The sequence below is a fragment of the Anoxybacillus kestanbolensis genome (genome assembly GCF_001996285.1).
GTDB lineage: Bacteria > Bacillota > Bacilli > Bacillales > Anoxybacillaceae > Anoxybacillus > Anoxybacillus kestanbolensis_A.
This window is the reverse complement of sequence record NZ_MQAD01000029.1, coordinates 1-54593: the sequence shown is the minus strand read 5'-3', so window position 1 is coordinate 54593 and position 54593 is coordinate 1. Positions and strand designations below refer to the sequence as shown.

The 54593-nt window shown below is 42.8% G+C and carries 66 protein-coding genes and 2 pseudogenes (1 of these 68 running past the window's edge); 53 read left to right on the top strand and 15 right to left on the bottom strand.

All coding sequences use genetic code 11. From position 1 onward, the window contains the following. From queD to BO219_RS12960, 4 genes are all read left to right on the top strand, one after another. Positions 1 to 142 carry the 3' end of a 6-carboxytetrahydropterin synthase QueD gene (gene queD, locus BO219_RS12975; protein WP_077429832.1) on the top strand. 296 nt of this gene lie to the left of the window's left edge, so the window shows 142 of its 438 coding nt (coding positions 297-438); the start codon falls outside the window, past its left edge; its stop codon occupies positions 140 to 142. Further along, positions 142 to 864, top strand: coding sequence for a 7-carboxy-7-deazaguanine synthase QueE (gene queE / locus BO219_RS12970; RefSeq protein WP_077429831.1), 723 nt, complete (start codon positions 142 to 144; stop codon positions 862 to 864). The genes queD and queE overlap by 1 nt, the downstream gene beginning before the upstream one ends. 18 nt (positions 865 to 882) lie before the next feature. Further along, entirely contained in the window at positions 883 to 1374 is a 492-nt protein-coding gene (gene queF, locus BO219_RS12965) for a preQ(1) synthase (protein ID WP_006321635.1), read from the top strand. A gap of 73 nt (positions 1375 to 1447) precedes the next feature. Next, complete coding sequence (locus BO219_RS12960) at positions 1448 to 2182, top strand: oxidoreductase (RefSeq protein ID WP_198936696.1); 735 nt, start codon at positions 1448 to 1450, stop codon at positions 2180 to 2182. Positions 2183 to 2197: 15 nt separating this feature from the next. Here the strand turns inward: BO219_RS12960 and BO219_RS12955 are convergent, their stop codons facing one another. Continuing rightward, entirely contained in the window at positions 2198 to 2374 is a 177-nt protein-coding gene (locus tag BO219_RS12955) for a YkvS family protein (protein WP_003396733.1), read from the bottom strand. Between the two features lie 88 nt (positions 2375 to 2462). Then, a complete protein-coding gene (locus BO219_RS12950) occupies positions 2463 to 2792 on the bottom strand; it encodes a hypothetical protein (protein WP_226373834.1) in 330 nt (109 codons plus the stop codon). Positions 2793 to 2934: 142 nt separating this feature from the next. On the opposite strand from BO219_RS12950, the gene BO219_RS12945 reads away from it, so the two are divergent. Further along, the gene (locus BO219_RS12945; protein ID WP_077429830.1) at positions 2935 to 3135 is read left to right on the top strand and encodes a hypothetical protein; all 201 of its coding nucleotides are present in this window, start codon (positions 2935 to 2937) and stop codon (positions 3133 to 3135) included. Here the strand turns inward: BO219_RS12945 and BO219_RS12940 are convergent. Further along, a complete protein-coding gene (locus BO219_RS12940) occupies positions 3062 to 3586 on the bottom strand; it encodes a sigma-70 family RNA polymerase sigma factor (protein WP_077429829.1) in 525 nt (174 codons plus the stop codon). The two genes, BO219_RS12945 and BO219_RS12940, sit on opposite strands and share 74 nt — an antisense overlap. A gap of 256 nt (positions 3587 to 3842) precedes the next feature. Between BO219_RS12940 and BO219_RS12935 the strand changes: the two genes are divergently transcribed. Next, entirely contained in the window at positions 3843 to 4085 is a 243-nt protein-coding gene (locus tag BO219_RS12935; RefSeq protein ID WP_006321639.1) for a YueH family protein, read from the top strand. Positions 4086 to 4103: 18 nt separating this feature from the next. Beyond that, entirely contained in the window at positions 4104 to 5357 is a 1254-nt protein-coding gene (locus tag BO219_RS12930) for an ATP-binding protein (protein WP_077429828.1), read from the top strand. A gap of 12 nt (positions 5358 to 5369) precedes the next feature. On the opposite strand, the gene BO219_RS12925 is transcribed toward BO219_RS12930, so the two are convergent. Next, on the bottom strand, positions 5370 to 6002 hold the full coding sequence (locus tag BO219_RS12925; protein WP_077429827.1) for a nitroreductase family protein: 633 nt from the start codon (positions 6000 to 6002) through the stop codon (positions 5370 to 5372). A 116-nt stretch (positions 6003 to 6118) separates the two neighbouring features. Between BO219_RS12925 and BO219_RS12920 the strand changes: the two genes are divergently transcribed. The 5 genes from BO219_RS12920 (at position 6119) to BO219_RS12900 (ending at position 8497) form a co-directional block, all read left to right on the top strand. Next, positions 6119 to 6427: a winged helix-turn-helix transcriptional regulator gene (locus BO219_RS12920; protein ID WP_077429826.1), complete on the top strand. Its 309-nt coding sequence runs from the start codon at positions 6119 to 6121 to the stop codon at positions 6425 to 6427. 57 nt (positions 6428 to 6484) lie between these two features. Then, on the top strand, positions 6485 to 6688 hold the full coding sequence (locus tag BO219_RS12915; RefSeq protein WP_004891408.1) for a DUF1659 domain-containing protein: 204 nt from the start codon (positions 6485 to 6487) through the stop codon (positions 6686 to 6688). 12 nt (positions 6689 to 6700) lie between these two features. Then, a complete protein-coding gene (locus tag BO219_RS12910; protein WP_077429825.1) occupies positions 6701 to 6916 on the top strand; it encodes a DUF2922 domain-containing protein in 216 nt (71 codons plus the stop codon). 66 nt (positions 6917 to 6982) lie between these two features. Then, entirely contained in the window at positions 6983 to 7126 is a 144-nt protein-coding gene (locus BO219_RS12905) for a YvrJ family protein (protein WP_009361115.1), read from the top strand. Positions 7127 to 7207: 81 nt separating this feature from the next. Further along, positions 7208 to 8497 (top strand): globin-coupled sensor protein, encoded by a 1290-nt coding sequence (locus BO219_RS12900; protein ID WP_077429824.1) that lies wholly within the window; start codon positions 7208 to 7210, stop codon positions 8495 to 8497. Position 8498: 1 nt separating this feature from the next. Here the strand turns inward: BO219_RS12900 and BO219_RS14695 are convergent, their stop codons facing one another. Continuing rightward, complete coding sequence (locus BO219_RS14695; RefSeq protein ID WP_198936695.1) at positions 8499 to 8666, bottom strand: hypothetical protein; 168 nt, start codon at positions 8664 to 8666, stop codon at positions 8499 to 8501. Positions 8667 to 8779: 113 nt separating this feature from the next. Between BO219_RS14695 and BO219_RS12895 the strand changes: the two genes are divergently transcribed. From BO219_RS12895 to mnhG, 7 genes are read left to right on the top strand one after another with little or no spacing between them, the layout of a single operon-like run. Beyond that, on the top strand, positions 8780 to 11164 hold the full coding sequence (locus tag BO219_RS12895) for a Na+/H+ antiporter subunit A (RefSeq protein ID WP_077429823.1): 2385 nt from the start codon (positions 8780 to 8782) through the stop codon (positions 11162 to 11164). Further along, the gene (locus BO219_RS12890) at positions 11161 to 11583 is read left to right on the top strand and encodes a Na(+)/H(+) antiporter subunit B (RefSeq protein ID WP_077429822.1); all 423 of its coding nucleotides are present in this window, start codon (positions 11161 to 11163) and stop codon (positions 11581 to 11583) included. The genes BO219_RS12895 and BO219_RS12890 overlap by 4 nt, the downstream gene beginning before the upstream one ends. After that, positions 11583 to 11915 (top strand): Na(+)/H(+) antiporter subunit C, encoded by a 333-nt coding sequence (locus tag BO219_RS12885; RefSeq protein ID WP_004891396.1) that lies wholly within the window; start codon positions 11583 to 11585, stop codon positions 11913 to 11915. Before BO219_RS12890 ends, BO219_RS12885 begins: the two co-directional genes overlap by 1 nt. Continuing rightward, on the top strand, positions 11908 to 13380 hold the full coding sequence (locus BO219_RS12880; protein ID WP_077429821.1) for a Na+/H+ antiporter subunit D: 1473 nt from the start codon (positions 11908 to 11910) through the stop codon (positions 13378 to 13380). The genes BO219_RS12885 and BO219_RS12880 overlap by 8 nt, the downstream gene beginning before the upstream one ends. A 6-nt stretch (positions 13381 to 13386) precedes the next feature. Next, the gene (locus BO219_RS12875; RefSeq protein ID WP_077429820.1) at positions 13387 to 13863 is read left to right on the top strand and encodes a Na+/H+ antiporter subunit E; all 477 of its coding nucleotides are present in this window, start codon (positions 13387 to 13389) and stop codon (positions 13861 to 13863) included. Beyond that, positions 13860 to 14138, top strand: coding sequence for a Na(+)/H(+) antiporter subunit F1 (locus BO219_RS12870; protein ID WP_077429819.1), 279 nt, complete (start codon positions 13860 to 13862; stop codon positions 14136 to 14138). The genes BO219_RS12875 and BO219_RS12870 overlap by 4 nt, the downstream gene beginning before the upstream one ends. After that, on the top strand, positions 14119 to 14469 hold the full coding sequence (gene mnhG / locus BO219_RS12865; RefSeq protein ID WP_077429818.1) for a monovalent cation/H(+) antiporter subunit G: 351 nt from the start codon (positions 14119 to 14121) through the stop codon (positions 14467 to 14469). The genes BO219_RS12870 and mnhG overlap by 20 nt, the downstream gene beginning before the upstream one ends. 14 nt (positions 14470 to 14483) lie before the next feature. On the opposite strand, the gene BO219_RS12860 is transcribed toward mnhG, so the two are convergent. Beyond that, positions 14484 to 15245 carry an alpha/beta fold hydrolase gene (locus tag BO219_RS12860; protein WP_198936694.1) on the bottom strand — a complete coding sequence of 254 codons (762 nt, stop codon included), beginning with the start codon at positions 15243 to 15245 and terminating at the stop codon, positions 14484 to 14486. Positions 15246 to 15420: 175 nt separating this feature from the next. On the opposite strand from BO219_RS12860, the gene BO219_RS12855 reads away from it, so the two are divergent. Next, the gene (locus BO219_RS12855; RefSeq protein WP_077429816.1) at positions 15421 to 16455 is read left to right on the top strand and encodes a C40 family peptidase; all 1035 of its coding nucleotides are present in this window, start codon (positions 15421 to 15423) and stop codon (positions 16453 to 16455) included. Between the two features lie 26 nt (positions 16456 to 16481). Here BO219_RS12855 and BO219_RS12850 read toward each other — a convergent pair whose 3' ends face one another. Next, positions 16482 to 17285, bottom strand: a complete 804-nt coding sequence (locus BO219_RS12850; protein WP_077429815.1) for an HAD family hydrolase — start codon at positions 17283 to 17285, stop codon at positions 16482 to 16484. Positions 17286 to 17621: 336 nt separating this feature from the next. Here BO219_RS12850 and BO219_RS12845 point away from each other — a divergent pair. From BO219_RS12845 to BO219_RS12815, 7 genes and pseudogenes are all read left to right on the top strand, one after another. Then, positions 17622 to 18174: pseudogene (locus BO219_RS12845) on the top strand (IS607 family transposase). Continuing rightward, positions 18167 to 19342: an RNA-guided endonuclease InsQ/TnpB family protein gene (locus tag BO219_RS12840; RefSeq protein ID WP_077429814.1), complete on the top strand. Its 1176-nt coding sequence runs from the start codon at positions 18167 to 18169 to the stop codon at positions 19340 to 19342. Before BO219_RS12845 ends, BO219_RS12840 begins: the two are co-directional and overlap by 8 nt. Positions 19343 to 19516: 174 nt before the next feature. Then, positions 19517 to 20362 (top strand): glucose PTS transporter transcription antiterminator GlcT, encoded by an 846-nt coding sequence (gene glcT / locus BO219_RS12835; protein WP_077429813.1) that lies wholly within the window; start codon positions 19517 to 19519, stop codon positions 20360 to 20362. A gap of 229 nt (positions 20363 to 20591) precedes the next feature. After that, on the top strand, positions 20592 to 22604 hold the full coding sequence (gene ptsG / locus BO219_RS12830) for a glucose-specific PTS transporter subunit IIBC (RefSeq protein WP_077429812.1): 2013 nt from the start codon (positions 20592 to 20594) through the stop codon (positions 22602 to 22604). An 83-nt stretch (positions 22605 to 22687) separates the two neighbouring features. Then, a complete protein-coding gene (locus tag BO219_RS12825) occupies positions 22688 to 22960 on the top strand; it encodes a phosphocarrier protein HPr (protein WP_275531844.1) in 273 nt (90 codons plus the stop codon). Beyond that, positions 22960 to 24675, top strand: coding sequence for a phosphoenolpyruvate--protein phosphotransferase (gene ptsP / locus BO219_RS12820; RefSeq protein WP_077429810.1), 1716 nt, complete (start codon positions 22960 to 22962; stop codon positions 24673 to 24675). Before BO219_RS12825 ends, ptsP begins: the two co-directional genes overlap by 1 nt. A gap of 140 nt (positions 24676 to 24815) precedes the next feature. Beyond that, a complete protein-coding gene (locus BO219_RS12815; RefSeq protein ID WP_077429809.1) occupies positions 24816 to 26795 on the top strand; it encodes a methyl-accepting chemotaxis protein in 1980 nt (659 codons plus the stop codon). A gap of 117 nt (positions 26796 to 26912) precedes the next feature. Here BO219_RS12815 and BO219_RS15055 read toward each other — a convergent pair whose 3' ends face one another. Then, the gene (locus BO219_RS15055; RefSeq protein WP_268915864.1) at positions 26913 to 27047 is read right to left on the bottom strand and encodes a hypothetical protein; all 135 of its coding nucleotides are present in this window, start codon (positions 27045 to 27047) and stop codon (positions 26913 to 26915) included. A gap of 41 nt (positions 27048 to 27088) precedes the next feature. Between BO219_RS15055 and BO219_RS12810 the strand changes: the two are divergent. The 3 genes and pseudogenes from BO219_RS12810 to BO219_RS12800 form a co-directional block, all read left to right on the top strand. Beyond that, positions 27089 to 27377: pseudogene (locus tag BO219_RS12810) on the top strand (helix-turn-helix domain-containing protein); the annotation flags it as partial. A gap of 57 nt (positions 27378 to 27434) precedes the next feature. Next, on the top strand, positions 27435 to 28202 hold the full coding sequence (locus tag BO219_RS12805; RefSeq protein WP_077429808.1) for an SDR family oxidoreductase: 768 nt from the start codon (positions 27435 to 27437) through the stop codon (positions 28200 to 28202). A 15-nt stretch (positions 28203 to 28217) separates the two neighbouring features. Beyond that, a complete protein-coding gene (locus BO219_RS12800; protein WP_077429807.1) occupies positions 28218 to 29084 on the top strand; it encodes an NAD(P)-dependent oxidoreductase in 867 nt (288 codons plus the stop codon). A gap of 12 nt (positions 29085 to 29096) precedes the next feature. Here BO219_RS12800 and BO219_RS12795 read toward each other — a convergent pair whose 3' ends face one another. The 3 genes from BO219_RS12795 to BO219_RS12785 all read right to left on the bottom strand — a co-directional run bounded on the left by BO219_RS12795 (position 29097) and on the right by BO219_RS12785 (position 30922). Next, positions 29097 to 30248 (bottom strand): aminotransferase A, encoded by a 1152-nt coding sequence (locus tag BO219_RS12795; RefSeq protein ID WP_077429806.1) that lies wholly within the window; start codon positions 30246 to 30248, stop codon positions 29097 to 29099. A 112-nt stretch (positions 30249 to 30360) separates the two neighbouring features. After that, on the bottom strand, positions 30361 to 30600 hold the full coding sequence (locus BO219_RS12790; protein WP_077429805.1) for an IDEAL domain-containing protein: 240 nt from the start codon (positions 30598 to 30600) through the stop codon (positions 30361 to 30363). Between the two features lie 133 nt (positions 30601 to 30733). Beyond that, complete coding sequence (locus BO219_RS12785; protein ID WP_077429804.1) at positions 30734 to 30922, bottom strand: hypothetical protein; 189 nt, start codon at positions 30920 to 30922, stop codon at positions 30734 to 30736. A gap of 140 nt (positions 30923 to 31062) precedes the next feature. Here BO219_RS12785 and BO219_RS12780 point away from each other — a divergent pair, with 140 nt between their 5' ends. Then, the gene (locus tag BO219_RS12780; RefSeq protein ID WP_077429803.1) at positions 31063 to 32319 is read left to right on the top strand and encodes an ATP-binding protein; all 1257 of its coding nucleotides are present in this window, start codon (positions 31063 to 31065) and stop codon (positions 32317 to 32319) included. On the opposite strand, the gene BO219_RS12775 is transcribed toward BO219_RS12780, so the two are convergent. Continuing rightward, positions 32316 to 32894: a TetR/AcrR family transcriptional regulator gene (locus BO219_RS12775; RefSeq protein ID WP_077429802.1), complete on the bottom strand. Its 579-nt coding sequence runs from the start codon at positions 32892 to 32894 to the stop codon at positions 32316 to 32318. The two genes, BO219_RS12780 and BO219_RS12775, sit on opposite strands and share 4 nt — an antisense overlap. A gap of 146 nt (positions 32895 to 33040) precedes the next feature. On the opposite strand from BO219_RS12775, the gene BO219_RS12770 reads away from it, so the two are divergent. The 4 genes from BO219_RS12770 to BO219_RS14900 all read left to right on the top strand — a co-directional run bounded on the left by BO219_RS12770 (position 33041) and on the right by BO219_RS14900 (position 35296). Further along, a complete protein-coding gene (locus BO219_RS12770; protein WP_077429801.1) occupies positions 33041 to 33679 on the top strand; it encodes a glycoside hydrolase domain-containing protein in 639 nt (212 codons plus the stop codon). A gap of 68 nt (positions 33680 to 33747) precedes the next feature. Continuing rightward, positions 33748 to 34653: a chemotaxis protein gene (locus tag BO219_RS12765; protein ID WP_077429800.1), complete on the top strand. Its 906-nt coding sequence runs from the start codon at positions 33748 to 33750 to the stop codon at positions 34651 to 34653. A gap of 17 nt (positions 34654 to 34670) precedes the next feature. Continuing rightward, positions 34671 to 34898: an Hpt domain-containing protein gene (locus BO219_RS14905; RefSeq protein WP_226373833.1), complete on the top strand. Its 228-nt coding sequence runs from the start codon at positions 34671 to 34673 to the stop codon at positions 34896 to 34898. Beyond that, on the top strand, positions 34895 to 35296 hold the full coding sequence (locus BO219_RS14900; RefSeq protein ID WP_226373832.1) for a response regulator: 402 nt from the start codon (positions 34895 to 34897) through the stop codon (positions 35294 to 35296). The genes BO219_RS14905 and BO219_RS14900 overlap by 4 nt, the downstream gene beginning before the upstream one ends. A 78-nt stretch (positions 35297 to 35374) precedes the next feature. On the opposite strand, the gene BO219_RS14690 is transcribed toward BO219_RS14900, so the two are convergent. Then, on the bottom strand, positions 35375 to 35512 hold the full coding sequence (locus tag BO219_RS14690; RefSeq protein WP_198936693.1) for a hypothetical protein: 138 nt from the start codon (positions 35510 to 35512) through the stop codon (positions 35375 to 35377). Between the two features lie 83 nt (positions 35513 to 35595). Here BO219_RS14690 and tnpB point away from each other — a divergent pair, with 83 nt between their 5' ends. The 5 genes from tnpB (at position 35596) to BO219_RS12735 (ending at position 42259) form a co-directional block, all read left to right on the top strand. Next, entirely contained in the window at positions 35596 to 36750 is a 1155-nt protein-coding gene (gene tnpB / locus BO219_RS12755) for an IS200/IS605 family element RNA-guided endonuclease TnpB (RefSeq protein WP_077429799.1), read from the top strand. Between the two features lie 144 nt (positions 36751 to 36894). Then, positions 36895 to 38361, top strand: coding sequence for a spore germination protein (locus tag BO219_RS12750; RefSeq protein ID WP_198936692.1), 1467 nt, complete (start codon positions 36895 to 36897; stop codon positions 38359 to 38361). Beyond that, the gene (locus BO219_RS12745; RefSeq protein WP_077429797.1) at positions 38358 to 39458 is read left to right on the top strand and encodes a GerAB/ArcD/ProY family transporter; all 1101 of its coding nucleotides are present in this window, start codon (positions 38358 to 38360) and stop codon (positions 39456 to 39458) included. Before BO219_RS12750 ends, BO219_RS12745 begins: the two co-directional genes overlap by 4 nt. Continuing rightward, on the top strand, positions 39455 to 40567 hold the full coding sequence (locus tag BO219_RS12740; RefSeq protein ID WP_198936691.1) for a Ger(x)C family spore germination protein: 1113 nt from the start codon (positions 39455 to 39457) through the stop codon (positions 40565 to 40567). Before BO219_RS12745 ends, BO219_RS12740 begins: the two co-directional genes overlap by 4 nt. A 93-nt stretch (positions 40568 to 40660) precedes the next feature. Then, positions 40661 to 42259 carry a putative bifunctional diguanylate cyclase/phosphodiesterase gene (locus BO219_RS12735; protein WP_077429795.1) on the top strand — a complete coding sequence of 533 codons (1599 nt, stop codon included), beginning with the start codon at positions 40661 to 40663 and terminating at the stop codon, positions 42257 to 42259. A gap of 58 nt (positions 42260 to 42317) precedes the next feature. Here BO219_RS12735 and BO219_RS12730 read toward each other — a convergent pair whose 3' ends face one another. Next, positions 42318 to 42758 (bottom strand): YkyB family protein, encoded by a 441-nt coding sequence (locus BO219_RS12730; RefSeq protein ID WP_006321275.1) that lies wholly within the window; start codon positions 42756 to 42758, stop codon positions 42318 to 42320. A 110-nt stretch (positions 42759 to 42868) separates the two neighbouring features. On the opposite strand from BO219_RS12730, the gene BO219_RS12725 reads away from it, so the two are divergent. From BO219_RS12725 to crcB, 4 genes are read left to right on the top strand one after another with little or no spacing between them, the layout of a single operon-like run. Continuing rightward, the gene (locus tag BO219_RS12725) at positions 42869 to 44380 is read left to right on the top strand and encodes a Ppx/GppA family phosphatase (RefSeq protein ID WP_077429794.1); all 1512 of its coding nucleotides are present in this window, start codon (positions 42869 to 42871) and stop codon (positions 44378 to 44380) included. A 2-nt stretch (positions 44381 to 44382) separates the two neighbouring features. Continuing rightward, on the top strand, positions 44383 to 46470 hold the full coding sequence (locus BO219_RS12720; protein ID WP_077429793.1) for an RNA degradosome polyphosphate kinase: 2088 nt from the start codon (positions 44383 to 44385) through the stop codon (positions 46468 to 46470). Between the two features lie 11 nt (positions 46471 to 46481). After that, positions 46482 to 46868, top strand: coding sequence for a fluoride efflux transporter FluC (locus tag BO219_RS12715; protein ID WP_077429792.1), 387 nt, complete (start codon positions 46482 to 46484; stop codon positions 46866 to 46868). After that, entirely contained in the window at positions 46865 to 47197 is a 333-nt protein-coding gene (gene crcB / locus BO219_RS12710) for a fluoride efflux transporter CrcB (RefSeq protein WP_077429791.1), read from the top strand. The genes BO219_RS12715 and crcB overlap by 4 nt, the downstream gene beginning before the upstream one ends. On the opposite strand, the gene BO219_RS12705 is transcribed toward crcB, so the two are convergent. Beyond that, the gene (locus tag BO219_RS12705) at positions 47192 to 48040 is read right to left on the bottom strand and encodes a metallophosphoesterase (RefSeq protein WP_004891329.1); all 849 of its coding nucleotides are present in this window, start codon (positions 48038 to 48040) and stop codon (positions 47192 to 47194) included. The genes crcB and BO219_RS12705 overlap by 6 nt on opposite strands. 145 nt (positions 48041 to 48185) lie before the next feature. Between BO219_RS12705 and fadH the strand changes: the two genes are divergently transcribed. From fadH to BO219_RS12660, 9 genes are all read left to right on the top strand, one after another. Continuing rightward, positions 48186 to 48941: a 2,4-dienoyl-CoA reductase gene (fadH, locus tag BO219_RS12700; RefSeq protein ID WP_006321289.1), complete on the top strand. Its 756-nt coding sequence runs from the start codon at positions 48186 to 48188 to the stop codon at positions 48939 to 48941. Between the two features lie 99 nt (positions 48942 to 49040). After that, complete coding sequence (locus tag BO219_RS12695; protein ID WP_077429790.1) at positions 49041 to 50249, top strand: EAL domain-containing protein; 1209 nt, start codon at positions 49041 to 49043, stop codon at positions 50247 to 50249. Positions 50250 to 50291: 42 nt separating this feature from the next. Beyond that, on the top strand, positions 50292 to 50525 hold the full coding sequence (locus BO219_RS12690; RefSeq protein WP_091704731.1) for a hypothetical protein: 234 nt from the start codon (positions 50292 to 50294) through the stop codon (positions 50523 to 50525). A gap of 99 nt (positions 50526 to 50624) precedes the next feature. Then, complete coding sequence (locus tag BO219_RS12685; RefSeq protein ID WP_003396622.1) at positions 50625 to 50864, top strand: YkuJ family protein; 240 nt, start codon at positions 50625 to 50627, stop codon at positions 50862 to 50864. 69 nt (positions 50865 to 50933) lie between these two features. After that, the gene (gene cbpB / locus BO219_RS12680) at positions 50934 to 51392 is read left to right on the top strand and encodes a cyclic-di-AMP-binding protein CbpB (RefSeq protein WP_077429789.1); all 459 of its coding nucleotides are present in this window, start codon (positions 50934 to 50936) and stop codon (positions 51390 to 51392) included. A 62-nt stretch (positions 51393 to 51454) separates the two neighbouring features. Beyond that, a complete protein-coding gene (gene dapD, locus BO219_RS12675) occupies positions 51455 to 52162 on the top strand; it encodes a 2,3,4,5-tetrahydropyridine-2,6-dicarboxylate N-acetyltransferase (protein ID WP_006321308.1) in 708 nt (235 codons plus the stop codon). Between the two features lie 42 nt (positions 52163 to 52204). After that, positions 52205 to 53335 carry an N-acetyldiaminopimelate deacetylase gene (locus BO219_RS12670; RefSeq protein WP_420807107.1) on the top strand — a complete coding sequence of 377 codons (1131 nt, stop codon included), beginning with the start codon at positions 52205 to 52207 and terminating at the stop codon, positions 53333 to 53335. Positions 53336 to 53337: 2 nt separating this feature from the next. Beyond that, positions 53338 to 53796, top strand: a complete 459-nt coding sequence (locus BO219_RS12665; protein WP_077429787.1) for a TlpA family protein disulfide reductase — start codon at positions 53338 to 53340, stop codon at positions 53794 to 53796. Continuing rightward, entirely contained in the window at positions 53796 to 54461 is a 666-nt protein-coding gene (locus BO219_RS12660) for a potassium channel family protein (protein ID WP_077429786.1), read from the top strand. The genes BO219_RS12665 and BO219_RS12660 overlap by 1 nt, the downstream gene beginning before the upstream one ends. Positions 54462 to 54593: the final 132 nt, after the last annotated feature.

The window sequence follows — 54593 nt, the reverse complement described above, 5'->3', positions numbered from 1 at the left end:
AGAAGTCGTAGCGCGCAAAATTGCTGAAATCGTGCAACAACATTTAGACACGTTGCCAAACAAACCGACATGCGTTCAAGTGTTTGTGCGGGAGTCCCCGACAAGCTATGTCGTATATCGTCCGAAAGCAGGGAAACAATAATGGAGCGCATTCCCGTCATTGAAATGTTCGGACCAACGATTCAAGGGGAAGGGATGGTCATCGGACAAAAAACGATGTTCGTGCGCACCGCCGGATGCGATTATCGTTGTCGCTGGTGCGATTCATCGTTTACGTGGGACGGTTCTGCAAAAGACGAAGTAAAGCAAATGACGGCTGAAGACATTTGGCAACAGCTGAAACAACTTGGTGGTGACCGTTTTAACCACGTGACGATTTCTGGAGGCAACCCAGCGTTATTAAAAGGACTTCGTGCTCTTATTTCATTATTAAAAGAACATAACATGCGCATCGGCTTAGAAACGCAAGGGAGCGTATGGCAAGATTGGTTTTATGACATTGACGATTTAACGATTTCACCAAAGCCGCCAAGTTCAAATATGAAAACAAATTTTACAATGCTTGATACGATAATGGAACGACTCACAGCGCATCGCGGGCATGTGAGCTTAAAAGTTGTCGTGTTTGACGATGAAGATTTTGCATACGCCAAACATGTGCATCAACGCTATCCAACCGTCCCGTTTTACGTACAAGTCGGAAACGATCACATACACGAAGCGGATGACGTTACGCTTCGCCTTCAATTATTGCAAAAACTTGAATGGCTCGTTGACAAAGTAGTACAGTCTAAAGAGATGAACAACGTCCGCGTCTTGCCGCAACTACACACGTTATTATGGGGCAATCGCCGCGGCGTATAAATAAAGGAGGAAGGAATCATGAGAAAAGAAGAGGAATTACAAGGCGTCACACTCCTTGGCAACCAAGGAACGAAATATGTATTCGAATATAGTCCTGACATTTTAGAAGTGTTCGACAACAAACATCCAGATCGCGATTATTTTGTTAAATTTAACTGTCCGGAGTTCACGAGTTTATGTCCTAAAACAAATCAACCAGATTTTGCCACTATTTACATTAGTTACATTCCTGATAAAAAATGTGTCGAAAGTAAGTCGTTGAAGTTATATTTATTTAGCTTCCGCAATCATGGTGATTTCCATGAAGATTGTGTCAATATTATTATGAACGATTTAATTCGCGTCATGGAGCCGCGCTACATTGAAGTATGGGGCAAATTTACACCGCGCGGCGGCATTTCGATCGACCCATATTGCAACTGGGGACGCCCGGGAACGAAATATGAACAAATGGCGGAATATCGCCTATTAAACCACGATTTATATCCAGAAAAAGTCGATAATCGTTAATGGGGCTGGCTTATAAGCCAGCCTTAAAAAAATCACAAAAGATAGCTAGTTTTTTTTCGTAAACGGGTATATAATGACAAATTGTTACGAACCTTTTTTTCGTTTGGGGGGTCTTCATTTGAGACAGAGAACTGCTCTTGTGATCGGGGCAAGCGGATTAGTCGGAGGAGAACTTCTCCAACGATTGCTTCGTTCAGAGCATTATGAACGAGTGACGGTGCTTGTTCGAAAGCCGATGGCATGCAAACACGAAAAATTACAACAAGTCATCGTCGATTTTGACCGAATTGAACAATATGAAGAATATTTTCATGTGGACGACGTATTTAGCTGTTTAGGTACGACGATGAAAAAAGCAAAAACAAAACAGCAATTCATTAAAGTCGATTACGAATATACGTTACGTGCCGCAAAACTAGCAGAAAAATGCCATGTTAAAACGTTTTTATTCGTTTCTGCGATCGGCGCGCACCCGCATTCGATGTTTTTTTACAACCGCGTCAAAGGAGAAACGGAAGAGGCGTTGCAGCGACTGACGATTCGCTCGCTTCACATTTTCCGCCCATCGTTATTAACAGGAGAGCGACAAGAATTTCGCCTCGGCGAAAAAACAGCGGAATGGCTATGTTCCGGTTTTTCATTTGCATTCGTTGGCAAATGGGAAAAATATAAACCGATTGCAGCTAAGCAAGTGGCGGAAGCGATGTATCGTGCCGCGCTTTCGGAAAAGCAAGGTGTATATATTTACGAATGTAGCGAGATGAAAGGGCAATGTGAACAACAAAGAGGGCTGTCTCATCAACAATAAGCAGCCCTCTTTTCATTACTCAACAATTTTGTAATTTTTATGGTTGACGACCGTCCGTTCTTGCAAGTCGAGTTCTTTATAGTTTTCCATGTACGTTAAATCGACAATGACGGAATTTTCGTTTACTTTTTCAACGATCCCCCGCAACCCATTTTTAAATTCAATGACGTCGCCAATTTGCGCTTTTTTCATTGAAAATCCCCTTTACTTTTGAATTTTTAAACCTTTTTTCTATTTTGCATGATTTTTCCTCGTTCGTAAAGGGCATTTTCAACTATTTTTAACGCTGTGGCCCATACGGCATTGGCATTGGTGGCCACATCGGTGCACCGCAACCGTCTGGCATCATTTGCGGCATTGGCATCGGTTGCATTTGTTGTGGCATCATTTGCGGCATTGGCATCGGTTGCATTTGTTGTGGCATCATTTGCGGCATCGGCATCGGTTGCATTTGTTGTGGCATCATTTGCCCCATTGGCCACATCGGTCCCATCGGCATACCACAACCGCAATCGCCCGGCATCATTTGTGGCATTTGTTGTGTTTGTTGTGGCATTTGTTGATCAGCGCGAAACGGGTCATACATATTCCATTCATTCATTTCATTCATTGTCCATCTTCCTTTCTTTCATTTAGAATCCACCAACATTGTATGTGCATTTTTTATAGACGTGTGTCAGTATGACAAAATTAGGCATTCGCACATCGTATTGACATGTATAGTGAAGCGCGTTAAAACAAAGAAAGGAGGGATGAACGTGACTGAACAAGAAGCAAAGCAACTGATTGAACAATTGCGCACACGAAATATTCCGCATGCGCTTGTAAAAAAAGAACATTTTTTAACGTTTCGTCATGTGCTCGTCCAACAAGAAGATTTTAAACATTTTCGCGGCGTAGCACAGCGCGGTGGCGATGTCGTGTATTACTACATGGATCAGCCGCGCAGTTGACGTATGGCTTTAACTTTTTTACAGCAGACATGCGCCATTGTTTGACGGCATTGACGGTGACGCCTTCTTCAGCGGCAATTTGTTTGAATGTTTTCCCTTCAATTACATGGCGAACGAGCCAAATTTGCTCGCGTGGCGATAAATAAGACAACGCATCTTGAATGAACATGTCCGACAAAAAATCGACATTTTCTTTTAGCACATAGTCATCTAGCAACGGAACGTATTCGTGTTTCGTTTCTTTCCGTAGCTGTGATACGATGCGCCAACGAATCATTTTAAACGCAAACGTACAAAATGAACCTTTCGTTTCGTCGTATCGTTCATATGCTTCCCAAAGCGCGATCAAACCGATTTGCACATATTCATCGACATGACGACGAATATGTAATTTGCGAATGATGTAAAAAATAAGTGGACGATATTGTTCAACAACCGTTTCAAACGACATATATATCCCTTTCTCAAAGGCGCGCCTTCACGTATTCCGCGGTTACATGTAGCTTATCAAACACACCTGCGTTGCGCGAAAGAGAAAATAGAAAAAAATGCCCCGTTTATGTTAGGCATACGCAGCGTTTCCCTTAGGGAAATACAGAAAATGAGGGGGAGAAAGAGCGGAAAATGGTGCATTTGCCTAAAAAAATGCTTTGAACAATGGGAATTTTTTGTGTTATGATAATAAAAAATGGAAAGGCTTGAGCAACATGAAAATAAGAAAAACAATGATTGATTCACCATCTTTGCAACAAAACGTGTACATTTACGAAAATAAAAAAGAACAATATATCGTTGTCGCCATTCCTTATTTAGAATGGTCGATCCATGTCACTTATGACGATTTAGCAAATATTGAATTACGCTTGCAACAATCGCTTGCGAACGTATTAGACGAAGAACACGTGTTGCCACTTGCGATGAAGCTCGCGCAATGGATGAGAGAGATGTAAGGAAGGTTTCGTTGCTAGATGAAATATATCGTTTTCCTGTATGTCGTTGTAAGTATCGCTTGGATTGTATTGACAGACTTTTATGCAGAACGGTTATCGATTCCACCACATATGAAACCGTACGTTCAGACGTTCAAAGGTGCACTTTTTGTTATTTTATCTGCGGTATTTATGTATATCGCTTTAAAAAAACATCGCCAGTTAAAGCAAATGAGCGAAAGCGAGAAAGAATTGTTAACGCTCATTCATGCGATGCCTGATTTCGTATCATTTAAAGATGGACAAGGCCGCTGGTTAAGGGTTAACGATTTCGGTTTAAAACTGTACGGGCTTGAGCACGTCGATTACAAAGGAAAAACCGATGCCGAGCTTGCGGAATACACTCCTCATTTTCGCGAAGCGTTGCTTTATTGCATTGATTCCGATGAAGAAGCGTGGCGAGCAAAAACAGTAACGCGCGCAGAAGAATCGTTTCCGATGTCAAACGGTGAAATGAAAACGTTTGACGTTATTAAAGTGCCACTATTTCATGAAAACGGCAAACGCAAAGGACTTGTCGTCATCGGACGCGACATTACACAACAAAAAGTTGCTGAGCAGCTGTTGTTGAAAAAAGAAAAGCTGTCGGTTATTGGAGAGTTGGCAGCGGGCATCGCCCATGAAATTCGCAATCCGTTAACGTCCATTAAAGGCTTTTTACAAATGATGAAAGAGACGAAAGAAGTAGACGAACGTTTCGTGCAAATTATGTTAGATGAAATTGAACGTGTCAACCAAATCGTCAGCCAGTTGCTCGTACTTGCGAAACCGCAAATGAAAGCGTATAAACCGCTCGCTTTGCACGATGTGCTCGAATATGTCGTTGGGTTGTTTACGTACGAAGCGATTTTACAAAACGTACAACTAAAATACGAGCCGCGCACGTCTGCCGTCGTATACGGAGATAAAAATGAACTCATCCAAGTGTTTGTGAACGTCGTGAAAAATGCATTAGAAGCGATGCCAAGAGGAGGAACGCTCACCATCTCCGCCAAAGATGAAGCTGACTGCGTGTATGTCATCGTCGAAGATACAGGAAAAGGTATTGAACAAGAGCGTTTAAAACATATCGGCGAACCGTTTTATACGTTAAAAGAAAAAGGGATGGGGCTTGGTTTGACGATGAGCATGAAAATCATTCATGAACATAAAGGCACGATGCAAATAGAAAGCAAAGTCGGCAAAGGGACGCGGGTTCAGATCATGTTGCCAACATGTAAAGACCCGTCTTAAAACGGGTCTTTTTTACTCCACCCATGTCGTCAATTCGTTGATTGGCAAACGAGATGACGGATGGGCAGGTGCGCTCGCTTTTCCGATCGTAATTAGCATGACAGGAACGTATCGGTCTGGAATATGGAATGTTTTCATAAATGCTTGTGGGTCAAAACCGCCGATGGCGCATGTGTCGAACCCTTCTGCTTTGGCGGCAAGCATCAATTGCATCGCAGCTAACGATGCGTTTGAGAATGCTGCATCGCGTGCATATTGTGCGTTTGTATAGGCGTTTTCAATTTGTTTGGCAAGCGTGTCTTTGATTTCTTTTGTCATTTTTCCTTGTGCAACGAGCGGATCATACACCGCATCTGTTTTTTTATTCGCCTGTAAATCGCCAAGTACCGCAACGACCGCAGACGCCTCAACGATTTGTTGTTGATTGTAAGCGATCGGAAGGAGCTTTTGTTGCGCTTCCTTTCCATAGAAGACGACGAAATGCCAATGTTGCAAATTCCAAGCAGAAGGCGCCTTGCCTGCTAACTGCAACAGTTTCGTTAATTGTTCTTTCGAAATTGTTGCAGTTGGATCATATTTTCGAACGGATTGTCGTTGTTCAATAACCGAACGAACGGATTGTCGTTGTTCAATAACCGAAAGCATATATATCCTCCTTTTATACACACAAGAATATCTTTACTTACTTTTTACCAGTAACAATATTTATGTTAATTTAGTTACAATAAGTTTGTCAAATTTCATGCATAGGGTGATGATTGATGGAACATTCACACGTCTGTCCGAAAATCGAAGCGGCATTTCAGTTGCTTGGTAAGCGATGGAACGGACTTATTATTCACGTTTTATTTCGCGGACCGCTTCGCTTTAAAGAATTAGCAGAGAGTATTCCAGAAATTAGTCAAAAAATGTTAACGGAACGATTAAAAGAGTTGGAAGAAGAGCGCATTGTCGTTCGTCACGTATATCCTGAAAAGCCTGTGCGCATTGAATATGAATTAACGGACAAAGGGAAAGATTTGCGCATTGTGATGGAAGCTGTGCAAGTATGGGCAGAAAAATGGATGTAGTCCCTAACCTTTTACGCTCGTCGTTGCGATAGTAATAAGTGAAAGGAGGGGAGAGACATGCTTCAACGTTCTCAACTTCGCTTAACGTTTGAAGTCGGTGTGACAGAAACGGGCAAACCGCTATATAAAAACAAAACGTATACGATTAAACCGAACGCAACGGAAAGCTCGCTCGTCTCTGTGGCCCAAGCGCTTGCCTCTTTGCAAAGCGCTCCGCTCGTTCACGTGTATCGCAACGATGTGCATGTATTAGGTGAATAGGAGGGATAATGAATGAAAACGCTTGAATTACAGTTTGTGAATGAAGAAGGAAAGACGGTTCGCTTAAGCGTTGATGCCCCGCGCGACGATGTGACAGAAACACAAGTGGCTAGCGTGATGGACGTGATCATTGCAGCAAACGTCTTTTCATCAAGCGGAGGCGACTTGATTGCGAAAAAAGGAGCGCGCCTCATCGATACAACAATAACAGAATGGACGTTTGCGTAAGCCGTTTAGGTGCCCTCATGTAAAGGGCACCTTATTATGTATATGACAGCGAAAGGGATGAGAAAGATGGAAGCATATTTGTCGCTTCTTTCCGATGTCGGTTTTCCGATTGCGGTCACATTTTATTTACTGCATCGGATTGAAGGAAAATTAGATGCGGTCATCGACTCGATCCGCACGTTAGGCGAACAATGGAAAGCACCCAACTAAATGGGTGTTTTCTTTTTATTTTTTGTCTGATAACATAAACATATATGCAACGTGTTTATATCATTTAAGGGGGATTATCCATTGTTTAAACGAAAACAACAGCGCAACGACCAACTTGAAGCGATTTTACAAATGAAAGAAGAACCGATTCGTCTCCATGATACAACGGTGCAACGCCAGCTTGCGCTTATTGGTATGACGACAAAAGATGTCGCGATTTTACGCTATGTTCAGCCATACATCGAAGCAAACATTGCGCGCATCGTTGACGCCTTTTACGGCGCGCTTCAAAAAGAAAGCCATTTGCTTTCGATTATTCAACAACATAGCTCGATTGATCGATTGAAGCAAACGTTAACGGTGCACGTAAAAGAAATGTTTAGCGGAACGATCGATGAAGCATTTACTGAAAAAAGGCGGCGCGTCGCTCAAGCGCACGTACGCATCGGCTTAGAGCCGAAATGGTATATCGCTTCGTTTCAACATTTGCTTGAGGAAATGTGGGAAGTGGTCGGTGAACATTTTGAACGTCCATCGTATGTAAGGGCGGTTATGAAGTCAATCGCAAAAATGTTAAACGTTGAACAACAGCTCGTGCTTGAACAATACGAACGAGAAAGTGAAGCGCTTCGGATGCAAATGGAAGCGTTAAAGCAGCAAATGAAAGAGCAAGTGAAATTGTCGCTGCAACAGTTTAGTCGTGTGTCTGAAGAAGTAAGCGCTTCCGTCGCGTCGCTGAACGCGCAAGCAGCCGACATTTCTAAAGCGGCGCAAGAAGCGTCTGCTGTAGCGCTTGCGAACGCGGAAAAGTCAACGACAGGCAAGCAGCGGCTCCAAACGCAAGTGGAAAACATGTTGCACATGGACGAAAAAATGAAACAAATTGAAGCGAATATGGACAAGCTTCAGGAAGCGATGCATGAAATCGAACATATTGCTTCACTCGTCACATCCATTGCGGATCAAACGAATATGCTCTCGCTCAACGCATCCATTGAAGCGGCGCGGGCAGGGGAGCACGGGAAAGGGTTTGCGGTCGTCGCTGATGAAGTGCGCAAACTTGCGACGCAAACGAAACAATCCGTCGCTGACGTTTCGCGCGTATTAAGTGACATTCAATACCATCTCGCTACGATGGCACAATCACTACATGAAGCGTCACGTTCGATGACCGACAGTGCAAATCGAATAAAAATGATTGATTCGTTTTTCGATGAGTTTGCTGCTGCGCTCGAACAAATTTGTCAATATAGTGTTCGCATTGACGATGAAATGAAAGCGTGCGTACAAGCGGTGGGAGACATTCATGAAGCGATCGCGCACGTCTCCGCGTCAGCAGACCAGCTAGAAGGACTAGCGAGTGAATTATAATTTACTTTTTTGTTTTTTCCTCATGCTTTTCGATTTTACGAATGTATTGTCTCGGTTGAAACGGCTCATAATGCCTTTCGTTTACCGTCGTGTAAATGGAAGGCTCAATTTTTTTCTCCACTGTTTCATAGTTATCGATCATAATGGTCAACATAAGGAAAAGAATCATTGCGTTACTCCTTTCTTTTTTTTATCATTTATTGTGAAAAAAAATGAAACTTTTTATACATATGACTCGTACAAAAAAGAGGATTGCTATGTCAGAAGGAGGTTGATTTTTTTATGTCAACATTACATATGACGATGTTGTCGCCATTTTTGTTGGCGATACTTGTTCCGCTTTTATACAAATTTGTTCGTTCGCTTCATGTCGGATGGTTTGTTCTTCCACTCCCTATCGCGCTATTCATTTATTTTTTGTCTTACATGGACGAAGTGCGCAAATATGAAGTTGTTCGAGCAACGATGCCTTGGATTCCGTCGCTCGACATTTCGTTCGACGCATATGTCGATGGATTAAGTTTGTTGTTTGCCCTATTGATTACCGGAATCGGTTCGCTCGTTGTACTATATTCCATTTACTACTTACAAAAAGGAAAAGAACAGCTTGGCAACTTTTACGTCTACTTGCTTTTATTTATGGGCGCGATGCTTGGGGTCGTGTTATCCGATCACCTCATTGCGTTATACGTCTTTTGGGAGTTGACGTCCATTTCGTCGTTTTTGCTCATCGCTTATTGGTATAAACGTGATCGTTCGCGCTACGGGGCGCAAAAATCGATGTTTATTACAATGTTTGGTGGATTGCTTATGCTCGGGGGATTTGTTGCCCTTGCCATCGCAGGTGGGACGTATAGCGTTCGTGAGCTCATGCAAGCCTCGTTAACAGAACATGCCCTCTTTATTCCTGCACTTTTCCTTATTTTGTTTGGTGCTTTTACGAAATCAGCGCAATTTCCGTTTTACATTTGGTTGCCTGATGCGATGGAAGCGCCGACGCCTGTCAGCGCCTATTTGCATTCTGCCACAATGGTGAAAGCAGGAATTTATTTAATTGCACGTTTGACACCGATTTTTGCGGTTTCATCTGTCTGGGTTTGGACAGTTGCGCTCGTCGGGCTTGTAACGTTATTTTGGGCATCGTTTTTAGCATCGAAACAAACCGATTTAAAAGCAATTTTAGCGTACTCAACTGTCAGCCAGCTCGGGCTCATTACATCGCTTTTAGGCGTCGGTGGGCTTGCGTTTCATTACGATTGGATGGAAGAAAATTTATTTATGGTCGCAGTTTTAGCAGCGATTTTCCATCTGTTCAACCACGCGACGTTTAAAGGGAGTTTATTTATGGTTGTCGGCATCGTCGATCATGAAACGGGGACGCGTGACATTCGACGGCTTGGCGGATTAATGACGATCATGCCGATCACGTTTACAATCGCATTGATCGGCTCGCTTTCGATGGCAGGCTTGCCACCATTTAACGGTTTTTTAAGTAAAGAAATGTTTTTTACCGCCATGTTGCGTGCAAAAGACGTACAAGCATGGGCCGTTATTTTACCCGTTGTTGCTTGGGTAGCGAGCATTTTTACGTTTTTATACAGCGTATTGTTAGTGAGTCGAACATTTTTTGGAACGTACAAGCCACATTTATTAGAAAAAGAAGCGCATGAAGCGCCGCTTGGCATGCTCGTTGCACCGATCGTGTTAGCGTCGCTCGTTGTAGTCATTGGCATTGTGCCAAACGTATTGTCCGACTCCGTATTAGCTCCGGCCGTATATGCGGTGTTATATGGATTGTTTGCACCAAATGAAGCGCTTGATGTGTATATTTCTCATTGGCATGGCTTTACGCCAGAGTTGTTTATGACGATCGGCGTATTATTGTTTGGTTTAGTGCTATATCGTACGTTTCCAAAATGGAAAAAAATATATTATCGTTTATCCGAACGGATGTCGCTTAACTTTTTTTACGATCAATCGTTCGTCTGGATGGAAAGGGGATCACAGTCGCTCATGTCGCGCATCATGACCGGCTCGATGCGCACGTATTTAGTGTACATTTTTACGGCGAGTGTTGCTTTGCTTCTGTTTACGGTCGGTTTGAAAAAACAATGGCATATCGATTTAAGTCATTTGGCGTCTGTGCGAGTGTATGAAATTGTATTGGCAGTTGCCATGGTCGTTGCAACAGTGACAACAGTTGTTGCTAAATCGCGTTTAACAGCGATCGTTTCACTAGGGGCAGTCGGTTACGGGGTCGCGCTGTTTTTCGTTCTGTTTCGCGCGCCTGATTTAGCGTTGACGCAGCTTGTGATCGAAACGATTTCCGTTGCGCTCTTTTTACTTTGTTTTTATCACTTGCCGAAGTTTAGCAAAAAGCGTGAGAGCGTGCGCTTTCATTTAGGGCATGCACTCATTTCCATTGCGGTCGGGGTGACGGTCAGCGTCATTGCCTTTTTAGCTTACGCAGGAAAGCATTTTGATTCGATTTCACAATATTATGTGGACAATACGTATGAAAAAGCGGCTGGGAAAAATATGGTTAACGTCATTTTAGTTGATTTCCGTGGCTTTGATACGTTGTTTGAAATATGTGTGTTAGCGATTGCTGCTCTAGGTATTTACGCAATGGTGAAATTGCGGCTAGCGAAGGAGGATGAAAAATGAGGCGAAATGATGTCATTTTGCGAACAATCACAGCTGTCGTCGTACCAATCATCGTTTTATTTTCCGTCCGACTGTTTTTTGCTGGGCACTATTATCCGGGCGGTGGATTTATTGGGGGATTGATGACTGCTGGTGCGATCGTGTTATTACTTCTTGCTTTCGATATTGAAACGGTTCGTAAAATGATTCCGATCAATTATAAATGGCTAGTCGCAATCGGACTATTGTTTGCAGTTGGAACAGGAGTCATGAGCATGTTTCTCGGTCGCCCATTTTTAACGCATGCGTACGAATACGTTCATTTGCCGTTGCTTGATTATACTTCTCTTCATACAGCTGTGCTGTTTGATTTAGGAGTTTACTTTGTCGTTATTGGCGTGACGATGATTATTATCGAAACGATAGGGGAGAGTGACTAATGGAACTGATTATGATTGTCGTCATCGGTTGTTTATTTACCGCTGCGACATACTTGTTGCTCAGCAAAAGTTTGCTCCGCATTATTATCGGGACGGGTTTGCTCAGTCATGGTGCCCATCTTTTATTGTTAACGATGGGGGGTTTAAAAGTTGGAGCGCCTCCGCTTTTAGGGGAGAAGGCGGCACGATACGTCGATCCGTTGCCGCAAGCACTCATTTTAACGGCAATCGTCATCAGTTTTGGAGTAACAGCGTTTTTCTTAGTGTTGGCGTACCGTTCGTACCAAGAAATTGGAACAGATCATATAGAAGGGATGAAGGGAGATGAATAACCTCCTGCTTTTGCCGATTGTTATTCCGCTTGTCACAGCCATTACTCTTATTTTCTTTCCGAAGCACGTGCTTTGGCAACGGATGATTTCTTTCATATCGACATGTAGTTTAATTGTTGCAAGCGGCGCGTTGTTGTACCGTGTGCATATATACGGTATTCAAACGTTGAATCTTGGCAATTGGCCAGCTCCATTTGGTATTACGCTCGTGTCCGATTCGCTGTCCGCTTTGCTCGTATTGACGACGAGCATCATCGCGCTCGCTTGTTTACTATATTCGTTTTATGCGATTGGGCATAAGAGAGAGACGTTTTATTACTATTCATTTTTTCAATTTTTAATCGTCGGTGTGAATGGGGCGTTTACGACAGGTGATTTGTTCAACTTGTTCGTCTTTTTTGAAGTGATGCTTATGTCGTCTTACGTGCTGTTTGTGCTCGGAGGCACGAAAATACAGCTGCGTGAAACGATTAAATATACGCTTGTGAACGTTATTTCTTCGGCGCTATTTGTCGTTGGAGTCGCGTATTTATATGGAGTAACAGGTACGTTAAATATGGCGCATTTAGCGGAGCGTATAAGCGAAATAGGAATGTCGCCTATTTTAACGGTTATTGCGGTATTGTTTATTATCGTATTTGGTTTAAAGGGAGCGATTTTTCCGCTATATTTTTGGCTTCCAGCAGCCTATTACGCCCCGCCTACCCCGGTATTAGCCTTGTTTGGAGGTTTGTTGACAAAGGTTGGTGTGTACTCGATTTTGCGCACGTTTACGCTTTTATTTACGAGTGATGTCGGCTACACGCATACGTTGCTCGCTTGGCTTGCTCTCGGCACGATCGTCATCGGTGTCATTGGAGCAGTTGCATATAACGATATGCGCTATATCGTCATTTACAACATTATCACTGCAGTCGGCGTTATGATTTTTGGGGTAGCGATGATGACGCCAGAAAGTTTAGAAGGAACGATTTTTTACATGTTGCAAGATATGGTCATGAAAGCAACATTATTTTTACTAGTCGGTATTGTTTTTTCCATCACTAGTTCAAATAACATTCGTTCATTTTCGGGGTTAATGTCGTCTTATCCGCTGCTTGGTTGGTCATTTTTCATCGCTGCATTGTCGCTTGCGGGCATTCCGCCGCTTAGCGGATTTATCGGAAAGTTATTAATTGTGAAAGCAAGTTTCCATGCTGGTTTGCTTTTCGAGGCAATTGTCATCTTATTGTCCAGCTTGCTCGTGTTATATTCGGTCATGAAAATATTTATGAACGGATTTTGGGGTGAGGAAAAAGGATTTGAAAGAAAGCCGCTCGATGGACGATTCATTCCTGTATTGTTGCTTCTCGTTTTATCTATTGCATATGGAGTTGGAATTGAATTTATCCGTCCGTTTGTCGTCGACGCGGTTAACGTGTTAGCGGATCCGAATATGTACATTCAAGCGGTGTTAAAGGAGTAGAAAGCGATGGCATTTCAAATTTTATTAAATGTATGTTTAGCGTTCGTCTGGATGTTTTTAACCGTTTCATTTAATGGGGCGTCGTTTATTATTGGGTACGTCATCGGGTTGCTTATTATTTTTATGTTGCGTCGATTCTTCCATTCGCGTTTTTATCTCGCCCCGATGTTTGTCGTTGTAAAATTGCTTTTTATCCTTTTAAAAGAGCTTGTTTTATCAAATATTGCGGTGGCGAAAATCGTTATAAAGCCGTCTTTACACATTGAACCGGCCATTTTCGCTTTGCCGACACAATTAAAAAAAGAATGGGAAATTACAGTGTTAGCGATGCTCATTACGCTCACGCCAGGTACGCTCGTTTTAGATGTATCTGATGATAAAAGCACGTTGTATATTCACGCCTTAAATAGTCCAGATGTGCAAGAAGCGATTGAAAGCATTAAACAATCGTTTGAGAAAACGATTATGGAGGTGAGCAAATGATTTGGAATGTAGCTCTCGTTATTCTTTCTATAGCGATGGTTGGTTTTTTATACCGCGTTGTCAAAGGTCCAAGCGCTGCTGATCGAGTGATTGCTCTAGATGTGATGGGCATTACGCTCGCTGGGATCGTTGCGATCGTTTCTATACTGTTAAATACGAGCGCGTTTTTAGACGTCATTTTGCTCATCGGTATTTTAGCGTTTGTCGGTACGGTCGCGTTTGCGAAGTTTTTAGAGAAAGGGGTTGTCATCGAACGTGGTGATCGCGATCGGTAATGTGCTCGTCGCAGCACTTGTTTTGTTCGGAGCGGTGCTCGTGCTCTTGTCGGCAGTTGGTGCGATTCGTTTGCCGGATGTATATACGCGCAGCCATGCCATCAGCAAAAGCACGACGCTTGGCATGATGTGCATTTTACTCGGTGCATTTTTTCACTTTTTGCTTGAAAACGGTGAATTTAACTCACGGCTTTTACTTGGCATCGTGTTTATTTTTATGACATCTCCTGTTGCGGCCCATCTCATTAGCCGCGCTGCGTATTACACAAACGTGCCGCGCTGGGAAGGAACGGTTCGTGATGATTTAAAAGAAAAAGCTGGCGGAAAATAACCGTCAGCTTTTTCTTATGCAAAATATGAGCGGATGATCGTGTTGAGCTCTGCATCATGTTTCGTCGGAATTTGATGTCTTGCCCCGTCCACGTACACGATACGAACATCGCGGGCATGTTGTTTGAATATACGCTCATACGCATGCATGTAATAATCGCGAGCGCCGTATATCAATAAAATCGGGCAACGAAGTTCATGTAATCGGTTGGTTGATCGATAATGAAGTCCTTTGACATACATCTCGTACAAATGCTTACGGTCCGATAACCGCACGTAGTCGGCGATCATTTTTCGCTCTTCTTTCGTTACACCGTGCGCGTTGCCAAGGACGTTTGCAAGAAGGGAAATTCCATGCCATTTTACCGCATAAATACCCATTAAAAATTCTCCGTACAATAGCGGTGTACATACTTCCGAAAACCCACCGATTAATATAAGTGCTTTCACTTGATGCGGATATTGCAACGCAAAATGTTGGGCGATCGAACCGCCATTAGAATAACCACAGACGATCGCTTCTTTCAGTTCGAGATGGTTGAACAACTCATGTAAATCACTTGCTAATACGTCCATTGTAATCGGTTTGTTTCCTTTTCCGCTTTTTCCGTTTCCTCTTAAATCGTACGTCACGACTTGAAATAAAGAGGCAAGTTCGCGTTGACGATGAAACGTTACGCTTCCCATGCCGGGAGGATGAACGAATACGAGCGGCGTTCCGCTTCCATTGACCTCATAGTACAAAGGAACGGAATGTTCGACAAATGTATAAGGCATCTCACATCTTCCTTTCATTTTCATACTTATAGTATGCGAAAAAAGGCGGATCATTTATGCTTATTTCAATTTAATGGAAGAATAGTTTGAAAATATACGGTTAATAGATTAATAGTTTCATGTTATGATATGAGCAAGGAAACGCTTTAGAAAACGAAAAAAGGGGTTTCACACGATGAAAAAGACGATTGTAGCTGGAGCAGTATTATCGACGTTATTTTTAGGGGAAAAAGCGGTTGATGCGGCACAATATACAGTTAAGTCGGGCGATTCGTTATGGAAAATTGCTCAAACGTTCCGCACATCGGTTAATGAATTAAAAACGTTAAATCAATTAAAGACGGACATCATTTATGTTGGACAAGTATTGCAATTACCCCATGCGAACGTGCAACCAACGGCACCTGTGACACAACCAACAGCGCCAACGACACAAACAACAACATATACGATTCAGCGAGGCGATACGTTATCGACGATCGCACGCCAGTATAATACGGCCATTACACGCCTTCTTGAACTAAACCCGACGATTACAGACGTAAACCGCATTTACGTTGGCCAAACGTTAACAGTACCGACAACAAATACAACAAATACAACAAATACAACAAATACAACGAATACAACAAGCCAACTTATATCGCCGAGACCGGCATCAACAGGGCCGACAAATAGCGCAAGTAAATCGTATATCGTCCAACCAGGCGACACATTGTCGACGATTGCTAGAAAATTTAATGTGACGTTAAACGATTTACTCGCACTAAATCCAACGATTACAAACGTGAACTTTATTCGCGTTGGCCAAACGATTAACGTGCCGCTTTCATGGGAAGAGCGAGCGAATGCGATTATTGAAACAGGGAAAAAATACATAGGAGCGAAATACTTATTCGGAGCGCCAACGACGCGCACAGATGTTTTTGATTGCTCATCGTTTACCCAGCGCGTGTATAGAGAAAATGGTATTACATTGCCGCGCACATCGCGCGAACAAGCGATGGTTGGAACAGAAGTGCCGCTTGCGAGCGTGCGCAAAGGTGATTTAATCTTTTTTGATACGACAGGAGATGGAGTCATTAACCACGTATCGATCGTCGTTGACGCCAATACGTTATTGCACGCTGCCACAAGCACAGGTGTTGCTTTCGCGAATATGAGACCTTATTGGGCGCCGCGTGCGGTCAAAGCTGTTCGTCTTTTTTAACGGAACAGCAAGCAAAAAGATGCCTCTTACGTTTGAGGCATCTTTTCGTTTATCGTTAGCACCGTTTCAATCGCTTCATGGACGGAAGAAACGACGTAGTTTGCTTCGTTTTTCACTTGCTCGTGCGCATGTGACATGACAAAGCTATGTGGGGTCAGGCGAAACATCGGAATGTCGTTAAATGAATCGCCAAAACAAGCGACTTCCTCCCCTTTCAGTTGTAAATGATTCATAAGCAAGCGAAGTGCTTCCCCTTTGCTAATTTGTTTTGGCATAATGTCTAAACAACGAGGTTCGGAAATAAACGTATCGACATATCGATCCCATTGTTTATGAACGAACGACTGAAAACGATTGATGACGTCTTCTTCAGCAATAACGGTAATTTTTGATGGAGAAAGATCATGGCCGATCGCATCGAGCATCTGTTTCTTTTCAACAATATCGAAAAATAGTCGCGATCGCATATGCTCCATTTGTTCCGTTTTTGTTTCGACAAAGCTTGTATGTTCATCGCAGACGAGCACAATCGCTTCAAGTGTGCGCGCTTGTTCATAAATGGCGCGCGCAACGGCTGGATCAAACGCGCTACGATGAAGGAGACGATGGTCGTTCGTGTATACAAAGGCGCCGTTTTGGCTAATGCGATGAGCGTCATGACCGATTTCTTTCAACACTTCTAAAATTTCATTGTCCATTCGTCCAGAAGCGACAGCAAAGTCGATACCGTTTGTAATCGCGCGCACGACTGCTTCACGATCTTCCGTTTTGACGCGGCGATCGTAACCGAGCAGCGTACCGTCTAAATCAGTAACAATGAGTCGAATCATGCTTGGCAAGCTCCTTCCATTTTTATGATGAACAAAAGTTTAATCGAATACATGCATTTGTGCAACTGAAACACCTTTTTGTCAAAAAACATTCATAGCTGTCTTGACAAAAAACATCGCATTTCCATTGACGTAGCTTTGTTCGTTTCGTAACATTGAAGTAATGTAAACGTTTTTAAAGGGGCCAAGTGCTGTTAAAATGTTTTTATAAAAAATTGTAAAACTCTATATACAAATTGTAAAAAAAAGTATGGCATTATTGTATATAGAGAGGTGATGATGAAGTATTATAGTATAGGCGAGTTTGCTAAACTAATAGGCAGAACTGAATAAACCTTGAGAAATTGGGATAAGAGCAATAGATTAAAACCAGCTTATGTTGCTCCGTCTGGATTTAGGTATTATTCAGAAGAACAACTTAATCATTTTCTCGGTATAAACAAAAAGCCTTTAATTAAAAAAGTAATTGGATATTGTAGAGTTTCAAGTCAAAAACAAAAAGATGATTTAGAGAGACAAATAAAATATGTCAAAGAATATATGATAGCAAAAGGATACAAATTTGAAATAATAACTGATATTGGAAGTGGAATTAATTATAATAAAAATGGTTTAAATAAACCTTGTTGATATGATTACAGATGGTGAAGTTGAAAAGATAGTAGTGCTATATAAAGGATAGACTTGTTAGATTTGGATTTGAATTAACAGAAAATATTTGTAAAAATATGGTACTAATATTAAAATAATTGATAACACAGAAAAAACTGAAGAACAAGAACTTGTAGAAGATTTAGTCCAAATAATAACAGTATTTAGTTGCAAACTTCAAGGCAAAAGAGCCAACAAAGCCAAGAGAATGGTTAAGGAGCTAACTGAAAATGATTAAAACATATAAGGTTATGCTGCTTCCGAATAACAAACAAAAAACAAAATTATTTGAGTGTGCGGGTGTTGCCAGATGGGCGTACAATTTTGCATTGGCGCAACAACAAGAAAATCATAAACAAGGTGGCAAATTTTTAAGTGATGGTGAATTAAGAAAAAGATTAACGCAGCTCAAACAAACGAAAGAGTACAGTTGGCTCAATCAATTCTCAAACAACATCACAAAACAAGCGATCAAAGACGCGTATCAAGCTTACAAAAACTTTTTTGAAGGACGGGCGAAGTTTCCGAAGTTTAAAACGAAAAAACGAACGCGACCGAGCTTTTATCAAGATACATCGAAAATCAAAATCACCGACACGCATGTGAAACTAGAGAAACTGACGCCTTCTAAGAAAAAAAACAAGCAAAAATTGAATTGGATCCGTCTTGCTGAAAGAGGTCGTATTCCTCACGGTGCACATGTGACATACGTCAATCCGCGCATCGTGTTTGACGGACTTCATTGGTTTTTAACGGTCGGTGTAGAGGAAGCGGAAGTGAAACATGAAACGTACAACGAAGGCATTGGTATTGATTTGGGAGTAAAATCGTTCGCTACCGTTAGCAATGGGATGACGTTTCCTAACATCCATCACATGCCTCAAGTGAAAAAGCTTGAAAAACAAATGAAGCGAATGCAAAGAAAAATATCGCGAAAATATGAAATGAACAAAATCCAAACAGAAGGAGGTGAATTCCGTTACAGAAAAACGGAAAACATCAAGAAACTAGAATTCCTTGTTTTGAAAAAACGCCGAAGGCTAAAAAATACCCAGCTAAACTATACCCACCACATCACCACGACGTTGGTGAAAACCAAGCCAGCGTATGTCGTGATGGAAGACTTGAATACAAGCGGCATGTTAAAAAATCGCAAGCTATCGAAAGCGATTCAACAACAAACATTCCACGAGTTCAAGCGGCAAATGACGTACAAATGTGCATGGCATGGCATCAAGTTGATCGTGGCAGATCGTTTTTATCCGTCAAGCAAAAGGTGTAGCCGTTGCGGTCATGTGAAAAGCCACTTTTCTTTATCGGAACGGACGTACCGTTGCGAAGTGTGTGGGCTAGAAATCGACCGTGATCTCAACGCTAGCATCAACTTGAAACAATATGCCAAGTGAATCACCACATGTACCCATACGTTAGTGGGGAAGTAAAGCCTTCGGAGCGCCAAGCAAACGAGAGTAGCTTCGGCGAAATCGGGCGTGATGAACAAGGAAGGAAACGTAAACTTTATAAATAATTAATAGATTATTTATAAAGTTTTGTAAGTTTTCTGTAACGGCGAACTAGACGTGGAACAATCGTTTCGCATTGAAAAAGTGTTAAACAACAACGTGCTCATTGCCTCGCATCCAACGTACGATGAAGTCGTATTAATCGGAAAAGGAATTGGATTTGGCAAGAAAAAAGGGGACGTCATTGAACAAAAAGGTGTAGAAAAATGGTTCATTTTAAAAAATGAGCGTGAACAAGAACAATATAAAAAATTGCTGCCACACGTTGATGAAGAATTTATCGGCTTAATGAACGATATCATTCACCACATTCGAACGCGGACGAACAGCTCGTTAAACGAACACATTCACGTGGCGTTAACAGATCATATTTTGTTCGCAATCAAGCGATTAGAACAAGGGATGGACATTAAAAATCCATTTTTAGTTGAAACGAAAAGTTTATATCCGCTTGAATACGACGTAGCAACAGAAGTCGTCAATATGTTAAATGAACGGTTGCACATTCAACTGCCGGAAGGAGAAATTGGTTTTATTGCTTTACACATTCATAGTGCGTTAACAAATCACCAACTGTCCGAAGTGAACCAACATTCACAGCTCATTTCCCGCCTCGTGTCCGTCGTTGAAGAGCAGCTCAACATTCGCATCGACCGTGAAAGCATCCATTATTTACGGTTTGTCCGCCATTTGCGCTATGCGATTGAACGGGTGAAAAAAGGCGAAAAAATTGAAGAGCCAAAAAAATTGTCGAATATATTGAAAGAGACGTACCCACTATGTTATAATTTGTCGTGGAAGCTCATAAAAATTATGCAGCAAACGTTGCAGCTTCCGGTAGATGAAGCAGAAGCGGTATATTTAACGTTGCACTTGCAACGGCTAACTGGTAAAAGTGAATAAATGGGCACTTATCTTTACGTGTTACTGATTCGATCAGGCATGAGTAAAGAAGGCGAAAAAGAGGTGGATCATTGTACCCTTTTTCTGTCGTTCTTTGCTCATGCCTTTTTGTTTTCCATCTTTTGCAAATGCTTACATTCGTTAGACGTCTAATGTGTTGTTTCATCTACTTCGGATACATGAATGTGCCGTTTGTTGCAAACATTAACAAAATGAAGGAGGGTTTTATATGAAAAAAGCGTTCGGTACGTTACAAAAAGTCGGTAAAGCGCTTATGCTTCCCGTTGCGATTTTGCCGGCAGCAGGTATTTTGCTTGCGTTCGGTAACGCATTGCAAAACCCAGCGTTAATTGAAAAAATTCCAGCGTTAGAAACAGGCTGGGTCGAAATGGTTGCGAAAGTGATGGAGCAATCTGGTGGTATTGTGTTTGCTAACTTGCCGCTTTTATTTGCGGTAGGGGTAGCCGTCGGATTAGCTGGCGGTGAAGGGGTTGCTGGTTTAGCAGCTATCATCGGCTACTTAGTGATGAACGTCACGATGAGCGTCATTTTAGGCGTGACATCAGACCAAATCGGCACAGATCCATCGTTTGCAAACGTATTAGGTATTCCGACGTTGCAAACAGGGGTATTCGGCGGGATTATCGTCGGTATTTTAGCAGCGTACATGTACAACAAATACTTTAACATCGAATTGCCATCTTACTTAGGTTTCTTTGCAGGAAAACGTTTCGTTCCGATTGTAACAGCTGCATCGGCATTAATTCTCGGTATTGTGATGACATGGTTATGGCCGCCTGTCCAACACGGCTTAAACGCCTTTTCGCACAACATGATCGATGCAAACCGTACGTTAGCGGCATTCGTTTTCGGTGTCATCGAGCGCGCATTAATTCCGTTCGGTTTACACCACATTTTCTACTCGCCGTTCTGGTTTGAGTTCGGTCAATACGTCAACAAAGCAGGCGAGCTTGTGCGCGGTGACCAACGTATTTTCTTCGAACAAATTAAAGACGGTGCTGAATTAACAGCTGGGACATTTATGACAGGAAAATTCCCGTTCATGATGTTCGGTTTACCAGCAGCTGCGCTTGCCATTTACCATGAAGCGCGTCCAGAAAACAAAAAAGTCGTTGCCGGCATTATGGCATCTGCAGCATTAACATCATTTTTAACAGGAATTACAGAACCGATTGAATTTTCATTCTTATTCGTTGCGCCAGTATTATTTGCGATCCATACAATTTTCGCTGGATTATCGTTCATGCTCATGCACATGTTAGACGTCAAAATCGGTATGACGTTCTCTGGCGGGGTCATCGACTTCTTATTATTCGGTGTGTTGCCAGGACGTACAGCATGGTGGCTCGTCATTCCGGTCGGTTTAGTGTTTGCGGTCATTTACTACTTCGGCTTCCGCTTTGCGATTCGCAAATGGAATTTAGCGACGCCAGGTCGTGAAAAAGAAACGACAGACACAACAACGGCAGCGGATGCAGGCGAACTCCCGCACGAAATTTTAGCTGCGCTTGGCGGAAAAGAAAATGTCGCTCATTTAGATGCGTGCATCACACGTTTACGCGTTTCAGTAAACGATATTCAACAAGTCGATAAAGATCGTCTAAAAGCGCTCGGAGCAGCTGGCGTATTAGAAGTTGGAAACAACATTCAAGCCATTTTCGGACCAAAATCAGATATATTGAAAACACAAATTAAAGATATTATGGAAGGTCGCGTGCCGACAAAAGCGGTAGAAAAAGCGAAACCATCTGTACAAGCGACAGGAGAAACAGAACAAGTCGCATCTCCATTAACAGGAAAAGTTGTGCCGCTTTCCGAAGTGCCAGATCAAGTATTTTCAACGAAAATGATGGGTGACGGATTTGCGGTTGAGCCAACAGAAGGGACAGTCGTATCGCCAGTCGATGGAACGATCGTTAACGTCTTCCCGACAAAACATGCGATCGGCATTCAATCAAAAACAGGTCGTGAAGTGCTTATCCACTTCGGTATTGATACAGTAAAATTAAACGGTCAAGGATTTGAAGCGCTCGTATCAGAAGGAACAGAAGTGAAAAAAGGACAGCCGATTTTGAAAGTAGATCTTGCATATGTGAAACAACATGCACCATCTGTTGTGACGCCAATTATTTTCACGAACTTGCAAGCAGGAGAAACGGTAAATATCGCGAAACAAGGAACAGTAACAAAAGGCGAAGACGTCGTCGTCGTTCAAAAATAATTTGCTTGCAAAATGCGTCATTTTTCGGTAAAAAAACATAGAGGGTTTTCGCCCCCTATGTTTTCAAAATATAAAGTGAGGAGATGAGCAAAATGGAAAAAACGTTTAAAGTAACAGCAGAATCTGGTATTCATGCCCGTCCAGCAACGATGTTAGTGCAAACAGCGAGCAAATTCGATAGCGACATTCAATTAGAGTACAACGGCAAAAAAGTCAACTTAAAATCGATCATGGGTGTCATGTCTTTAGGCATTCCACAAGGTGCGCAAATTACGATTTCAGCTGAAGGTGGCGATGCAGCAGACGCGATGAACGCATTAACAGAAACGCTAGCAAAAGAAGGATTAGCTGAATAATGAAACGATTGCAAGGGATTGCTGCATCGAATGGCATTGCCATTGCGAAGGCGTACCGTTTAGAACATCCCGATTTAATGGTTGAAAAACAAACGATTGAAAACCCAGCTGAACACGTTCGCCGCTTTCAACAAGCGCTCGCTAAATCGAAAGAAGAACTTGAAGCGATTCAAGCGCATGCATTAAAAGAGCTCGGCGAGGATAAAGCAGCCATTTTCTCCGCCCATTTGCTCGTACTAAGCGACCCAGAGTTCGTGCAAGCGGTCGAACAAAAAATTGAACAAGAACGTGTGAATGCAGAATTTGCACTTCATGACGTCGCATCGATGTTCATCGCGATGTTTGAAGCGATGGATAACGAATATATGAAAGAGCGTGCAGCGGACATTCGTGATGTGACAAAACGCGTCCTCGCTCATTTATTAGGCGTTACGATTTCAAACCCAAGCATGATTACAGAAGAAGTCATCATTGTAGCTGAAGACTTAACGCCGTCTGACACAGCGCAATTAAATCGAAAATATGTGAAAGGTTTTACAACCGACATTGGTGGACGGACGTCCCACTCTGCCATTATGGCACGCTCGATGGAAATTCCGGCTGTCGTCGGAACGAAAGAAGCGACAGCGGTAATTCAAAACGGCGATATCGTCATTATTGACGGGATTGACGGGGAAGTGATCGTTAACCCAACCGAAGAAACGATCGCGGAGTACGAACAAAAACGTGCTGCTTTTGCTGCCCAAAAAGCAGAATGGGCAAAACTCGTTCATGAACAAACGACCACAAGCGACGGTCATCACGTCGAGCTTGCGGCAAACATCGGAACGCCAAACGATGTCGAAGGTGTACTAGCAAACGGTGCAGAAGGAATCGGATTATACCGAACAGAGTTTTTATACATGGGCCGCAACGAATTGCCGACAGAAGAAGAACAGTTTGAAGCATACAAAACGGTGCTAGAAAAAATGGAAGGAAAACCGGTTGTCGTTCGTACGCTTGATATCGGTGGCGACAAAGAATTGCCATATTTAGACCTTCCAAAAGAAATGAACCCGTTTTTAGGGTTCCGTGCCGTTCGTCTTTGCTTAAATATGCAAGACATGTTTCGCACGCAACTTCGCGCGTTGTTGCGCGCAAGCGTATATGGCAATTTAAAAATTATGTTCCCGATGATCGCGACGTTAGACGAGTTCCGTCAAGCGAAAGCTGTTCTTTTAGAAGAAAAAGAAAAGCTTGTCGCTGAAGGTGTTGCGGTATCCGATCATATCGAAGTCGGCATGATGGTCGAAATTCCAGCTGCTGCTGTATTAGCAGATCAATTTGCAAAAGAAGTAGACTTCTTTAGCATCGGAACGAACGACTTAATCCAATATACGATGGCGGCTGACCGCATGAACGAGCGCGTATCGTATTTATATCAACCGTACAACCCTGCCATTTTGCGCCTCATTTATAACGTCATTGAAGCGGCGCATAAAGAAGGAAAGTGGGTTGGCATGTGCGGTGAAATGGCGGGCGAAGAACTTGCTGTGCCGATTTTATTAGCGTTCGGCTTAGACGAATTTAGTATGAGTGCGACATCGATTTTACGCGTCCGCTCGCAATTAAAAAAGCTTTCTAAACAAGAAGCGGAGCGAGTGAAAGATCACATTTTATCGCTTGCGACTGCAGAAGAAGTCGTTCGTTTCGTGAAAGAAACGTTCCAACAATAAGAACCGGACGCCCCGGTTCTTTTTTTATGGCAAAAATCAGTACAAAACGGTCATAGACATCATATCGTAAACCTTTTATAATGAAACTGCGACTTTATTAATTTTTCGACAACATTCGATATAGCTAAGGGGGAGTTACATTGTTTCGGTCATTAACGATGAAATTAACGGGCTTAATGGCTTTATTATTAATTGTTGCACTTGTCGCTTCACAAACGGTCAACTACGTGCAAATGGCGTCTGTCATGAAAGATGATGCAAAAGTGCGTGCAGAGTCGCTTGTGACAGAGCTTGTTGACGATATTGAACATAGGTTTGACAGTCAGGAAGATGCGCTAAAGCAATTTAGTGAAACGAAAGGTTTTAAGACGTTTACAAAAACGGAAGATGCTCAACTTTGGCAAGACATCGACGGACAGCTCGCTACGTTTTTAAACATTCATAAAAAAGTGCAATTAGCTTATATCGGTACAGCAAACGGTAACATGTATACGACGCCGGCTGTCGATTTGCCGCCAGACTTTGACCCGACGACGCGTCCGTGGTATAAAGCGGCTGTCGCTTCACCAGATAAAGTCATTTGGACGGAATCTTATGTTGATACGGTAACGAATGATTATGTCGTCACGATTGCTAAAGCGATTGTTGAAAACGGTCAAGTGATCGGGGTCATCGGCCTAGACGTATCGTTAAATACGCTTGCTGAAACGGTGGAGCAATCTCGCGTCGGCTATAACGGCTATCCGGTGTTATTTGACCAAAACAAATTTGCGATCGTTCATCCACAATACCAAGGAAAAGATATGTCTGACCATCCGGTTGTAAAAACGATGTTTGCAAAAGAACAAGGAGCTTATGAATACGAGCAAGATGGCGAAAAACGATTGTTGTATTTTGCGACGATTCCAAAGTTGAATTGGAAAGTCGGTGCAGTATATAAAGAAAAAGACTTATTAGCGACGTTAACGACGATCGGAAAAGCATCGTGGACAGTTGTCGTCATTGCAACGATTCTTGCCTCGCTTCTTATTTATGCGGTGTCGCGTTCAATCGTCAAACCGATTATTCAACTGAATGAGCGTATACAACAAGTGGCGACAGGCGATTTAACGGTGCGCATTGAGCCGAAAGGAAACGACGAAATCGCCCAGCTCACAAGCCATTTTAACGAGATGGTGTCGCATATGCGCTCGCTCATTGGCGAAGTGGATCGTTCCGTTACGGAACTTGGCGCTGCGGCCGATCATTTAAGCGCGGTGTCTGAAGAAACGATGGCGACGAGTGAACAAGTGACGACGGCGGTGACCGATATCGCAAAAGGCGTATCAGAGCAAGCGAGCAATTTAGATGCGATGAACGATCGCATGAACGATTTATCTGAAAAAATGGGTACGGTCACGCAATCGGCAGAGCGGGTGAAGCAGCTTTCCGACGAAACGAAAGAAGCAAGCTATATGGGTATTGAAAAGTTAAATGTGCTTCAAGCGAAATCAGCGGAATCGCAAAACGAGTTGCGCTCTGTTGAAACGGTGATCGCCGATTTAGGAGAAAAAATGAAACAAATTGGCGCCATCATTCAAACGATTACCGACATTTCTGCCCAAACGAACCTTTTAGCATTAAACGCTTCGATCGAAGCGGCGCGCGCAGGCGAGCACGGAAAAGGATTTGCGGTCGTCGCGGAAGAAGTGCGGAAACTCGCGGAGCAGTCGGCACAAGCGACAGAACAAATTCGTCAAACGATCACGTCGATTCAACAACAAGCTTCTCTTGCGACCGAAGCGGTTGACCATACGAAACAAATGAACGACCAGCAACAACAAGCGGTAAACGAAACAGCGGAATCGTTTATGCATATCGCAACGATGATGGAACAATTAACGTCAGCAATTGAGCATATTTTTACACAAATTCACGACGTCAACGGCAATAAAGAACAAATTGTTGCAGCGTTACAAAACTTAGCAGCAATTTCAGAACAATCGGCTGCATCGGCAGAAGAAGTGTCCGCATCATCGGAAGAACAGTTAAAAGCGTTAAACACTGTCACAGAAGCAGCAGAGCGGTTAAACGACATGAGCCGCACGTTGCAGCAATTGATTCATCGCTTTCGTGTATAAAGCTAGGTATAATGCCTAGCTTTTTTACATTTCAGTAACAATTTTTTCCTTGATTTTTGTTTATATAATCATTACGATAAATTCAGGATGAAAGACCTATACTACTTTGTGTTTGAATTACTTTTCCAAGCCCTTGCGAATCAGTTCATAAACTGCACCTGCAAAACTTGAAATGTAATTTTCTTTTTGATACTTTTCTATTTCTGCTACCAAATCAGCAGGAAACTTAATTAATTTTGCAATGCGTTCCATTTGTTCACTACCTCCAATATACTTGGAAGGAGGTGAAGTCAATGCTAGTCAACAAAGCATACAAATTTCGCATCTATACAAATAAAGAACAAGAAGTATTGATTACAAAAACATTCGGTTGCTCGCGTTTTGTATTCAACTATTTTTTAGCGGAATGTGAGGATGCTTACAAGCGAACAGGCAAAGGACTCACGTATAAAACTTGTTCTTCTCAATTGACGCAATTAAAAAAAATTCACTTGGTTAAAAGAAGTGGATAGCATTGTACTTCAATCTCCACTCAAACATCTAGATGATGCGTACGATCGCTTTTTTAAAAAGCAAAACGAACAGGGAGGAATCGCGTCGTCGTTAGCGAATAGTATAGCGTGAGAGGAGGCGGATGAAATGAAAACAGCGATTGTTGTTGCATCAAGCAAAGGGCTCGGTAAAGCGATTGCGATAAAACTTGTTTCGCAAGGGGTTAACGTGATGTTAGCGAGCCGCAATGAACAAGCGTTGCATGCGGTAGCTGAACAGCTGAATGCGCTCGGAAAAGGAAAAGCAGCATATACGGTAACAGACGTGACGGACAACGCAATGATCGAACGATTAGTCGAAAAAACAGTAGAAACATTTGGCGACGTTCATTTGTTAGTCAATAACGCCGGCGGTCCGCCGACGGGGACGTTTGCGACGCTAACAGACGATGATTGGCAACAGGCGTTTGAGTTAAATTTATTGAGCTACGTGCGAATGATTCGCGCAGCATTACCACATTTGAAAAAAACGAAAGGAAAAATCGTCAACATTGCCTCATCGTCCATTAAAGAGCCGATTCCGGGGTTGCTTTTATCGAATACGTTTCGGCTTGGCATTGTCGGATTGACAAAAACGCTCGCCCAAGAGCTTGCCCCATACGGTATTCTAATTAATACTGTTGCACCGGGGCGCATTGCGACGGAGCGTGTCGCCTATTTAGACGAACAAAATGCGAAAAAGCTCGGCATTCGCAAAGAAGAACTAGAAGCGCGCATGAAAGCGACCATTCCGCTCGGACGTTACGGCACGCCAGAAGAATTTGCGAACGTCGTCGCCTTTTTATTGTCCGATGAGAATACGTATATGACCGGTCAATCGCTTTTAGTCGATGGCGGTATGGTCAAAGCGATTTAGAATGGGGAGAGGAACGTGCAAACAATTGGTTTTATCGGGCTTGGTGTCATGGGCAAAAGCATGGCGCGAAACTTGCTTCGGGCAGGTTATCCGCTCGTCGTATATACGCGCACAAAAGAAAAAGCAGAAGATTTACTAGCAGAAGGTGCCGTGTGGAAAGAAACGGTAAAAGACGTTGCCGAAGCGGCGGATGTCGTTATGACGATGGTTGGTGAGCCGCAAGATGTGGAACACGTATACTTTGGCGATGACGGCATTTTAAAACATGCGAAACGTGGTGCGTATGTTATTGATTTTACAACATCTAAACCGTCGCTTGCGGTGCGCATTTATGAGGCGGCAAAAGAAAAGGGAATATTCGCTCTTGATGCGCCTGTCTCAGGTGGGGACATTGGGGCGCGCGATGGAACGTTGTCCATTATGGTTGGCGGCGATAAAGAAGCGTTTTCCGCATGCATGGCGCTTTTTTCGCATATCGGAAAAAATATCGTTTGGCAAGGAAAAGCAGGAGCAGGGCAACATACGAAAATGTGCAACCAAATTGCGATTGCGACAAATATGATTGGCGTATGTGAAGCGCTTGTGTATGCCGAAAAAGCAGGATTAGACCCCGAACGCGTCTTGCAAAGCATTTCGCAAGGCGCCGCATCGAGCTGGTCGCTGTCTCATCTTGCGCCACGCATGCTTGCTGGCGACTTTGCTCCGGGCTTTTACGTAAAACATTTTATTAAAGATATGGGCATCGCGCTTGCTGAAGCAGAAACGCTCGGTCTGTCGCTTCCTGGTTTAAAACTTGCGAAACAACTGTATGAAGCGCTTGCCGAGCGCGGAGAAGAACAAAGCGGAACGCAAGCGTTATATAAATGGTATAAAGAGTGGTAAAAAAAGGTGCTGTTAGCGAGCACCTTTTTTTATGTACGATTCCATGCGATCCAACCCTTTTTCTAGCTCTTCCATCGAACAAGCGTATGAGATGCGAACGTATCCTTCGCCGTATGTCGAAAACGCACTTCCAGGCACGACCGCGACTTTTGCTTCTTTTGCTAGCTGTAATGCAAAGTCAAAAGATGATTGATGAAACTGTGCAATGGAAGGAAAAATGTAAAACGCTCCGTTCGGTTTTTGGACGTCAAAGTCCATGGCACGAAGGCGATCATATACATATGTCATTCGTTCCGCGTATTGCTTTTTCATATCGTTCGCATCGTTTATTCCGACCGTTAACGCTTCTAACGCTGCTTTTTGTGCAATGGATGTGGCGCATGAAACGTTATATTGATGCACTTTTACTATATGTTCAATGATCCATTGTCGCGCAAATAAAAACCCGATGCGAAAACCGGTCATCGCATGCGATTTGCTTACGCCGTTAATGACGATCGTTTGATCAGGAAGCCATGTCGCAATCGATTCGTGTTTCCCTGTAAACACGAGCTCGCTATAAATTTCATCCGAGATGACCCAAATTGGTTTGTCTTTTACAAGTGCAGCGATTTGTTTCAGTTCATCGCTCGTTAACGTCATTCCTGTCGGATTGGACGGATACGGCAATACGATGCACCGCGTCCGCTCGGTGATGAGCGGTTCGATGTGCTCGGCTAACAGTTTAAAGCCAGTTTTTCTCGTATCGACATGTACAGGTGTTGCCCCACATAAACGAATAATCGGTTCATATCCTGGATACACAGGGGCAGGGAGAATGACTTCTGCGCCTTCCGTTAAAATAGTACGAAACGCAATATCGAGCGCTTGGCTTGCGCCGACGGTAACGATCACTTCATCGGTCGTATAGCGCAGTCCATATTTCGTTTCAACGAAGCGACAAGCGGCTTCACGTAACGGCAAATATCCCGCATTATGCGTATAAGAAGTAAACTGTTCATCAAGCGCTTGTTTTGTCGCTTCTTTAATATGATCGGGCGTCGGAAAATCAGGCTGTCCAATCGTTAATGAAATCATATCTTTTTCTTGGGCAACGAGATTAAAAAATTGCCGAATGCCAGATAGTTGAATATGTTGCACACGTTCATTCATCGGAAGCATCATCGTCTTTCACCTTTCTTCGTTTTTTTCTATTAAACAATAAAAGGTGAACGTTTCGCAATGTGTTTTGCTGAAAACGTTCACCTTATGTGCTGTCCTGTCGTTTCACAGTCGATCATGCGTGCATACCCTCCAAGTGACGATAACGATCTCGAAGTTCATTGTATTGTGTGGAGAGGGTAAGAAACAGTGCCTTATTCCGTTCCTCAAGCGCTTTGTCGATGTCGCGCATCAACCGATCTCTTTCAAATTGAAACAACGCCTGTTCGATTACGAATTGCGCAGCTTCCTTATAACCGTTAGCGAGATCGTGCGGCTGCGGTACGAGTGCCATGTCATTGTATTTTTCAAACATGTTTCATTCCCCCTTAGTGAGAAGAATACTCTCCTCCCTTTTCTACATTATAAAGGTTTTTTTGTAAATTGTAAATAAAATTCCGAAAAATAAAAACAAAAAAATAAAAGCTGACGAGCGCCAGCTTCATATATTAATAACCGTAATCCCAGTCGATTTCTTCATCATGCCAAAGAACAGCTTCAATTTGCTCATCTACTACTTCTTCTAATCGTTCTTTCTCCACATCTTCAACGATCGTCACCGTATGGTCTTCTTCAAAAAGAATGGCTAACCCTTTCATGTCGACACCTTCTCTTTTCATGTTTTTCTTCATAATCATTGTAACGCGTCCCGCTTGTCCACGTCTATCATGTTCATAAAGCTGTCAATATGTTTATTTTTTCTGAAAATAAAAACGAGTGTAGTCGTCCTTCTTCTTATGTTACAATACACGTGGAACAACCATCATGGAGGCATCACATGTTTATTGCTGTTATTAAACCACTCGTTGTCAATATTACCATTTTATTTTCGCTCATTTTTAATGCCAACTTGTTTTTCCCATTCCGAAGAAAAATGGTACTGACATGGAAACAAAAAATGATGTACGGTGTTGTGTCATCGTTCACCGCCATATTATGTATGATGTATCCGATTCAGCCATTAGCGAAAACGAATTTCGATTTTCGCATGATCGTCATTTTAGTGACGACATTATATATTGGAAAAACAGCGGGATTGCTATGTACATTAACGGTCATCGTTGCTCGTTCCATCATCGGTGGTCCGTTTGCTTTTGCGGGTATTACTGTATCCGTCTTTGCATTTATCGTCGGCATGTTGTTTCGCTCATCGTTTTTTAACGTCAAACGAAAAATATTATATGGGCTTATGATTGTTTTGGTTTACCTTATTTTGTATGTTGCCACGATTATATATGCCGTTCCACCTCTTTCTTGGCGATTTTATATCATCTACTTCATCTTTTTTATTGCGATGTTTATCGCGCTCGTCTACGTCATTGAACGGCTTATTCAATTTAACGAACAGTTTGACGACATGATTTACGTCGATAAACTAGCGACGGTAAGCGAAATGGCAGCATCGTTCGCTCACGAAATTCGCAATCCACTTACAACAGTGCGAGGATTTGTCCAATTTTTAAGCGAAGGGACGAAAGACGAACGTGTAAAAAAGTTTGCGCCGATTATTTTAGAAGAGTTAGACCGCACGAACGAAATTATTACCGAATATTTAACGTTAGCGAAACCGGCGCAATTTCAACTGCAAAAAATAAACGTCGATGATATTTTACATACGTCCGTTCATTTATTAAGTCCGCTCGGGGCGATGTTGAACGTGTCGTTTCAACTTTATACAGAAGGGAAAAGCGATGCGTACGGAGATGCCGATTATTTAAAACAAGCATTACTAAACGTCATGAAAAACGGCATGGAAGCGATTGAATCCGGCGGGCTTGTGACGATTCATAAAACAGTCGACGAAAAGGAAAAAGAAGTTATTATTACGATCCGTGATACTGGAAAAGGAATGACGGAAGAGCAGTTGAAAAAAATCGGGTTGCCGTATTATACGACAAAATCGAAAGGGACAGGGCTCGGCAGCATGATTACAGCCCGACTCATTCGCGAAATGGGAGGAACGATTACATACGAAAGCCGATTGAACGTCGGAACGACTGTCACGATCACGTTGCCATTGTATGAAGGGGATTAGTCCCCTTCTTTTTCTATGTAATGGACAAACATGTTCCACGCATTCGTCATAAACGTAGCGAGCGGATCGGTCACATATGAAAACATCCATAAATGTAGCGCACCGACGTACAATTGCATCGCGATATGCGCAAGCGTCGAAGCGGATTGTTTCGTCCGCACATGCCCGCACCGTTTTCCTTCCTCGAATAAGCGCGTCAATACGTCGTGCAATGGAGCGAGCCAACCCGCCTCTTTCGTTTTTCGGGTATGAATGTGGAGCACCGCTTTTGCTACTTCCCGTCCGAGCTGTTCGTGCATCGTCGCTAACTCATCAAATATGGAATCGATTTTTTTGTGCCAATCGTTGTTGCCGTTCATCGTTTTTTGACATATGCTCTCCATATGTGAAAAAAATACGCTTTGTAACACTTCTTCTTTCGTTCGAAAATAATTAAAAAACGTTCCTTTTGCTACCCCAGCTTCATTTGTAATTTGCAAGACGGTCGTCTGTTCATATCCTTGTTTTTGAAAAAGATGAAGTGCTGTTTGTTGCAACAATATTCTCGTTTGCTTTTTTTGTCTCTCTCTTTTCATGGAAAATCCCCCATTATCTCTATATATTTTTATTATAGTGATTTTTACCTAGGAATAAAGTAATATTGATATAGATTGAAAGTTTTATTTAGACATGTATCATTCGCATACATATGGAAGGAAGTATAAAAAAGGAGGAATGATGCATGTGGGGTGTTGATTCAGCGGCGAAAGTGACGGAGACGTTATTTACATGCGTGCGGCAACAATACGGCTTTCCGCAATTTTGGGGAAGATATGTCACGACCGTTCCAGACGTGTCAGACGGGTTGACGAAAGAAGAAATTGCCTTTATTCGTGAGCGAGGAGTAAAAATCGCTCCGATTTACAATGCATTTCGCGAGGCGACGCAATATGAAAGAGGAAAAATCGCAGCGCGAAACGCCATTTTCCATGCGCGTAGATTAGGCATTCCGAACAATATCGCCATCTTTGCTAACATTGAAGATGAATTTCGAGTCGATGAAGGATGGATTCGCGCATGGGTCGATACGTTTTATCCGAGCGGCTATCGTCCGGGGATTTACGCCAATCCAACGATTGGTGTGTTTAGTGAGGCGTATTGTGAAGCGATAAAAAACGATGAGCGCGTCGCCCAACAGACGATCATATGGAGCTCTTATCCTCGTCCGGGAACGACATCTGCGGCAAAAGCACCAACATTTCGCCCGAACGTCCCGAACTGTCGCGCAAACGTCTGGATATGGCAATACGGGCGCGATGCCGACCTTTGCCCGATCGACACGAACGTCGCGAATCGAAAAGTAAGCGAGTACTTATATTAAATTTTGTTCGTTGCACATAAGAAATATGATAAAATGGCAATAAATGATGTTGTAATGGAGGCTGTTTCATGGAAAATAAACATGAAATTTTGTTAGAAAGTGGAACGAATGAACTAGAAATTGTCGAATTTTTAGTCGGTGACAATCGATTCGCCATTAACGTCATTAAAGTGAAAGAAATTATTCAGCCGATCGCACCGACGAAAGTGCCGCATGCGCACCCGTACATTGAAGGCATTATTGAATTGCGCGGCGAGGTGCTTCCGCTCATCGATTTAGCGAAAGCGCTCGGCTTTGGGCCATCGAGCAATCCAGCACAAGATAAATACATTGTCGCAGAGTTCAATCAACAAAAAGTTGTGTTTCACGTCCATAATGTCACACAAATTCACCGCATATCATGGAAGCAAATCGAAAAACCGTCGCAAATGTATCAAGGATTAGAAAGCCAAATTATCGGCGTTGTGAAATTAAACGGAAACATGATTTTATTGCTCGACTTTGAAAAAATCGTTGTCGACATTAATCCGCAATCAGGCATTCACGTCGACCGCGTGAAAAAACTAGGTCAACGCGACCGCTCGAATAAAAAGTTAATCGTCGCTGAAGATTCTCCGCTTTTGCGCAAACTGCTTCACGATACGCTTGCTGAAGCGGGCTATGTGTACGTTGAGTTTTTTGAAAATGGGGAAGATGCGCTTCACTATTTACAATCGATCGTTGAAAAAGGAAAGCCAGTTGAAAGCGAAGTGCAGCTCGTTATTACCGATATTGAAATGCCGCAAATGGACGGTCATCATTTAACGAAACGCATTCGCGAACATGACAAACTAAAACATTTACCTGTCGTCATTTTCTCTTCGCTCATTACAGATGACCTTCGTCATAAAGGAGAGCGTGTCGGTGCGACAGCGCAAGTGAGTAAACCAGAAATTGCTGAACTCGTTCAAGTGATCGATCAATACATTTTATAAAACAGTAGGGGATTGTTATGGATCGTTACGACAAATATCAACAACATTTTTTGAAAAATATTCGCAAACGGTTAGAAGAATGGGAAACGGTTGAAGAAATCGCCCATCAAGACGTCTATCTTCTTCTCCATACCATTGCCGGTACAGCGGCGATGATCGGCATGAACGATATCGGCAACTATGCTCGGAAGCTGATGGAACAATGGGGTGAAGATGAACAAAAAAATGGGGGGCAAAAGAAGTGAAAGAGCGGCTCGCTCCGCTTTTTCAACTTTGTTACGAACATCAAATTGGAGACGTGGCATCAAATGAGCAAGGGGCGAGAAAAGGGGACGAACCGACCGTTTTACTCATTGATGATGACCCGTCGTTTTTAATGTACGTCAAAGAACAGCTCGAACAAAGCGGATGGTATGTCGTCGCCATCGCTGATCCGATCAAAGCGGTCGCTTCTTTTTATGACGTCCGCCCGGATTGCGTCGTCATCGACATTCATATGCAAACGAAAACCGGCTTTGAAGTATTAACGTTTTTAAAAGAAAAACTAAAACAACAATTCGTGCCGATGATTATGGTGAGCATTGACGACCGAAAAGAGACGCGCATGAAAAGTTACGAAATGGGCGCGGACGATTTTATATGATTGGGCGTAAAACCCCTATGCCTTTAGGCTAGGGGATGTAAGCCCTAGCCGCCTTGTGTTTCAATGTATGGATGTATTTCATTGCTTTTTCAAGCCTTTACGGATCAGTTCATAAACTGCACCTGCAAAACTTGAAATGTAATTTTCTTTTTGATACTTTTCTATTTCTGTTACCAAATCAGCAGGAAATTTAATTAGTTTTGCAATGCGTTCCATTTTTTCACTACCTCCCCAATATACTTGATACATACAATACACTAGATTTATAATAAGTATATACTTGGAAGGGGGTGAAGTCAATGTTGGTCAACAAAGCATACAAATTTCGCATCTATCCAAATAAAGAACAAGAAGTATTAATCGCGAAAACATTCGGTTGCTCGCGTTTTGTATTCAACTATTTTTTGGCGAAATGGGAGGATGCTTATAAGCAAACGGGCAAGGGATTAACTTACAACGCTTGTTCTTCTCAATTAACGCAATTAAAGAAACAATTCACTTGGTTAAAAGAAGTGGATAGCATCGCACTTCAATCTTCACTCAAACATCTGGATGATGCGTACGATCGCTTTTTTAAAAAGCAAAACGACAAACCGCGTTTTAAGTCTAAAAAGAATGCTGTGCAATCGTATACAACTAAGCATACAAATGGGAATATTGCTGTGCTAGATCAACACATCAAGCTCCCTAAACTTGGTCTTGTTCGTTTTGCGAAAAGTCGTGAAGTAGAAGGGCGTATCTTGTCTGCTACGATTAGACGAAATCCAAGCGGGAAATACTTTGTATCCATTTTGGTTGAAACTGACGTGCAAGCGTTGCCTCAAACGGGTTCAGCTGTTGGCATCGATGTTGGGTTGAAGGAATTCGCCGTTCTTTCTGATGGAACAAAGTACGCCAACCCGAAATGGCTTCGTAAGCTAGAAGAACAGCTAGCAAAAGCACAACGTATTCTTTCCAGACGAAAAAAAGGTGGCTCGAATTGGAATAAGCAACGAATAAAAGTTGCACGATTGCACGAAAAAATGACAAATGCACGACATGATTACTTGCACAAAATTTCCACCGAGATTGTCAAAAACCACGACATCATCGGAATGGAAGATTTGTCTGTAAGTCATATGCTAAAAAATCATAACCTTGCAAAAGCGATTCAAGAGGTATCTTGGTCAACGTTTAAAGCCATGATCGAATACAAAGCTAGATGGTACGGAAAACAAGTTGTCACCGTAGCAAAAAACTTTCCGTCTAGTCAGCTTTGTTCGTGCTGTGGCTATCAAAACAAAGACGTTAAAAATCTTGGGTTACGTGAGTGGGATTGTCCAAAGTGTCATACCCATCATGACCGAGATGTGAACGCAAGTATCAATATTAAAAACGAAGCGATTAGGCTTCTTAACCGCAGGAACTGTGGGGATCGCCTACTAAATAACCGAAAAAACTTTCGGTGTTCGTAGGAATCCACTATGGCTTTAGCCTAGTGGTAGTTCAATCCGCTCCCTCAAGAGGAAGCAAAATAAAGCTTCCTCTTTTTTTTTGCATAAAAACTGCGATGTATTGCAAACTAGGAAAAAACGAAGCGGAAGAAAAAGGGGGGCAAGATGATGTGGTTTTCGAAAAAAAATCGAGTTGATGAGGTTGCCAAACAGCTTGCCCACTCGCCAGACTTGATGTGTCGACGCATCCAATGCAAAGGAAAAACGGTTGACGTCCTCTTTTTAAGCAATTTAATTAATCATGACCAATTGCAACAAAACGTGTTGGCATTTATTCATGACCAAGAAGACGTATCGTTAAAACAGCTCGCTCGCTGTTTGCCAATCGGTGCGGTGCGCGTATGTGAAACAGAAAAAGAGATGGCGTCTTACATACGCGACGGTTGGGCATGTATATATATCGAAGGAGAAACGCGCGGACTTGCCGTTAACATCGCTGAAAAAGTAGAACGTTCGCTTGAAAAGGCAGAAACGGAATCGCTCGTCCTCGGACCGAAAATGTCGTTTACGGAGTCGATTGATACAAACATTCACATTTTGCGCCAAAATGTGACCGATACGAAATTAGTGACGGAAAAAATGACGATCGGGATGCGCAACTCGCTTGAAGTGCGCGTCGTGTACATCGAAGATATTGCCGATGAAGAAAACGTTCAAACGGTGAAACAACGGCTGTCTGAGCTTCACATTGACGAAGTGACCGACAGTTCCGTATTAGCTCAACTATTGGACGATCATGCGTATACGATTTTTCCGCAATATTTATTAACGGAGCTTCCTGACCGACTAGCGTACAGTTTAATGAAAGGGCGCATCGGCATTTTCGTTGACCGAAGTCCGACCGTCATTATTTGTCCGACGACGTTTTTTAGCTTTTTTGAAACGACAGAAGATATTTATTTACGTTGGACGATGAGCATTGTATTGCGCGCGATTCGCATGCTCGGCATTTTTGCTTCCATTTTTTTATCGCCGCTTTATGTTGCTGTCATTACGTATCATTACGAAGTCATTCCTTCCGCTTTGCTTTTGACGATTGGCGAATCGCGTTCGCGCGTCCCATTTCCTCCCGTCATTGAAGCGTTGCTTCTTGAGTTTATGATTGAACTGTTGCGCGAAGCAGGAGCGCGCTTGCCGACAAAAGTCGGTCAAACGATGGGTATCGTCGGCGGTATCGTCCTTGGACAAGCGGCAGTCGATGCAGGATTTACGAGCAATGTGCTCATTATTATTGTTGCGTTAAGTGCGCTCGGCTCATTTACGGCGCCGAGTTATGAGATGGGCGCAACGATCCGTATTTTACGCTTTCCGATTATTTTATTAGCGGCGCTTTTGGGACTTGTCGGTATATTGATCGGCGTCAGCATGTTGCTTATTCATCTATTAAAGCTCACGTCACTTGGACGACCGTACTTGTCACCTGTTTATCCGTTTCGTTTCTCCGATATGAAATATGCGCTCATTCGTTTGCCACAAAAGTTTTATAGCGAGCGTCCGAAGACGAATCGTCCGCAAAACACCCGTCGCTTTTCATGGCGTGAAGCGATGAAACGAAAGGATTTGGATGAATGATGAAAACGCCAAACGAACGGCTGTCGATTAATGCTTACCTCGTGTTTTTTCTCATCCATACTGCACAAATCGGGCTTGGCATCGTCGGCGTACAGCGCGTCATTTTTGTCGAGGCGCGCCAAGATGCATGGATAGCGGTGCTGATTAGCGGATTATGGATTCATCTCGCCGTTTTCGTCATATATAAAACGTTAACATCAACGGAACATGACAACATCTTCTCGCTTCATACGTTCGTTTATGGGCGCATATTCGGTTGGATCGCCAATGCGCTCGTTATCGCCTACTTTTTAATGGCGTATACGTCTATTTTGCTTGGTTACGTTGAAATGGCAATCACGTGGATGTACCCTGATTTTCCGCTTTGGGGGGCGGCGCTCATTTTAATTGTTTTAACGGTATATGCCCTATATGGTGGGGGATTTCGGCTCGTTGCGGGCGTTAGTTTTTTAACGTTTTTTATGACGATTTGGATTGTTATCGTCGCTTTTCAACCGTTAAAATATGCCGAATGGATTCACTTATTGCCCATTCTCGAAGCGACGCCGAAACAAATGGCGAACGGTGTATTAAAAACAGCATATACGATGCTCGGATTTGAAGTGTTATATATTATCTATCCGTTCGTCAAAGAAAAAGACCGTGTCCACCGTTACGCCCAGCTTGGCGTTTTACTGACGACGTTTCTCGTCGCTGTCGTGACGGTCATCGCCATCGCCTTTTTCAGCCCAAAGCAACTCGATGTGACCATTTGGGCGTTGTTGTCAATGTTTTCGATCGTCAAATGTCCTTTTATTGAACGGTTTGAATACGTCATTATTCCGCTTTGGCTGCTCGTCATTTTACCTAATTTACTCATGTTTATGTGGGCGATGACGCGCGGCGGAAAAGCGCTTTTTCATATAAAGCAAAAATATATGTTATTCGTGTTCAGCTTTCTTTCGTTTATCGTTGCGATATTATTTCAACAGCGTGCCACCATTAACGAATTTATTGATCAAGTCGGATGGTACGGATTTTGGCTTAGTTTTGTTTATCCGTTCATACTGTACGTATTTGTGCGCATAAAAAAATGGGCAAAGGGGAGCGCGAAATGAAACGGCTCATCGTTTGTATGTTATTATTAAGCGGATGTGTACAGCCACGCGTATTAGAAAGACAAGGAATCACTACGGTCACTGGGTTTGACAAAAAAGGGAAGTTGTACGAAGGGGCATCCGTGATGCTTTCGTTTCAAACGACCAGATCGTCTTTGTCAGAAGTGATTGAGGCAACGAATAAAACGAGTAAAGGACTTCGCCAAGATTTAGAAGCGCAAACGAGCCACAATTTAGGGTCAGGGCAAATTCGCGTCGTCGTATACGGAAAAGAGCTCGCCGAAAAAGATGGTGTTTTTACGTTAACCGATACGTTGCAACGCGATGCGAATATCGGTTCGCTCGTTTATTTAGCGGTTGGCGAGCCGAATGCAAAGGAAATCTTGAAAAGTAAAAAGCATGAAGATACACCAGACATCGGGACGTATTTATATCGGTTAATTGAAAAAAACTTACGCAGCGAATCGCTGTTAGCTGCAACGTTACATGAGTTTATTCATAGTTATTACGATGTCGGAAAAGACCCGATTTTACCTTGTTTATCGTTGCGTGACGATAAACCGATTATTGAAAAAGTGGCGCTATTTCGCGGCGACAAATTTGTCGGGACGGTACGGCTTGATGAAAGTTTTTATATAAAAATGTTAGCGTCAGAATATAATACAGAATTAAAAAATATTACGGTGCCACGCGAAGCTGTTGAACCGTTGTTATTGAACAAAAAAGGAAAAAAAGTCAATATCGTTATTAATGAAATAAAAACAAAGCGAAAAATCAAACTTATTAGCCAAGAGCCAGTTCCACATTTTCGCATCACCGTCAAGTTGCAAGCGGAAATTTTAGAGATGTCCGAAAAAATGAAGCCGATTATGGAAACGAATGTCCACATTCTTGAGCGGGCGATTGAAAAACAAATGAAAAAAGAAATAGAGCAACTATTAAATAAACTAAAAGCATACAAAACCGATCCGATCGGCTTCGGGCAAATGTACGACCACTCGGTGCGCGCATTGCAGTTGACGGATAAACAATGGTACAAGTTATATGACAACGCAAAAATGGATGTCGATATGCATGTGTCCATTTTACGTACAGGAACAATTGACTAAATTCCGTTTCTTGATGAAAAGTTATTTTCAATTATCATGCCATATGGTTTAATAAAAGAAGGAGGGAAGGAAACAAAAAGCGAGGATTACAACATGAACGAACAGCAGTATATGTCCCAACACCCTCCATTGATAAAATGGGAGGCCGTTGGGCAACAGTTTGATCAATACAACATTTTTTTTATTACTGATGAAGATGGAACAATCGTATATATGAACGATACGCTGATGAAACGATTGTCCAATCGTTATCGTGTCGCGCAACAGTTTGTTGACTGTGCACATGAAGCGATCAAGGCGTTACATATAAGCGATGCGTGGCGCGGGAAAACGATTGTTGATCATCGTCCGGCATACGTGCACGTTTATGCGTTTCGTTCGCATCTCATTTGGACAGGATGCTTTTTATACGATCATGACGATTCCGATATATTAACAGGAGTGCTGTCGTACGAGGCGTTTCTCCATCTGCTTCGCGAGCGCATGAATAAACGCGAGCCGTTTGCATTACTGTCGCTCAATTTAGATCGCTTTAAATTTATTAACGATCTAATCGGATATGAATACGGAAATGAATTGTTAAAACAAGTTGCGGAGCGATTGCGTCGCTATGAAAATGGCATCGTCGCAAGACAGGCACGCGATCAATTTTTTCTCGCTTTTTATACGATTGACCGAAACGAAATACGCCACATGATTCGTGACGTCATCCAAATATTTTCGCCCCCATTTCAACTAACAGACCAAGAATTGACGATCACACCGAGCATCGGAGTAAGTGTATTTCCAGATGATGCAACCGATTGGACGACGCTTATTTCATGTGCCGATTTAGCGCTTGAAATCGCAAAGGAAAACGGGGGAAATACGTACTGTTTTTATACGAACGAATTAAAAAAGACGAACGAAGAAAAATTGTACATGCAACATAGCATTCGCAAAGCGTTAAAACAAAACGAATTTACGCTTCAGTATCAACCGATCGTCGACATTCAAACAGGCGATATTGTGGCGGTTGAAGCGCTGCTTCGCTGGTTTCATCCGAAGCGCGGCTGGATTTCGCCAGCAACATTTATTCCGATTGCAGAAGAAACGAATTTAATTCAACCGATCGGCGATTGGGTGTTACGAAACGTATGTGAACAAAGTAAAAAATGGAAAGAAAAAGGGCTACCACACGTGCAAATTGGTGTCAACGTTTCCATTAAACAATTTTTGCAAGCCGACTTAGTGAAACATATTGAACATGTGCTCCGCACGTACGATTTAGACCCGTTTTGTTTAAAATTAGAAATTACCGAAAGTATGGCGATGCATCATATCGATTACGTCCTTGCGCAGTTGCAGTCGTTAAAAAATTTAGGATTGCAGCTCGCTGTCGACGATTTCGGGACAGGCTATTCTTCGTTAAACTATTTGAAAAAATTGCCGGTTGACATCATTAAAATCGACCGTTCGTTCGTGCAAGATATGGTGAAACATTCATATGACTTATCGATCGTGCGCGCGGTTATTCAAGTGGCACACAGCTTACAAATGAAAGTCGTTGCTGAAGGAGTGGAGACAGAAGAACAGCTTGCGATTTTAAAACGAGAAGGATGCGACCGCGCCCAAGGCTACTACTTCAGCAAACCGCTTGCTACCGAACAATTCGAACAATTAGTCCAACAGAAAAAAGGGCGATCTCATTAAGAGGCCGCCCTTTTGTGTCATATAATAAAATATGTCCATTGTTTACGTGAGCTTGTCCTTAGCGAAACGTTTTCCCGAACCGATGCGGACGCGACCAATCGTACCGTTTCGGTTTCGGCTCTACGTCTTCCGGTGAAATACCTGTATACGCTTGTAATAATCGTTTGGCTTGAGACAACGGCATTTTAACAACAGGGTTGCGATAAGAATCGTCCAACGTACCGAGATGAGGCAAATGCTTGAAGTCTTCTTTTGTTGGAGGTATGTGGAAGTAATACGCACCGATCGCCACAAGCACATCCGACTTTTGCTGGCTGTACTTCGGATTTCGGGAAAAGTGAAGCCCAACTTTTTTCGCTTTTCCTTCTTCGAGCATTTTTTCAATCGTTTTTTTCTTCAGCAAATACAAGTAAGAAGGATTTAACGCCGTTTTCGCATGACGGTTGACCGTAAACAGTGCGACCGATAAGTTTTCGACGGTGCATTCGACTGTTTCCATATTTACTCAACTCCTTTTGATTTTGGTACACTTATATTATACACGATCGTTTATGTTTTTGGAAAATTTTCAATTTATTTTTTCCATTTCACGATAAGGGGGGATTCCTGTTGAAATACGGCATTATTGATATTGGCTCAAACACGATGCGCCTCGTCATTTATGAACAAAGTAAAAGCGGTCGCTTACGAGAAAGGGAAAACGTAAAAATTGCTGCCCGATTGCGCAATTATTTAACAGAAGATGGTGTGTTTACGGAGGAAGGGCTACGTGTGCTTTTAGATGGGCTTTTGACGTTTCAAGACGTAACACGCTTTCATCGTCTGCACGATGTGAAATGCGTGGCGACCGCTACAATTCGTCAAGCGCGCAATCGCGACGACATCGTTCGCATCGTTGCTGAACGGACCGACTTTCGTATTCGTATTTTATCCGAATACGAAGAAGCATACTACGGTTTTTTAGCGGTCATTCAATCGACATCGTTTCACGAAGGGATTACGATTGATATCGGCGGTGGAAGTACGGAAGTGACGTATTTTTACAACCGCGAACTTGTTGATTATTACAGCTTTCCGTTTGGAGCGTTGTCGTTAAAGCGCGATTTCGTCTCAGGAAACGTTCCGACCGATGAAGAGCTACAAACGTTGCGGGGATACGTTGAAAAGCAATTTCAATCGCTTCCATGGCTAAAACAACGAAAACTTCCGATCATTGCGATTGGCGGAAGCGCCCGCAACGTCGTACAAGTGCATCAAATGCTCCAAAACTACCCGATTGCCGGCATTCATCAATATGAAATGAATCGCGAACATATCGTTCAAGTGAAAAAATATTTGCGTGCTCTTACATTTGAACAACTACAAAAAGTCGAGGCGTTGTCAAAAGATCGGGCCGATTTAATTATTCCGGCGGTTGAAGTGTTTCAAACGTTATACGAAACAGTCGATGCGACGACGTTTATTTTAAGCCGAAAAGGGTTACGTGACGGCATTTTTTACGAACAGTTTGGGCCGATTATTTTTCCCAGCGTATTAGATGAAAGTTTTTTTGAATTAGCCCAAGACTACGAAGTAAATACAAACCATGTGCAGCACGTATTAAAACTAGTCATTCAACTGTTTGAACAAATGCGTGCGCTCGCTCTTTTCCCATTGACGGGAGAAGACCTCGTTTTATTAAAGCGCGCTACTCACGTGTTTTATTTAGGACAATATGTCGATGAAGAAGCGAGCAGTCAACATACGTTTTACATTTTAGCCAATCGAACGATCGACGGCTTAAGCCATCGTGACCGCGTACAGCTCGCGCTTGTCGCTTCGTTTAAAAATAAAACGTTGTTTAAACAATACGTCCAGCCGTTTCACACATGGTTTACACGCGCAGAACAAAAAAAGCTTCGTTTTCTTGGCGCCCTATTAAAATTTGCTTACAGCTTAAATGATACAAAACGAAATATTGTCAACCGTCTGCAACTTGAACTTCAACAAGAAACGATCGTTATACACATTTTTTGTAATCAATCATTTAAAGCGGAAGAGTATCAAGCCGAAAAACATAAAAAACATGTCGAAAAAATGTTAAAACGACCGATTCAATTACAATTTCATCTGGAGGGATGAGGATGGATTTTAGTCATCCGCGTTATTACAATAACCGCGAATTAAGTTGGCTTGCGTTTAACGAGCGCGTCTTGCAAGAGGCGATGGATAAGCGCAATCCACTATTAGAACGATTAAAATTTTTAGCGATTTTTAGCTCGAACTTAGATGAGTTTTTTATGGTGCGCGTGGCGGGCTTAAAAGATCAAGTGAAAGCTGGTTTTAATAAGCCAGAAAATAAAGCGGGATTAACGCCGAAAGAACAGTTAAAAAAAATTGCGAAAAAAACGCATGAGCTTGTGAAATGGCAGTATGACATGTACAATCGAACGTTATTGCCGATGCTACGTGCTGAAGGGGTACATTTGCTTGCCCCAAATGAATGGAACGACGAACAAACAACGTATTTGCAGTCGTATTTTATGAAAAACATCTTCCCGGTGTTAACGCCGATGGCGGTCGATGCGTATCGCCCGTTTCCGATGTTGTTAAATAAAAGCTTAAATTTAGCAATCGTTCTTGAAGATGATGAAGAAGAGGAAGACGATCGAAAAAAATTAGCGATCGTTCAAGTGCCGTCCGTGTTAAGTCGTTTCATTCCTTTGCCGGCAAACAACGACACGCACATGTATGCGCTATTAGAAGACGTCATCACGACGTTTATTCATACGCTATTTAAAGGCTACAACGTTTCGTCTGTTACGCAATTTCGCATTACGCGCAACGCCGATTTAACGATTCACGAGGAAGGGGCGCGCGATTTATTAAAAGAAATTGAAAAAGAGTTAAAAAAGCGAAAATGGGGCGCAGCGGTGCGGCTCGAAATGAGCAAAAAAGGATTTGATGAGTGGGTGCTCGATTATTTGCTAGACGAACTAGAAATTCATGAAAAAGATGTATACAAAATCGACGGTCCGATTGATTTAACATTTTTGTTTTCGTTTTATCATGAAGTAGCACGATACAAAGAACATCTCGTGTTTCAAACGCTCATTCCGCAACCGCCAAAAGATTTAGATGATGAGGAAGACATATTTGAAAAAGCGAAAGAAAGAGATTTATTGTTCCATCATCCGTACGAGTCGTTTGAACCCGTCATCGACTTTATTTCCGATGCGGCCGATGACCCTCATGTGTTGGCGATTAAACAGACGTTGTATCGCGTCAGCGGTGATTCTCCCATTATTGAAGCGCTCAAGCGCGCAGCTGAAAACGGGAAACAAGTGACCGTTCTCGTTGAATTAAAGGCACGGTTTGATGAAGAAAATAACGTGCAATGGGCGAAGGAGCTTGAAAAGGCAGGGTGTCACGTCATTTACGGCATGACGCATTTAAAAACGCATAGTAAAATTACGCTAATCGTTCGGCAAAAACACGGAAACATTGAGCGATTTGTTCATTTAGGTACAGGCAATTATAACGATGCGACTGCCAAAGTGTACACCGATTTCGGTTTCATTACTGCAAACGAACAATTTGGTGAAGATGCGACAAACTTTTTTAATTATTTAAGCGGCTATATGGAAAAGCCTGAGTTTCATCATTTAGTCGTCGCTCCGTTTGATTTACGACAACAATTTTTACAACTGATCGATGAAGAAATTCGTTACCATAAACAATACGGCGACGGACGCATCATCGCGAAAATGAATTCGCTGACGGATAAACAGCTCATCATGAAGTTATATGAAGCGTCACAAGCAGGGGTACAAATCGATTTAATTGTGCGGGGTATTTGTTGTTTGCGCCCACAAATGAAAGGAGTAAGTGAAAATATTCGCGTTCGCAGCATCGTCGGCCGCTTTTTAGAACATAGCCGCGTTTATTATTTTCATCATCATGGAAAAGAACGCGTCTTTTTATCGTCTGCCGATTGGATGACGCGCAATATGGATCGCCGCATCGAAATTTTATTCCCGATTTTCCGTCAACAATTAAAAGAGCGGCTTATTGAGGTGTTACACATTTTGCTTTCTGATAACGTCAAAGCGCGCGAACAAAATGAAGATGGCGAGTACGAATATGTGAAACGAAAAGAAGACGAAGAAGAAGTCGATAGCCAAATGATGTTGTTTCAAATGGCGTATGATGTCGCAGACGATGAAGAGTAGGAGATGATTGAATGAAAGAAAGTGGAGCAGTCGCCATTGGGGGAGCATTCGGAGCGTTATGCCGATACGGCGTTGCGCTTCTTTTCCCGTTTCTTACATTTCCGTGGGGAACGTTGTTTGTCAATTACATCGGTTCGTTTTTGCTTGGCGCATTGACGTCTTACGTCGGAAAAGGAAAAATGGCTGAATGGTTGCGGCTTGCGATCGGTACAGGATTTTGCGGCGGATTGACGACGATGTCGACGTTTAGTAAGGAAACGGTCGTGTTATGGCACGAACATATCGGATTAGCGAACATATATGTGTTTGTTTCTTTCGTTGGTGGGTTGCTTTGTTGTTATGTGGGCGTATATGTCGGAGAACGGATCGGTGCAAGAAGCGTAGGTGAGGCGTCATGATGTATGTCGCACTTGGTGGCGCGTTAGGGGCGTGGTGTCGGTACAAGCTTGGCATATGGCTGATGCGTTGGACGAAACAGTCACCTGTGCCTCTTTCCATTTTATTTATTAACTGGATCGGTTCGTTTGGGCTCGGTATCGCGCTTGCCCACGACGTCCAGTCGGTTGGAGTGACGGTCGGATTTTTCGGCGCGTTTACGACGTTTTCAACATTTAGCGTCGAAGCCATTCAACTCTTATCGCATAAAAAATATAAAGAAGCGCTTCTTTATGTCGGCGCTTCAATCGTTGGGAGCATATGTTTATTTCAAGCCGGGTTGATGTTATGACCCGGCTTTTAACGTAAACAACGTAAGTTCTGGCGGCGTTAAAAAGCGAAACGGCATGCGCGTCGTACCAAGTCCGCGATTGACATACAATGTGAGCTGCCCGATGTCGTAAAATCCTTCAACATACTGTTTCGCAAGCGGAGGGGTTACGAGCGGGCCGATCCAAGGCAGTTGAATTTGTCCCCCATGGCTATGACCTGACAATTGAAGATGAAACGGATAGACGCTCGCTTGCGTCACAAGATCAGGTTCATGAATTAAAGCGATCGTATACGTTTCTTTCGGCAACTGTTGCACCGTTTTGGCGAAATTAGGCTTACCGAGCATAAAATCATCTAACCCCGCGATCGCAATTCGTTCATGTCCTCGTTCAATCGTTACCCATTCGTTGACAAGTAGTCGAAATCCGCTTGCTGTCATCATTCGTTTATATATGTCTGTTCCGTATCCGCCATGATCGTGGTTTCCGTAAATGCAAAATTTCCCTAGTGGAGCGTGAAGTTGGGTGAGCAGCGATGTAATCGCATCGACATGTTCATATTGATTCGGTTCATCTAGTAAATCTCCTGTAAAACAAATGACATGCGGATCGAGGTCATTCATTCGTTTCACGACCCGTTGAAAATGGTCAACAGAATAATGATACCCTAAATGTACATCGCTAAACTGAAGCAGTCGGCATCCGTCAAAGCTTTTCGGGATGAGCGGATGGACGACATCGTATCGCCGTACCGTCAACTGTTGCGGTTCTACATACTTTGCGTACATGTATCCGGCAGTGGAAAGCAAAGCTCCTTTGACGAATAAAGAAAAAATCGTTTTAAAAAAATCTCGTCGTTTCATTCGCTTCAACCTTACATATGAAATGTTCTTCACCCATTATAAAAGAAAAAAGTTCATAAAAACAGCAAAAACAATGTTAAAAATTTTCAGAATATATAGTACAATAAAAATGAATGAATAACCATTCATAAAAGGGGATGAGGAAATGAACGGAAAAGTCATTATTGTGACAGGCGGTTCAAGTGGCATGGGGAAATATATGGCGAAGCGTTTTGCGGATGAAGGGGCGCATGTCGTCATTACAGGAAGACGAAAAGAAGCGCTTGACGAAGCAGCAAATGAAATAGGCGGAAGCGTATTGCCGATCGTGATGGACGTACGCAAACCAGAATTAGTTGCGGCGATGGTGAAAGAAACAGATGAGCGCTTTGGAAAAATTGATGCATTAATTAACAACGCTGCCGGCAACTTTATTTGTCCAGCCGAAAAGCTATCCGTTAACGGTTGGAATAGCGTCATTGACATCGTCCTAAACGGCACGTTTTATTGTAGCCGAGAAGTGGGGAACTATTGGATTGAAAAAGGGCAAAAAGGGTCGATCATTAACATTGTCGCTACATATGCGTGGGGAGCAGGAGCGGGCGTCATTCATTCCGCATGTGCGAAAGCAGGCGTGTTGACGATGACGCGCACATTAGCAGTCGAATGGGGGAAAAAATACGGCTTTCGCGTGAATGCCATCGCGCCAGGTCCAATTGAGCGAACAGGCGGGGCAGAAAAGCTTATTTTATCAGAGGAGATGGAAAAACGTGTGAAAGATAGCGTGCCGCTCGGACGCTTCGGAACGCCAGAAGAAATTGCAGGCGTCGCCTCGTTTTTACTTTCTGATGCGGCTGCCTACATTAATGGGGAATGCATTACCGTTGATGGCGGGCAATGGCTCAATCAACATCCGTTTTAAAGCGACGTTTATTGGCGTCGCTTTTCTTTTGTTTCCTAACAAACACTTTTATTTTTCTTATGATATAATGGTTGAAAAAACGGGGGAGGAGGCGTCGTTTTGGATGCGCTAGACATTTTAACACATATCGATCAAGTCGTCCCGCATTATCAGCCGATTTTTAGTGCTGATGAGCAGTGCATCGTTGGATATGAAGTGCTCGGTCGCTTTCAACAAGATGGTGAAGTCATCAGCCTCGGTCCATTTTTTCACGACGAAACAATTCCAGAAGAGTTTCGTATGGAAGTCGATGTTGCCATAACGACGAAGGCGCTCGAACAGTTTGTCAACGAACAGCCAGCATCGCTTATTTTTATCAATCGTGACGCAAACGTGTTAATGCTTGATCGAGGCGAATCATTTTTACAATTACTTCTTCCATATAAAGAAAAAGGATTGCGATTAAACCAAGTCGTCCTTGAAATAACCGAACATCATTTCAAAGGAGACATTCAACAGCTCGGGCACGTATTGACGTATTTGCGTACATACGGCATTCAAATTGCGGTTGATAACATCGGAAAAGAAAGCAGCAATTTAGATCGCATTCGTCTGTTGGCGCCCGATTTATTAAAAATTGATTTACATTCGTTGCGCACGTCAACCGTATCGTACGATGATGTGCTGTATTCGATCTCGCTTTTAGCGCGCAAAATTGGCGCAACGCTTTTGTATGAAGAGATTGAAAACGCATTTCAACTGCAATACGCGTGGCGAAATGGGGGAAGATATTATCAAGGCTATTATTTGCACGAACCTTCGCCATCATTTCTTCCGAAAGACTTATTAAAAGAAACGTTGCGCAATCAGTTTCATACGTTCATTCAGCACGAAAAAAAGAAACTGCAAACGTTGTATGACATTTCCGAACAGTTTCAAGCGCGCATTTCCGAGCTCGTTTCTAAATATAAAAAAGCGTCATCGTTTAACGAACTCATTTCTGCCTTAGCCAAACAGTTAAGCGATTGCAGTTTTCGCATTTACATATGCGATGAAGACGGATTTCAACAGTCCGCAAACATATTTAAGCAAGGCGAAACGTGGGAGTTACAGCCCCAATACGAAATGAAAAACTGGAGTTGGCGTCCGTACTTTTTAGAAAACATTATTCGCATGCGCTCACGCAAGCGCGGCATTTTATCAGATTTGTACAGCGATATTGAAACAGGTGAAATGATTCGCACATATTCGTATCCGATTGATGAACACCATTATTTATTTATCGACTTAACGTACGAGTATTTATTTGAACATAACGCCCATTTGTAATAAAACGTCGCTTGCGGTGGAAAAGTAAGCTTGAGGTGAGTGATGATGGACACATTTTCTTGGATGCTTTTACTGATCGCAAGCGGGGTATTAGTTGGGGGATTTGTGTATACGTATCAAGTTGGCAAGCGCCAAAAAACGCAAGGCGAATACGACACGAGCGTTGGCGAGAAAGTGGCAGCTCATCCGTATGTACGCAATCCGGTATTTATTGCTTACATCGTGTTTGTCGCTCTTTTGCTCGGTTATATTGCATACGTCGCGCTTCAAACGTAAGCCCGCTATGGTGGGCTTTCGTTTTTGTTTACTTTTTCTGCGAATCTTGGTACAGTAGTGAATAGTCGTTGAAATACGTATCGGAAAGGAATGAACGTCATGTCGCAATTATTAGGCATTATCCAACGTTTAATTAGCTTGCAAGAACAAAAAACAGGAACGAATGAGGCACCACAACGTAACTTCGAAGTGAACGGTGAAAAAAAATGTAGCGTCACATATTACGAAAAAACGAACACGTTCGTATTAGAAGTGTACGAAAAAGGCGAGAAGCCGAAATCGTATCAGTTTGACAACATTGATATGATCGCCATCGAAATTTTTGATTTGTTGAATTAAGTCTTCACCTACTGTGAAGGCTTTTTTATTATACTTCTCGCTTTTCCTTACTGAAATGAACATGTTACAATGACAGGTGGGGATTATATCGTGAAAGGCGGAATGACGATGCAACAACCATCGCTCGTTGAACTGATGATTCCGTCCGATAAAGTGGCGCACGTGCAAGTAGGGAATCATTTAGAACACGCATTATTAGTATTGACGCGCACAGGATATTCAGCCATTCCTGTGTTAGATATGACGTACAAACTACAAGGGCTTATTAGTATGACGATGATTATGGATGCGATTTTAGGCATTGAACGCATCGAATTTGAGCGGTTAGAGACGATGACAGTCGAACAAGTGATGCAAAAAAATATGCCGCGTTTACATGTGAACGATTCATTTTTAAAAGCGTTGAAGCTGCTTATTGACCATCCGTTCGTTTGCGTCGAAAACGATGACGGCTACTTTGTAGGGATCGTGACGCGTCGAGAAATATTAAAGCGGTTCAATCGCTCGATGTACGAAAAGCGAAAATAAGCTTGTCACCGTTTGTTTCATTTGTTAAAGTAAAAAAATAAAACGACAAGGAGGAACTTCAAATGATGATGGATGCAAATGAAATTATTTCGTTTATTCAAAACAGCAAAAAGAAAACACCTGTGAAAGTATACATAAAAGGAGACATTGCCGACATCGATTTCGGTCCGAGCGCGAAAACATTTATTACAGGTCAGACAGGCGTCGTATTTGGCGAATGGGCAGACATTGAAGCGGCACTTGAAGCAAACAAACATAAGATTGAAGACTACGTCGTTGAAAACGACCGTCGCAATTCAGCCATTCCGCTTCTTGATTTAAAACATATTAAAGCGCGCATTGAGCCGGGAGCGATCATTCGCGATCAAGTGCAAATTGGCGACAATGCCGTCATTATGATGGGTGCGGTCATTAACATCGGTGCCGTTGTTGGTGAAGGTACGATGATTGATATGAATGCGGTGCTCGGCGGACGGGCGACAGTAGGGAAAAACTGTCACGTTGGGGCAGGCGCTGTGCTTGCCGGCGTCATCGAACCACCATCAGCAAAACCGGTTATCGTAGAAGACGATGTGATGATCGGAGCAAACGCGGTCATTTTAGAAGGAGTGACGGTCGGAAAAGGTGCGGTCGTTGCCGCTGGTGCGATTGTGACAGAAGATGTGCCGCCATATACGGTCGTTGCTGGCGTACCGGCGCGCGTCATTAAACAAATCGACGAAAAAACAAAAGCAAAAGTAGAAATTAAACAAGAACTTCGTCAACTATAAAGCGTGGATCGATTCCACGCTTTTTTCAAAAGGAGGATGGAGATGTTTATAAACATTCGCCGCGATTTGCATCAAATTCCCGAACTCGGCTTTCAAGAGTTTAAAACACAACAATACATATTAGACTATCTTGCCACCCTTCCGTCTGAGCGACTGCAAATCAAAACGTGGCGCACAGGTATTCTCGTGCGCGTTCATGGCACTGCACCAACGAAGACGATCGGTTATCGCGCCGATATGGACGGATTGCCAATTGATGAGCAAACAGACGTTCCGTTTCGTTCAACGCATGAAGGACGCATGCACGCGTGTGGGCACGATATGCATATGGCGATTGCCCTCGGTGTGCTCACTCATGTTGTTCATCATCCCATTCGTGATGACATGCTGTTTATTTTTCAACCAGCCGAAGAAGGACCGGGCGGGGCGCTTCCGATGTTGGAGAGCGACGAAATGAAACAATGGATGCCCGATATGATCCTTGCTTTGCACATTGCTCCAGAATATCCGGTCGGAACGATCGCAACAAAAGAAGGGTTATTGTTTGCGAACACGTCCGAACTGTTTATTGACTTAATCGGCAAAGGAGGGCATGCTGCGTTTCCGCATGAAACGAAAGATATGGTCGTTGCGGCAAGCTCCCTTATCATGCAACTGCAAACGATCGTCTCACGCAACGTCAATCCGCTCGATAGCGCTGTTATTACAGTTGGCAAACTAACGAGCGGGACGGTACAAAACGTTATCGCTGAGCGCGCACGGCTTGAAGGAACGATTCGTACACTTTCACCAGAAGCGATGGAAAAAGTGAAAGGGCGCATTGAAGCGATTGTGCGCGGCATCGAAGTCGCTTACGACTGCCAAGCGCACATTGATTACGGTTCGATGTATTATCAAGTGTACAACGACGAGACGTTAACGAACGAATTTATGCAATTTGTTGAGAAAGAAACAAATGTACACCTCGTTCGTTGTCAAGAAGCGATGACGGGCGAAGATTTCGGCTACATGCTTGCGCGCATTCCTGGTTTTATGTTTTGGCTCGGGGTGCAATCTCCGTTCGGCTTACATCATGCGAAATTAAACCCAAACGAAGAGGCGATCGATGTTGCCATTCAACTGCTTACTCGTTACGTCACTTGGAAAGGAAATCATAAAGTAAAGGAAGAATAATGATGAAACTACGAGAACTTATGCCATCACTAGACGGAGCAACACTTGTACTCAACGGAAATGTCACGCGTGAACAGCTTATTGGAAAACCGACGCTCATTCATTTTTGGGCGGTCAGTTGCCATCTTTGTAAAGAAGGAATTAAACAAGTAAACGCATTTCGCGATCGCTATGAAGGAGAATTACACATCATTTCTATTCATATGCCGCGACGCGATGGCGACGAAAACGTAGAAGTCGTCCAACAGCTCGCCAAACAATACGGCATGACCCATCCGCTTTTCATTGACAACGACCATCGGTTAAAAGAAGCGTTTGATAATCGCTGTGTGCCGACGTACTATATATTTGATGCAGATGGTCATTTTCGCCATTACCAAGCAGGAAGCGGTGGAATGAATATGTTAGAAAAACGAATTATTCGCGTCATTGATGAATATCGAACAAGAGGGGATTTGTGATGAAGAAGAAAGAGTTTGCCGTCATCGGTCTCGGACGCTTTGGCGGTAGCGTTTGCCGCACGTTAAGCGAACAAGGCATGGAAGTGCTTGCGATCGATACGAATGAAGATAAAGTGAACGAATACGCATCAATTGCATCGCAAGCGGTCGTTGCGGATTCAACGGATGAAAATGTTTTAAAAAGTTTAGGCATTCGTAACTTTGACCACGTCATCGTTGCCATCGGAGACAACATTCAAGCGAGCATTTTAACGACATTAATTTTAAAAGAGCTTGGCGTTGAAAAAATTACAGTGAAAGCAACGAACGATTATCATGAAAAAGTGTTGAAAAAAATCGGTGCTGACCACATCGTCCATCCCGAACGAGATATGGGCGAACGGATTGCAAACAATATGATTTCAAACAACGTGCTCGACTATTTAGAACTATCCGATCGCCACAGCATCGTTGAAATTGTCGCAAACGAACGACTGCACGGTCATTCGCTCCTTGAATTAGACATTCGCGCCAAATACGGTATTAACATCGTGGCGATTAAACGAAACAACGACATTATCGTATCACCGCTTGCATCAGAAGTCATTTACGAAGGGGACATTTTAATCGTCATCGGTGCCGATCAAGACATCGACCGCTTCGAGAGTGAAGTCGTGGGAGAATAAAAAGAAGGTGTCCAAACGTAACGGGTTCGGTTGTTGTGGTGCTAGTATAGTTTTATGGACAGCTTTTAGTTAACTCTCTATCATAAAAGATAAGAGAGGAAGTGTCCGATATGAAACAAAAAAAGAAATATA

Bases quoted from the DNA above. Each gene is read 5' to 3' on its own strand.
- dapD (WP_006321308.1), top strand. From the start codon at position 51,455: ATGATGATGGATGCAAATGAAATTATTTCGTTTATTCAAAACAGCAAA.
- BO219_RS12790 (WP_077429805.1), bottom strand. From the start codon at position 30,600: ATGTTTGAAAAATACAATGACATGGCACTCGTACCGCAGCCGCACGAT.
- BO219_RS12920 (WP_077429826.1), top strand. From the start codon at position 6,119: ATGGAACATTCACACGTCTGTCCGAAAATCGAAGCGGCATTTCAGTTG.
- BO219_RS12745 (WP_077429797.1), top strand. From the start codon at position 38,358: ATGATGAAAACGCCAAACGAACGGCTGTCGATTAATGCTTACCTCGTG.
- BO219_RS14695 (WP_198936695.1), bottom strand. From the start codon at position 8,666: ATGATTCTTTTCCTTATGTTGACCATTATGATCGATAACTATGAAACA.
- BO219_RS12950 (WP_226373834.1), bottom strand. From the start codon at position 2,792: ATGAATGAAATGAATGAATGGAATATGTATGACCCGTTTCGCGCTGAT.
- fadH (WP_006321289.1), top strand. From the start codon at position 48,186: ATGAACGGAAAAGTCATTATTGTGACAGGCGGTTCAAGTGGCATGGGG.
- BO219_RS12750 (WP_198936692.1), top strand. From the start codon at position 36,895: ATGATGTGGTTTTCGAAAAAAAATCGAGTTGATGAGGTTGCCAAACAG.
- crcB (WP_077429791.1), top strand. From the start codon at position 46,865: ATGATGTATGTCGCACTTGGTGGCGCGTTAGGGGCGTGGTGTCGGTAC.
- BO219_RS12890 (WP_077429822.1), top strand. From the start codon at position 11,161: ATGAGGCGAAATGATGTCATTTTGCGAACAATCACAGCTGTCGTCGTA.
- BO219_RS12960 (WP_198936696.1), top strand. From the start codon at position 1,448: ATGACAAATTGTTACGAACCTTTTTTTCGTTTGGGGGGTCTTCATTTG.
- BO219_RS12730 (WP_006321275.1), bottom strand. From the start codon at position 42,758: ATGGAAACAGTCGAATGCACCGTCGAAAACTTATCGGTCGCACTGTTT.
- BO219_RS12765 (WP_077429800.1), top strand. From the start codon at position 33,748: ATGGAAAATAAACATGAAATTTTGTTAGAAAGTGGAACGAATGAACTA.
- BO219_RS12780 (WP_077429803.1), top strand. From the start codon at position 31,063: ATGTTTATTGCTGTTATTAAACCACTCGTTGTCAATATTACCATTTTA.
- BO219_RS12705 (WP_004891329.1), bottom strand. From the start codon at position 48,040: ATGAAACGACGAGATTTTTTTAAAACGATTTTTTCTTTATTCGTCAAA.
- BO219_RS12940 (WP_077429829.1), bottom strand. From the start codon at position 3,586: ATGTCGTTTGAAACGGTTGTTGAACAATATCGTCCACTTATTTTTTAC.
- ptsP (WP_077429810.1), top strand. From the start codon at position 22,960: ATGAAACGATTGCAAGGGATTGCTGCATCGAATGGCATTGCCATTGCG.
- BO219_RS12825 (WP_275531844.1), top strand. From the start codon at position 22,688: ATGAGCAAAATGGAAAAAACGTTTAAAGTAACAGCAGAATCTGGTATT.
- cbpB (WP_077429789.1), top strand. From the start codon at position 50,934: ATGACAGGTGGGGATTATATCGTGAAAGGCGGAATGACGATGCAACAA.
- BO219_RS15055 (WP_268915864.1), bottom strand. From the start codon at position 27,047: ATGGAACGCATTGCAAAATTAATTAAGTTTCCTGCTGATTTGGTAGCA.
- BO219_RS12840 (WP_077429814.1), top strand. From the start codon at position 18,167: ATGATTAAAACATATAAGGTTATGCTGCTTCCGAATAACAAACAAAAA.
- BO219_RS12905 (WP_009361115.1), top strand. From the start codon at position 6,983: ATGGAAGCATATTTGTCGCTTCTTTCCGATGTCGGTTTTCCGATTGCG.
- BO219_RS12860 (WP_198936694.1), bottom strand. From the start codon at position 15,245: ATGCCTTATACATTTGTCGAACATTCCGTTCCTTTGTACTATGAGGTC.
- BO219_RS12955 (WP_003396733.1), bottom strand. From the start codon at position 2,374: ATGAAAAAAGCGCAAATTGGCGACGTCATTGAATTTAAAAATGGGTTG.
- BO219_RS12775 (WP_077429802.1), bottom strand. From the start codon at position 32,894: ATGAAAAGAGAGAGACAAAAAAAGCAAACGAGAATATTGTTGCAACAA.
- BO219_RS12910 (WP_077429825.1), top strand. From the start codon at position 6,701: ATGAAAACGCTTGAATTACAGTTTGTGAATGAAGAAGGAAAGACGGTT.
- BO219_RS12770 (WP_077429801.1), top strand. From the start codon at position 33,041: ATGTGGGGTGTTGATTCAGCGGCGAAAGTGACGGAGACGTTATTTACA.
- BO219_RS12735 (WP_077429795.1), top strand. From the start codon at position 40,661: ATGAACGAACAGCAGTATATGTCCCAACACCCTCCATTGATAAAATGG.
- BO219_RS12875 (WP_077429820.1), top strand. From the start codon at position 13,387: ATGGCATTTCAAATTTTATTAAATGTATGTTTAGCGTTCGTCTGGATG.
- BO219_RS12665 (WP_077429787.1), top strand. From the start codon at position 53,338: ATGAAACTACGAGAACTTATGCCATCACTAGACGGAGCAACACTTGTA.
- BO219_RS12855 (WP_077429816.1), top strand. From the start codon at position 15,421: ATGAAAAAGACGATTGTAGCTGGAGCAGTATTATCGACGTTATTTTTA.
- BO219_RS12945 (WP_077429830.1), top strand. From the start codon at position 2,935: ATGAACGTGACTGAACAAGAAGCAAAGCAACTGATTGAACAATTGCGC.
- BO219_RS12805 (WP_077429808.1), top strand. From the start codon at position 27,435: ATGAAAACAGCGATTGTTGTTGCATCAAGCAAAGGGCTCGGTAAAGCG.
- BO219_RS12935 (WP_006321639.1), top strand. From the start codon at position 3,843: ATGAAAATAAGAAAAACAATGATTGATTCACCATCTTTGCAACAAAAC.
- BO219_RS12660 (WP_077429786.1), top strand. From the start codon at position 53,796: ATGAAGAAGAAAGAGTTTGCCGTCATCGGTCTCGGACGCTTTGGCGGT.
- BO219_RS12785 (WP_077429804.1), bottom strand. From the start codon at position 30,922: ATGATTATGAAGAAAAACATGAAAAGAGAAGGTGTCGACATGAAAGGG.
- BO219_RS12850 (WP_077429815.1), bottom strand. From the start codon at position 17,285: ATGATTCGACTCATTGTTACTGATTTAGACGGTACGCTGCTCGGTTAC.
- ptsG (WP_077429812.1), top strand. From the start codon at position 20,592: ATGAAAAAAGCGTTCGGTACGTTACAAAAAGTCGGTAAAGCGCTTATG.
- BO219_RS12740 (WP_198936691.1), top strand. From the start codon at position 39,455: ATGAAACGGCTCATCGTTTGTATGTTATTATTAAGCGGATGTGTACAG.
- BO219_RS12720 (WP_077429793.1), top strand. From the start codon at position 44,383: ATGGATTTTAGTCATCCGCGTTATTACAATAACCGCGAATTAAGTTGG.
- BO219_RS12885 (WP_004891396.1), top strand. From the start codon at position 11,583: ATGGAACTGATTATGATTGTCGTCATCGGTTGTTTATTTACCGCTGCG.
- BO219_RS14690 (WP_198936693.1), bottom strand. From the start codon at position 35,512: ATGGAACGCATTGCAAAACTAATTAAATTTCCTGCTGATTTGGTAACA.
- BO219_RS12795 (WP_077429806.1), bottom strand. From the start codon at position 30,248: ATGATGCTTCCGATGAATGAACGTGTGCAACATATTCAACTATCTGGC.
- BO219_RS12715 (WP_077429792.1), top strand. From the start codon at position 46,482: ATGAAAGAAAGTGGAGCAGTCGCCATTGGGGGAGCATTCGGAGCGTTA.
- BO219_RS12685 (WP_003396622.1), top strand. From the start codon at position 50,625: ATGTCGCAATTATTAGGCATTATCCAACGTTTAATTAGCTTGCAAGAA.
- BO219_RS12690 (WP_091704731.1), top strand. From the start codon at position 50,292: ATGATGGACACATTTTCTTGGATGCTTTTACTGATCGCAAGCGGGGTA.
- BO219_RS12930 (WP_077429828.1), top strand. From the start codon at position 4,104: ATGAAATATATCGTTTTCCTGTATGTCGTTGTAAGTATCGCTTGGATT.
- tnpB (WP_077429799.1), top strand. From the start codon at position 35,596: ATGTTGGTCAACAAAGCATACAAATTTCGCATCTATCCAAATAAAGAA.
- queE (WP_077429831.1), top strand. From the start codon at position 142: ATGGAGCGCATTCCCGTCATTGAAATGTTCGGACCAACGATTCAAGGG.
- BO219_RS12925 (WP_077429827.1), bottom strand. From the start codon at position 6,002: ATGCTTTCGGTTATTGAACAACGACAATCCGTTCGTTCGGTTATTGAA.
- BO219_RS12670 (WP_420807107.1), top strand. From the start codon at position 52,205: ATGTTTATAAACATTCGCCGCGATTTGCATCAAATTCCCGAACTCGGC.
- BO219_RS12880 (WP_077429821.1), top strand. From the start codon at position 11,908: ATGAATAACCTCCTGCTTTTGCCGATTGTTATTCCGCTTGTCACAGCC.
- BO219_RS14905 (WP_226373833.1), top strand. From the start codon at position 34,671: ATGGATCGTTACGACAAATATCAACAACATTTTTTGAAAAATATTCGC.
- queF (WP_006321635.1), top strand. From the start codon at position 883: ATGAGAAAAGAAGAGGAATTACAAGGCGTCACACTCCTTGGCAACCAA.
- BO219_RS12870 (WP_077429819.1), top strand. From the start codon at position 13,860: ATGATTTGGAATGTAGCTCTCGTTATTCTTTCTATAGCGATGGTTGGT.
- BO219_RS12895 (WP_077429823.1), top strand. From the start codon at position 8,780: ATGTCAACATTACATATGACGATGTTGTCGCCATTTTTGTTGGCGATA.
- BO219_RS12915 (WP_004891408.1), top strand. From the start codon at position 6,485: ATGCTTCAACGTTCTCAACTTCGCTTAACGTTTGAAGTCGGTGTGACA.